The sequence below is a fragment of the Nonomuraea sp. B1E8 genome, assembly GCF_039871515.1.
Classification (GTDB): Bacteria; Actinomycetota; Actinomycetes; order Streptosporangiales; family Streptosporangiaceae; genus Nonomuraea.
This window is the reverse complement of sequence record NZ_JBDPLS010000028.1, coordinates 1-42,023: the sequence shown is the minus strand read 5'-3', so window position 1 is coordinate 42,023 and position 42,023 is coordinate 1. Positions and strand designations below refer to the sequence as shown.

Annotated in this window: 28 protein-coding genes, 1 pseudogene and 1 CRISPR repeat array; of the genes and pseudogenes, 18 read left to right on the top strand and 11 right to left on the bottom strand. The window is 66.6% G+C overall.

The features are described from left to right. Nucleotides 1-92: 92 nt before the first annotated feature. The 5 genes from ABGA98_RS44855 to ABGA98_RS44835 all read right to left on the bottom strand — a co-directional run bounded on the left by ABGA98_RS44855 (nt 93) and on the right by ABGA98_RS44835 (nt 7,536). Complete coding sequence (locus ABGA98_RS44855; RefSeq protein WP_347624599.1) at nt 93-401, bottom strand: hypothetical protein; 309 nt, start codon at nt 399-401, stop codon at nt 93-95. Further along, nucleotides 401-1,786 (bottom strand): hypothetical protein, encoded by a 1,386-nt coding sequence (locus ABGA98_RS44850; protein ID WP_347624598.1) that lies wholly within the window; start codon nt 1,784-1,786, stop codon nt 401-403. The genes ABGA98_RS44855 and ABGA98_RS44850 overlap by 1 nt, the downstream gene beginning before the upstream one ends. Next, a complete protein-coding gene (gene cas6, locus ABGA98_RS44845) occupies nt 1,783-2,472 on the bottom strand; it encodes a CRISPR-associated endoribonuclease Cas6 (protein ID WP_347624597.1) in 690 nt (229 codons plus the stop codon). The genes ABGA98_RS44850 and cas6 overlap by 4 nt, the downstream gene beginning before the upstream one ends. A 123-nt stretch (nt 2,473-2,595) precedes the next feature. Beyond that, a CRISPR array of direct repeats spans nt 2,596-3,887; the repeat unit is 30 nt; unit sequence GTTGCGATCCCTCCAGGGGTGATGAGCGGC. A gap of 226 nt (nt 3,888-4,113) precedes the next feature. Next, the gene (locus ABGA98_RS44840) at nt 4,114-5,226 is read right to left on the bottom strand and encodes a hypothetical protein (RefSeq protein ID WP_347624596.1); all 1,113 of its coding nucleotides are present in this window, start codon (nt 5,224-5,226) and stop codon (nt 4,114-4,116) included. A 102-nt stretch (nt 5,227-5,328) separates the two neighbouring features. Then, nucleotides 5,329-7,536 carry a hypothetical protein gene (locus ABGA98_RS44835; RefSeq protein WP_347624595.1) on the bottom strand — a complete coding sequence of 736 codons (2,208 nt, stop codon included), beginning with the start codon at nt 7,534-7,536 and terminating at the stop codon, nt 5,329-5,331. A gap of 165 nt (nt 7,537-7,701) precedes the next feature. Between ABGA98_RS44835 and ABGA98_RS44830 the strand changes: the two genes are divergently transcribed. The 7 genes from ABGA98_RS44830 to ABGA98_RS44800 all read left to right on the top strand — a co-directional run bounded on the left by ABGA98_RS44830 (nt 7,702) and on the right by ABGA98_RS44800 (nt 17,891). Continuing rightward, nucleotides 7,702-8,814, top strand: a complete 1,113-nt coding sequence (locus ABGA98_RS44830) for an SAVED domain-containing protein (protein ID WP_347624594.1) — start codon at nt 7,702-7,704, stop codon at nt 8,812-8,814. Nucleotides 8,815-9,002: 188 nt separating this feature from the next. Continuing rightward, the gene (locus ABGA98_RS44825) at nt 9,003-10,607 is read left to right on the top strand and encodes a hypothetical protein (protein ID WP_347624593.1); all 1,605 of its coding nucleotides are present in this window, start codon (nt 9,003-9,005) and stop codon (nt 10,605-10,607) included. Beyond that, nucleotides 10,607-12,859 carry an RAMP superfamily CRISPR-associated protein gene (locus ABGA98_RS44820; protein ID WP_347624592.1) on the top strand — a complete coding sequence of 751 codons (2,253 nt, stop codon included), beginning with the start codon at nt 10,607-10,609 and terminating at the stop codon, nt 12,857-12,859. Before ABGA98_RS44825 ends, ABGA98_RS44820 begins: the two co-directional genes overlap by 1 nt. After that, on the top strand, nt 12,856-14,430 hold the full coding sequence (locus ABGA98_RS44815) for an RAMP superfamily CRISPR-associated protein (protein ID WP_347624591.1): 1,575 nt from the start codon (nt 12,856-12,858) through the stop codon (nt 14,428-14,430). Before ABGA98_RS44820 ends, ABGA98_RS44815 begins: the two co-directional genes overlap by 4 nt. Next, a complete protein-coding gene (csx19, locus tag ABGA98_RS44810) occupies nt 14,427-14,990 on the top strand; it encodes a CRISPR-associated protein Csx19 (RefSeq protein WP_347624590.1) in 564 nt (187 codons plus the stop codon). Before ABGA98_RS44815 ends, csx19 begins: the two co-directional genes overlap by 4 nt. Next, nucleotides 14,987-17,173, top strand: coding sequence for a TIGR03986 family CRISPR-associated RAMP protein (locus tag ABGA98_RS44805; RefSeq protein WP_347624589.1), 2,187 nt, complete (start codon nt 14,987-14,989; stop codon nt 17,171-17,173). Before csx19 ends, ABGA98_RS44805 begins: the two co-directional genes overlap by 4 nt. 442 nt (nt 17,174-17,615) lie before the next feature. Beyond that, nucleotides 17,616-17,891: a hypothetical protein gene (locus ABGA98_RS44800; RefSeq protein ID WP_347624588.1), complete on the top strand. Its 276-nt coding sequence runs from the start codon at nt 17,616-17,618 to the stop codon at nt 17,889-17,891. Between the two features lie 826 nt (nt 17,892-18,717). Here ABGA98_RS44800 and ABGA98_RS44795 read toward each other — a convergent pair. From ABGA98_RS44795 to ABGA98_RS44775, 5 genes and pseudogenes are all read right to left on the bottom strand, one after another. Continuing rightward, entirely contained in the window at nt 18,718-19,395 is a 678-nt protein-coding gene (locus ABGA98_RS44795; RefSeq protein ID WP_347624587.1) for a DUF2637 domain-containing protein, read from the bottom strand. A gap of 653 nt (nt 19,396-20,048) precedes the next feature. Then, nucleotides 20,049-21,218, bottom strand: a pseudogene (locus ABGA98_RS44790) (recombinase family protein); the annotation flags it as partial. Continuing rightward, on the bottom strand, nt 21,215-21,364 hold the full coding sequence (locus tag ABGA98_RS44785) for a hypothetical protein (protein ID WP_347624586.1): 150 nt from the start codon (nt 21,362-21,364) through the stop codon (nt 21,215-21,217). The gene ABGA98_RS44785 and the pseudogene ABGA98_RS44790, both read right to left, overlap by 4 nt. 229 nt (nt 21,365-21,593) lie before the next feature. Then, a complete protein-coding gene (locus ABGA98_RS44780) occupies nt 21,594-22,448 on the bottom strand; it encodes a DNA methyltransferase (protein WP_347624585.1) in 855 nt (284 codons plus the stop codon). After that, on the bottom strand, nt 22,445-23,314 hold the full coding sequence (locus ABGA98_RS44775; RefSeq protein ID WP_347624584.1) for a DNA methyltransferase: 870 nt from the start codon (nt 23,312-23,314) through the stop codon (nt 22,445-22,447). The genes ABGA98_RS44780 and ABGA98_RS44775 overlap by 4 nt, the downstream gene beginning before the upstream one ends. 292 nt (nt 23,315-23,606) lie before the next feature. Here ABGA98_RS44775 and ABGA98_RS44770 point away from each other — a divergent pair, with 292 nt between their 5' ends. From ABGA98_RS44770 to ABGA98_RS44720, 11 genes are all read left to right on the top strand, one after another. Next, nucleotides 23,607-28,931 carry a LamG-like jellyroll fold domain-containing protein gene (locus tag ABGA98_RS44770; RefSeq protein ID WP_347624583.1) on the top strand — a complete coding sequence of 1,775 codons (5,325 nt, stop codon included), beginning with the start codon at nt 23,607-23,609 and terminating at the stop codon, nt 28,929-28,931. Between the two features lie 87 nt (nt 28,932-29,018). Beyond that, entirely contained in the window at nt 29,019-29,615 is a 597-nt protein-coding gene (locus ABGA98_RS44765) for a hypothetical protein (RefSeq protein ID WP_347624582.1), read from the top strand. Nucleotides 29,616-30,056: 441 nt separating this feature from the next. Beyond that, nucleotides 30,057-30,713 carry a hypothetical protein gene (locus ABGA98_RS44760; protein WP_347624581.1) on the top strand — a complete coding sequence of 219 codons (657 nt, stop codon included), beginning with the start codon at nt 30,057-30,059 and terminating at the stop codon, nt 30,711-30,713. A gap of 464 nt (nt 30,714-31,177) precedes the next feature. After that, nucleotides 31,178-31,957 (top strand): hypothetical protein, encoded by a 780-nt coding sequence (locus tag ABGA98_RS44755; protein ID WP_347624580.1) that lies wholly within the window; start codon nt 31,178-31,180, stop codon nt 31,955-31,957. Between the two features lie 242 nt (nt 31,958-32,199). Further along, nucleotides 32,200-32,529 (top strand): pilin, encoded by a 330-nt coding sequence (locus tag ABGA98_RS44750; RefSeq protein WP_246064429.1) that lies wholly within the window; start codon nt 32,200-32,202, stop codon nt 32,527-32,529. A 154-nt stretch (nt 32,530-32,683) separates the two neighbouring features. Continuing rightward, a complete protein-coding gene (locus ABGA98_RS44745) occupies nt 32,684-34,135 on the top strand; it encodes a hypothetical protein (RefSeq protein WP_347624579.1) in 1,452 nt (483 codons plus the stop codon). Next, a complete protein-coding gene (locus tag ABGA98_RS44740) occupies nt 34,119-35,093 on the top strand; it encodes a PrgI family mobile element protein (protein WP_347624578.1) in 975 nt (324 codons plus the stop codon). Before ABGA98_RS44745 ends, ABGA98_RS44740 begins: the two co-directional genes overlap by 17 nt. After that, a complete protein-coding gene (locus tag ABGA98_RS44735) occupies nt 35,093-36,835 on the top strand; it encodes a conjugal transfer protein TraC (protein WP_347624577.1) in 1,743 nt (580 codons plus the stop codon). Before ABGA98_RS44740 ends, ABGA98_RS44735 begins: the two co-directional genes overlap by 1 nt. 35 nt (nt 36,836-36,870) lie before the next feature. Further along, nucleotides 36,871-39,189 carry an ATP-binding protein gene (locus tag ABGA98_RS44730; protein ID WP_347624576.1) on the top strand — a complete coding sequence of 773 codons (2,319 nt, stop codon included), beginning with the start codon at nt 36,871-36,873 and terminating at the stop codon, nt 39,187-39,189. Further along, on the top strand, nt 39,186-40,094 hold the full coding sequence (locus ABGA98_RS44725; protein WP_347624575.1) for a replication-relaxation family protein: 909 nt from the start codon (nt 39,186-39,188) through the stop codon (nt 40,092-40,094). The genes ABGA98_RS44730 and ABGA98_RS44725 overlap by 4 nt, the downstream gene beginning before the upstream one ends. Then, nucleotides 40,094-40,705: an NlpC/P60 family protein gene (locus ABGA98_RS44720; RefSeq protein ID WP_347624574.1), complete on the top strand. Its 612-nt coding sequence runs from the start codon at nt 40,094-40,096 to the stop codon at nt 40,703-40,705. The genes ABGA98_RS44725 and ABGA98_RS44720 overlap by 1 nt, the downstream gene beginning before the upstream one ends. Before the next feature lie 138 nt (nt 40,706-40,843). On the opposite strand, the gene ABGA98_RS44715 is transcribed toward ABGA98_RS44720, so the two are convergent. Next, nucleotides 40,844-41,758 (bottom strand): hypothetical protein, encoded by a 915-nt coding sequence (locus tag ABGA98_RS44715; RefSeq protein WP_347624573.1) that lies wholly within the window; start codon nt 41,756-41,758, stop codon nt 40,844-40,846. Between the last annotated feature and the right edge of the window lie 265 nt (nt 41,759-42,023).

Sequence of the window (42,023 nt, the reverse complement as noted above, 5' to 3'; positions counted from 1 at the left end):
TCGCGGTGGTTTGGGACCTCCCCCTGCAGGGCGGTCCCGGAGGGCCCAGCCTCCATCGCCAGTACAGCACCGCATCCGAAGTTTGCGATCTTCTACATCACAACCTCCATCAGCGTTCGTGGCGCACCATCATCGGCATAGCGGATGGGGTCGGCCGCCGTGTTCGCCTTCTGCGCCTTGCCCTGCGCCTTGCCCACCCGCTCGGTCGGGGAGGCGACCATGCCCATGCCGGTCATCGTGTCGCGCAGCCACCGGCGGAACGCCTGAGCCGACACGTACGGATACATCTGACCTCGAATACGGGCCTTCTTCACCGGTGTGGTCGTGGTGTTCTCGCCACGTCCGTTGTTGGGCGCACCCGCGCTGACGGCCAGCGCTATCTTCCCTGCCAGATAAGCCATCAGGCGTACTCCTCGACCTCGTCTTCGGTGGTGTCGAACCTGATCTCGCTGTCGTCCTCGTCGCTGCCGCTGTCCGTCCCGATGACCACCTTCCTGTCATGCAGGGCCTCGATCACCTCGAAGAACAGCAGCGTGCGCTCCCGCCAGCCCTGCGAGCCGCCAGCCAGCAGGTCGCCCAGCAGGTCAGGGTTGACCTTCTGCTCCTTGCCGTCCAGGTAGAGCCTCGCCGCTGCCATCATCAGCAGCTTGTGCAGTTCGTAGCCGCTGCCGGCGGCTCGGTGGTACAGGTTGAACCGGCCACGATGGGAATCCTGGGCGATCCAGTCGGCCAGCAACTTGGCGACGGGCTTGAGCCGATCAGGGTCCATGTCGTACATCACCTCCGCGTAGAGTCGGCACAGGGACCCCCACCGCACCAGCGTGTGCCGGGAGATCTTTTCCGCATTGGCCGACCGCGCCAGCAGTTCCCTCAGCAACCGGTCCGGCCGTTCCCCCTCACGATCGAACAGCAACCGCGCAGCGGCGGTCGCCCCGTCGATCGCCGTCTTGCCCTGGCGGTCCGTCTGCTTCAGCGCCCGACGCAGGTCTCGCCAGCCCTTGGCGCAATCGGGGTCCGCCTGCATGAGGGTCGCGAACCGGGCCACGCCCGTCCGCGTACTGGCCACACGCAGCCACGGCTCCTGGTTGTCGTTCTTGAATATCCACAAGCTGGTCGCCGCCGGTGCATCGTTGGCGTGCTCACGCAACGCCTGCAACGTCACCGCCTCAGGACCTGCCATCGCGGGCAACCCGTTGAAGCCGGACTGACGGATCCGGCCCGCTCGTCGTACGTTCCGGATCGTGAATTGCCGCTCGACCTGCGGACTGTCACACATGAGCACCGTCGCCGAGCCCGCCGTCACCCACGCGCCGTACGGCAGTGCCCACAGCGCAACCCGGCACCCGCGGCACACCGGCCACCCCGCCGCCCCAGGCGGCAACGTGTTCAGCGCTCGGATCGAGTCGAACATGGGGAGCGTCGACTTCGCCCACAACACGGCGCACCGCTCTCCGCAGAACGTGCAGCTCCGCCCGGCTCCTTCGGCGTCATCCGGCGCGAACAGTCGAAGCATCTCGCCGGTCAAGACCGTACGGTCCTTCTCCCGCTTGGCGTGGGTGGGCTTCGAGTTCGGGTACAGCGCGAACAGGACCTTCCACCAGTCGTAGGCGCCAGTGTCCGGACGGGCGGTCGCGGCCTCCACCACGTCGTCCACGACCCGCCGGACCACGCCATCGAGCAGTTCGGCCGTGACATCTTCGATCCGGTCGCACCCGGCGAGCACCGCCACGGCCCATGCCCCGCACCGCTGCAGCGGGTGCTCGGTAAGGCGTAACGCCGTGCTCACCTGATCCACCCGAAGCCTTCCACGGTGGACAGGCCGAGTCCCCATTCATACAGGGCATCCAGCAACTGTGGTTTCGCGGCGACCCGAATCCGCGCGGTGGCTCCAATGCGAAAACCTTTCGGCACATCAAAGCGGCGGCGAGGGCCGGAATCCAGCACTTCCACCTCTACTTCATTCGGCAGACCGAGGAGATCCGCCTTGTGTCGGATGTTATGCGCCAACCGATCCTGAAAATTAGCGTCATCCGGAAGGATGTACATGCCGTCATGTTTCACCAGAACCGGTGAGACCGTATCGAAGACCGCAACACCCTCCGAGTGGTCCGCGATGTTATCCAGCTGGATACCTTTGACCGATAGATCCACCGATCCCCAACGGATCTCACTCCGCCCCGCCAGCGCTGCCAGCAGACATGCCGCGATCCTGGGCACAGGGGAGCCCATCGAGATCGAGCCGTCCGGTGAGGTCGAATACGCCCCTGAGCGCGGTCGCGTGCCGGAAAACAGCGGCGGAGAGATTCCTACCGGTCGAAGAGAACTGCCCTGCCAGCCGTCATCGTGGAGCTCCGCAGCCAGCTCTGCATCCTGACCCTGGATCAGGTTATAAATCACCGCTCTGGCCGGACCATGGACGTCACTCCAGGGCATAACCGGAACTTGTGCGGCGACATCAACACGAAATCGCACCAAGCGGCTCCTCATAGTCCGTGTCGAACGACAACATAGTGATAGCAGTAAGCCCCGACACTTTCCGAGTTATCGCTCTATTGCTACCGACGAGATCGATAGCGGCCAAGATCTACAGCCGTAGATCAATCCCTCCAGGGGTGATGAGCGGGCAGGTGCTCGAGGACGTGGTGCAGGCCGTGCGAGAAGGTTGCGATCCCTCCAGGGGTGATGACGGGTGATGAGCGGCCGTCGTGGCTCAGCACGGGCGGGCGTTGCTGGCGACGTTGCGATCCCTCCAGGGGGTGATGAGCGGCGCGGGGTGTCCGGAGCAGAGCGCTCCACCGAGACGGTTGCGATCCCTCCAGGGGTGATGAGCGGCAGCAGGCCCCCGGCGTCGATCGTGGATTCGGTCCACTGTTGCGATCCCTCCAGGGGTGATGAGCGGCTCGCCTGTGACCCGTCCTCGGGCTTCTACTCTCGTTGCGATCCCTCCAGGGGTGATGAGCGGCCCACGTCTGCCAACTGTGGAACGTGGACCCGTGGTGTTGCGATCCCTCCAGGGGTGATGAGCGGCGAGGAGCGCAGCAACACGGGCGAGACGTGCCCGAAGTGGTTGCGATCCCTCCAGGGGTGATGAGCGGCCGAACGAGGGTTCGGCTGCACCAACGCCCGCATCCTGTTGCGATCCCTCCAGGGGTGATGAGCGGCGAGGGCCTGACCCCGGGCCGCCGGTACTACCTGCGCAGTTGCGATCCCTCCAGGGGTGATGAACGGCCCGCAGCGACATCGACGAGTACGTCGTGCACCTGACGTTGCGATCCCTCCAGGGGTGATGAGCGGCCGGGGGCGGTCGCGTTGGCGGCGGGCGGCGCGATCAGTTGCGATCCCTCCAGGGGTGATGAGCGGCCGGAGGCGCCGTCCGTGGTCACGCTCTTCGAGATCTCGTTGCGATCCCTCCAGGGGTGATGAGCGGCGTCGTAGCGGAAGATCTCTTTCATGGGTTACTCCCGTGTTGCGATCCCTCCAGGGGTGATGAGCGGCCGGGTCGAATCAGGGCTTGGCGGGGCGGCCGCACTGTTGCGATCCCTCCAGGGGTGATGAGCGGCGCCCGACATCCTGGTCGGCACGCAGATATCCGCGGGGTTGCGATCCCTCCAGGGGTGATGAGCGGCCAACAACATCGCCACCAACCTGGGCGCGGGCACCAAGTTGCGATCCCTCCAGGGGTGATGGGCGGCCAACAACATCGCCACCAACCTGGGCGCGGGCACCAAGTTGCGATCCCTCCAGGGGTGATGAGCGGCACGAGACCGGGAACGCCTCCCTCACTTTGCGGAAGTTGCGATCCCTCCAGGGGTGATGAGCGGCATGTCCACCTGGTAGCGGGTCGGCCCGTTCAGGAAGTTGCGATCCCTCCAGGGGTGATGAGCGGCCCCAGGGTAAAGCCGCAGGTCAGAGAAGCGTTTCGACAGGCTTGGAGGATGGATTTTGCAGCAGTCCGCCGGTAGTGCAGGAGGCCTGGTCAGAGGGGGTGTCGTCACTATGAGCCTCCACGGTACGGAGGGCGCTCCAGCCACTGGGCGATCCACCGGGTGGACAGCGCTGCGTCGATTCTTTATAGCCGCTCGAGGCTGACCTTGTCCTCACGCTCGGCGACCTTCAGCCGACGAGCACCGGGGCGAGGGTCAGCTCTTCCTGGCCGAGCCCAGGGAGAGCTCGGACGTGTCCACGATGAGCGGGCGTCGTGTCAGACGCCGACCCATTCGGGCATCGCGCCGCGCACCAGTCCAATCCTGCGGCGGCGGCCAGCGAGACCAGCGTTCGGATCAGCCGTTGCGCGGTCGGTGGTGTGAGCCCCATGGATGTCATGGCGAGACGGACCGGGTCCGCGCGTTCCCCGCTTCCGGCTGCGCAGATGCTCGCGACAACAGCCTGGTAGGCACGGCGGTAGGTAGGACCCGGTGCGGCGAGGAGTCGATGCAGTGTCTCTCGCGCAGCGTCTCTCTCGACGATGTGGGTCGAGCAGGTGTACCCAACTGCCCAAGAGATTCCGGCGAGGGGGTCGTCGTCGAGGTTGGCGGCGTAGAAGGCAGGGTTGAGGCAACGCAGGCGCTGGAGCGCGGCATCCGTCCGGCGACGGGCTTCGCTCATGCTCAGGCCATGACGTTCGCACAGGTCGGCGGGAATCTCGCAACACGACGCACCCCGCCGTGCCCGGCAGACGGCGAGGATCAGCAGGTCCAGCGTGACCGGGTCGGTACGGAGAGGCGCGGCCCAAGCCGCCTGCTGGAGATCTCGTTCAGGCCGGGCAGCAGCACCACGCCGTACGGCGTCGTCCCGGCGGATCCTCCCCTCCAAGTGCACCAGCGGGTAGTGGATGAGCTGGGCCCGCGCGGCGCGGAGCCACGGAGGTTCCCCTTCAACAGCTGGCCGGCGCAGGGCGTGGGCCAGCGCGGCTGTGTCCTCGTACTCTGCCTGCGGGGAGACCAGGTGGTAACGCACGAGGGCCAATTCCCGGACGGGCTCCCCGGTGCGGGTGGTGGGAAGTGGACCGCGTAGGCGGGCGAAGCCGGCCAGGAGCAGGTCTTCGATGGTGGCCTCGCATTCTGCGCATCCGCCCGGTCCGACGGGCGCGTGGCAGGGGATGCCGGCGTGCCGGGCTCGGTACAGGGGCTTGCGTGCGGCGGCACGCATTGCGGGTGCGGTGAGGGCATAGAACGCGGGGAACGCGATCGCGTCGTCCGGGTCGGCCAGGTGCGCGAGGGGCAGCACAGAACCTCCTGAGGCAGGAAAGACCAGGCCACCGTGTAGGCGGCCTCCTCAGGAGGTGATGACACCTCGTTGATGCTCTTCGGCTACAGCCGTCGAACTCGCTCAGCATAAGCGATACGCCGCCGCGAACGCATCGAGTTCTCGGCACATCCGCTGATAGCGGGCGAAGATCCTGTCGTCCACGCCGCCCAGGTCCTGGACGGCGCGGGCGAGCAGGGCCTGTACAACGTCCGGTTCGGGTGGTGCGACGCGCTGTCGTCGGCGCTGGCGAATCCGGTCAAGCAGGTGCGCGTACGGTGAGGAATTGCGCAGCCGCTCCAGTTCCTTCAACGCAGGAGATCGGGCGGTGACGGCAGGCCAAGAAGTCCAATCGAATAACCCCGGCCGCAACGCCTCTACGGCCAGATGGCAGGCCTGCCAGGGCCGGTCGACGAGGACACGTCCGATCAGGGTGAGGCGTTGCCGGGCCGACTCGTCCGGGCGGTCCGTGCCCGTGTAGAGGTCGCGATGCAGTCCGTCGACGGACTCGCGTAGCGGGTCGAGAGCGGAGGAGCCGTACCCCAGCAGTGTCCAGGCGGTACGGAGATCCAGCCGGCGCAGCGCGCAACCGGCGAGTTCGGCCAACAGCGGATCAGGGCCGAGCCGGCGCAACACCCTGCCGCCGTCGCGCGCGACCGGGTGTACCCCCTGGTCGCGGGTGAGTTCCACGACGCGCAATGGGCAGGCCGCGGTCAGCGACCAGGCGATCCCAGCCGCGATCATCGCATAGCCGATGTCTGGTTTGCCGGGGTTGATGACCAGGACGGCCTCGTCGACGTCCCTTAGGCTGCCCGATCCGGTTCGGCCCGTCGGGGGTCCCGCCGCCTCCAGCCCATTGCGGATCTCCTCACTGGCTCGCGCCACGTCTGTGGCGGGCAGCGGGCCCACCACTTCGGCCTCGATCCGCGTACGTGCCCAAGCCGCCAGCATCTGAGCTCGGGGGGTCGTCTCCGCGCTCGCCAGCAGCCGAAGCCGGATGCGTTCCGGGCTGCCACAGTGCTGTGTCACCCAGTCGATCAGCTTCAACACGGCCTGTCTGCCCTGTACGTCCACATCTTCGTGCCAGCCGACGCCCACCCCCATCAGAACCAGCACATGGCCGCTGCCGAGGACGGGCCACGTGGTCATGCCGCGGCTCTTCAGCAGATCGACGGCCAGGTCACCGCGCTCCCAGACTCCCGCCTGGGCGATCACCGTCGTCGGCAGGCGAGGACGACGTTCGCGCAGATGGGCGGTGTGGGTCGCCGCGTCGGCGTAGAACTGCGTGAGCTGATGGTCGCGGAGGATCTCCGCGCACTCCCCCACCTCGGACACCGGGATCCGGCGTCCCGCCTCGCGGACGAGCGTCCCGCAGCCCTGGCGAGGGTCGCGGACGGTGAGCTTCTCCACCAGGGCCGAGAGCAACGCCCGTGCGGGCACGGACAGCTTGTCGCGCTCGCGTTCCAGCCTTCCGGCCAGGTGCCGCACGTACCAGGCTCGCAGCAGGGACTGATCGATGGCCTCGCCACGCGCGGCCCGTTCGAAGAACGCCGCCTGGACCGACGGCCACAGCTCCGTCAGTTTCTCCACCTGTCCGCTGCTCAGCCCATGCATGCCTTCCTGCCGGGCACGGCGAGCCCGGCTGACATCCGCGCGCTGGCGTGCGTCCAGCAGTTGCCAGATCTCCGCACCGGCCGGATCGAACTCCGCCAGCTCGGCCCAGAAGCGGTGACGCAGGAGCCAGTTACGCAACGCGCCAGCCGACGTGATCAGGTCCTCCAGCCGGTACGGCATGGCCGCATCATCGACGCGCAGCAGGCTCACCGGGATCCCGGCTTCCAGTCCGGCCAGCAACGCTCCGCTCCCCAGAGCGTACGAACCCGAACCCGACGTCACGAGGCATTCGCCCGGCTTGAACCGGAGCAGGGCCTGGGTCGCCGGGCCGACACAGTGCCGTGCCGTCGGCTCCTCGATCTCCGCCACCCATACGCGCTCGTCGGTGAACCTCCGCCCGAACATGCCCTGCGGCGAGCAGAGACCTTCGCGGAGGAGCCGTGCGTACTCGGCGAACGTCGCCGCTCCTGGCCGGTGAGCGTTCATGGTGGCCAGGAGCACTATCGCGTCCGCCTTGGCACCGGCCTCGAACACCTTGCGCAAGGGCCGCCGATCCGATCCCGTCGCGTTCGGATCTCCTTCGAGATCTACGGGCCTGACCGCCTGGCTCCGTGGTGGAAAACCAAGGTCGCCGGCACCAAGAGGGTGGAACAGCAGTGTGTGGACCGAGCGGCTCACCGTTCCTCCTCTTCCCAGATGTGCGCTCAGTGGTCAGGATGATGCTCGTCCATCAGTAACAGAGGGAGGTTCGCAAGAACCAAGGAGTTCTCTGCCGCCACTCGCCTGCTGCCAGGCGCTGCGATCGCAAGGACTCAACCGGCGACGACCTAGGAACGGTGCGCAATGACGGTGGAAGGCGTGAGGCACCCTGCCGCCCCGCGGATGACGGTAGTGGGCGCCAACACAGGCTCGCAGGCTTCGACGAGCTGGTGGCAGGCGATGTCGGACGGCACGGCGGCGGTCGGCCTCGGCGGCATGATCGCGGGCGGCTTTCTGATCGAAGCCGGCAAATCGGTGATGACGGGAGAGGCCACCGGCCGCTGGTGGTTCGTCCTCGGCAGTGCATTCGGGCTGGCCATCATCTGCGTGGGTTTGTGGCAGCGTCAACGATTGAGGAACGGGCTGCAGATCGGCCTCGTGGTCACCGCCACGGACACCCGCAGGGACGGAGCCTCAGGAAAGCGCCACGACAAGCAGGCAGAGAACTACAGCCTCTCCACCTGTTCGCTGACCCTGAAGACCAGCGTGGAACTGGCCGACGCCGGTCACCAGGCCAGAGAACTGGTCGAGGCGCTGGCCGACGAGACCCTGACCACCATCACGATCGCCGAACGGCTCTCCCCCGACGCCGCCCGGATCAACCTGATCCCGACCATGCCACTCCATGTCGCCTTCTATTTCGGGGCCAGGATGCGCCAGACTCACGCCCGCGAGATCGTGGTGCACGCCATCCGCCTCAACGACGGCAACCCTTCCTACTTCCCGGCGACCTCGCTGCGCGTAATGGAGTCCGACATTCGTCCCCTCCGCGCCGAGAGGCTCGACCACCTCGATGGAGATCCCACCCGAGCCGCCATCGCCGTCGACCTGCAAGGGCGTGGGGACCAGTTCTTCGACCCCGTCGTCCACACCTGCCGCGAGCATGACGTCGGCCTTCTCTTGCGCGTCCGCAGTGACGGCCCCCTCCTCGCTCCCGACCTGAAGACCTTCAGCGGAGCCGTGGAGCAGATCTACGACGCCTGGGCCACCGCTCCGCTTCCCACGACCGCCCGCACCGGCCGCCACGCCATCTTCCTCAGCGGTCCAGTCGCCATCGCTCTCGCTCTCGGGGCGCGCCTCGCCGGCGCAGATCAAGGCCGCTGGACCGCCTTCTCTTTCAACAGCGCCAGCAGCACCTACGAGGCGTTCCCGCCCCTGGCTGACGCGGAAAAGCGCTATGAGAACGGTTCCCGGTGATTAGGGTGCCGTACGAGCACATACGCAGCCTCGTCCGGACACGGGTTGTGTGACGCGACGTACCTCCTGCCTGATGGTCCAGTCCCCTCGGCTGCGCTTCGTCCATCAGTCAGTAGTGGAGATGGAACGCGAAGACGGGAGGGCAGTCAGGTGAGACCCGTTGCTGTCGTGAACAGGGAACGACCGACATGAGGGTGCACCCCGTGGTGATCGGTACGTCCGGCACCCAGCGGTTCATCTTCGAATCCACCAAGCGGCGAGAGAACGTGGGAGCTTCCCATCTGGTCACCCGGATCGAGGAAGCGTGGCTGGACGATGCGCTCCCCGGGCTCGGAGCCGATCGCGCGACCCGCATCCGCACTGGACCGCTGGAAGTCGTGACCGCCAACGCCGGCGGGATCACCGCGCTGGTGCGCGATCCCGACCTCGGACGCTCGTTGGTGACGGCGATCACCAGCAGGGCTCTACGGGATGCCCCCGGCCTGGATGTTTGCGGGGTCGTCGGCCCGCCGTTCGACTGGAACGGCGCGGACGTCCTGGCGGAGGCGCTGCACCACGCCAGAGCCAAGCTCCCACATGCGCGTCTGGCCCACCCCGGACCGCAGTCACGTTTCCCCGGCCTGCCGATCGCCGCGCGGTGCACGTCAAGCGGACTTCCAGCGCAATCGATCATGAGCCCGGCTCCCGGTGAGGCACCTCAGCCCCGTTCGGCGGCCAGCCTGGCGAAGTTGCGGGCGTTCGAGCCGGCTCTCGGACGGTTGGCGGACAAGATGGGGCCCCTACGTGGACAGACGGACCGGACGCGGCCCGGGTTGCACGGAGTCGTCGAACACCTCGGTGAACGGGCCGACTGGGTGGCCGTCGTCCACGTGGACGGCAACGGATTGGGACGGGTCTTCCAGAACCTCCCCACGGTTATGAAACACCAGGGAAAGAGCACTGCTGAGGAGTACGCCGACGGCCTCCGCGACCTGTCACAAGGGGTGGACGACTGCGTGGAGAAGGCGTTCCGCAGGACGGTAGCCGAACTCGAAGCGAACGGGGACGCCCTGGTCGACGGGCATCTGCCCCTGCTGCCGCTGGTGCTGGGTGGCGACGACCTGACCGTGGTCTGCGACGGCACCGTGGCGCTGGCGTTCGCCGAGCGCTACCTCACCTTGTTCAAGGAACATACCCAGGAGGACGAACGGGTCGGCGGGTTACTGCGGAAGGCGGGAGAACCAGCGCTCGGCGCCTGCGCGGGGGTGGCGATCGTCAAGCGGCAGTACCCCTTCCGCAGCGCCGTCGCCCTGGCCGAGGAACTGACGCAGGAGGCCAAGTCCGTCAAGATCAAGCTGGGCACGGACCGCTGTGCCCTGTCGTTCCACGTCCTGTACGAAAGCGCATTCGCCGACCTTGAACGGCTGCGCGCCGGCACAACTCTGCCGGACGGTACCCGGCTCACCGCCCAGCCCTACGTCGTGGGAGACCCCGGCCATGACCCGACAGGATGGTCAAGTCACCGCCATTGGAACGATCTGCGCCGTAGGGTCGGCGCGCTGAGCCGTACGAACGATGACGGGGACAAGGTCCTGGCGGGCGGCCAGACCCATGACCTGCGAGCGGGGCTGTTCGTCGGCAAGGACGTCGCCGACAGCCGGTTCTCGCTGCTGGCCACCCGCCTCGGAGGCGTCGTGACCGATCTGGCAGGCGACGAGCGCTCGCTCTTCTGGACGCATGACGGCGCTGCGCACACCGGCCTGCTGGATGCCATGGACGCCGTCGGATTCCTCACCGGCGATGAAGGAGAGTGATGGAGCTCCGTCTCCGCATGCTCAGTGACTGGCACATCGGAACGGGCACCGCCGCCCGAGGACGTGCCGCCCGCCTGGTGCAACGTGATGTGGACGGCCTGCCTTACGTCCCGGCCAAAACGCTGGTCGGGGTGTGGCGCGACGCCTGCGAGGTGGCCGCCAGGGCCCTCGGTGATTCCTGGTCCCCCTGGGTGGAGTACCTGTTCGGCAGTCAGCGGGCCCACTACGAGTCCGAGGACTCGAAGCCACCGCACGCGGGCATGACGAGTCCCCGCCCCGCAGCCCTGCTGATGAACGGTCCGCTGCGCGTGCCGGGGCGGCTCGGCGAAGTGCTCGCTACCCGCCCACGCCTGCGAGAGGCGGTGACCTTCGTCAAGCCCGGTGTCGCGCTCGACCCGCGGACCCGCACCGCCGTGCAGCGGAAATTCCGGTACGAGGAGATGGCCCGCGGCGGGATGACCCTGGCAGGCTCCGCGGAGCTGGCGGACGAGCTCGATGGGGACCAACTCGCGTGCGCGCTCGCTCTGCTGTGGGCCGGGGCGATGCTGGTGGAGAGCATCGGCGGCAAACGGCGCCGCGGCGCTGGGCGTTGCCAGCTGACGCTGTCGGGGCCCGGGATGCCTCCGGACATCGACCGTCTGAGCCGCCCTCCGGCGGGACCACCCGGGCGCGTCGGTCCGGAGTCCGCACGTGAGGCGGAGACACGTGCCGGCGAGGGGTGGGAGCGAGCGCTGCTGACGCTCCGGCTTCTCGACCCGCTGCTCGCCCATGACCGTACTGTCGGCAACCTGACCATCGGGCTTGACCACGTTCCCGGCTGGAACCTCTTCCCCGAGGTGCTCAAGCGCCTGAAGTCGGCGGGAGCGGCAGCGAGACGCGGCGACCTCATCGTGTCCGCCGCGACCTTGCTCGTCGACGGCCGGCGCACTCTGCCCGCGCCCCGGGTGCTGGCCCGCTCGAAGGACGAACCGGATCTGGTCGTCAACCGCATGACGTCGTCCGGCGATTCCGGTCAGCCCCTCAAGCGCCTCCGCGGCGGATACGTCGGGAACGGACTGCGGATTCACCGCCCCGGTTTCATCACCATGATGCACAACACGATCAACGACGCGACGCAACGACCGACCCGGGATCTCGGTGGCGTGTACGTCTACACCGCGCTGGAAGCGGGCACTGAGCTGGCCGCCGAGGTGCGCGTCCGGGCCGGCCTGCTGCCCGAGGGCTGGCAGAAGTCATTGGCGGGGACGTGGCGGCTGGGCCGCTCCCAGAAGGACGACTACGGACGGGCGTCGGTCACCGTCCAGCCGGAACCCATCACCCCAGCCACCGGCTCTCCGCTACGCGAAGGCGACCTGCTCCGAATCTGGTTGCTCTCGGATATCCTGGTGCTCGACTCCCGGCTGTCCTTCAGCTCCGACCCGGCGGATCTGGGCCGGGCACTGACCGAAGCCTTCGCGGCCGCAGGCGCTCCTGGCGTGCGGGTGGAGCCCGTACTCGAAGATGAAGACCGCGTACCCACCTCCTACGAAGTGAGGCGCACGGAATCCTGGCACCGCAAGTGGGGCCTGCCCCGGCCCACCCTGCTCGGCCCTGCCGCAGGCGGCTGCGTGACCTTCAGGGTCACCGCCGGGCAGATCAGTCCGGACGCCCTCGCCGAGGTCGAACTCGCCGGCGTGGGCATGCGGCGCGGTGAGGGCTTCGGCCAGGTCCGCTTCAACGATCCGCTGCTCATCAACCAGGCCCGGAACTTCGCTGTTTCCTCCGTACCCGCTCCGCCCACTGCCGCCCAGCCGCTGGCCCCGGGAGATGCCGGGTACGACGACGCGCGGATCATCGAGCGTGCCGCATGGCGCGGCGAGATCCGGCGGTCGGCCGAAAGGCTCGCGGCGGCATCCGACGTGCTCGCCGACCTGAAGGGGTTGAGCATCAGCCGGCTCAACAACATCCGGAATCTGCTGTCCCGCCTGAGAGAAGACCCCGAAGTCCTCCGCCGGAGGATCGGGCGGCTCACCGCCCGCTGGCCTGGCTCCTCCAAAGCACAGAAGGTGCTGGAGGAAAGGCTCCTGTCGGAGAACTGGGTGTGGCGGACCCTCAATCTGCCCGAGGGCGACCTCTGCCTCACCGTCGACGCCGTTCACAAGCTCCGGACGGAACTACGGGCGGAAGCGATATCCACGTTGCTCATCGCCTGCCTGGCGGCACGCGCCCGCCGCGAGGCCGCGGGCGATGAAGAGCAGGAGGCCCGCCCGTGACCATCGGACGACCGATGAACATGCGGCTCCGGCTGCGCGGATGGCTGCAGGTACGTACGCCCCTGCATGTCGGAGGCATCGCCCTGGACCCCGCCGAGGCGTTGCCCGTGGCAATCGACGGACGCGACCGGCCCTACGTTCCCGGTACCAGCCTGGCGGGGGCGCTGCGTGCCTGGATGCGCGGCGTCGACACCAGCTCTGAGGCTCTCGGAGACCTGTGGGGCTACGTTCCGGACGGGCAGTCCGATGCCGGCCAGGCCAGTCGCGTCGTCGTCCACGACGCCCTAATCACCACATCGACCGCCCTCGGCGCCGACGGAACGCCGGCGGACCTCATCGACCCGCTCACCCTGCCCTCCCGTGAGGGCGTCGGCATCGACCGTTTCACCGGAGCCGCGGCCCCGGAATTCCTCTACTCTCGTACGGTCATCCCGGCCGGCAGCTACCTGCGCCTGGAACTCGACGTGGAGTCCACCACCAGCCAGATCGAACGTGACCGCGCTCGGCTGAGGGAACTGCGAGCTGCTCTCGCCGCTCAGCAGATCCCACTCGGCGCGTCCACAAGCGGAGGGCTGGGCATGGTGCGACTGCTGGACGAGACGATCAGCGAACAGGACCTCACCACACCTCAGGGACTACTCGCCGTACTACGGGGCGAGATCTCCTCGATCGACCTCGTCGGCACCGGTGACGCCGACCTGCCCGAGCGGCGCGAATCACTCACAGTGGAGATCTGTTGGAAGCCTCTCGCACCAGTGATGGTCAGAGCGAGCGGCGAGGCCCCCGTCATCGGAACCCTTCCCCTGTCCAGCAAGTGCGAGGCGGGAGCCTACGTCCTCAACCTGCCGGGAAGATCCATCAAGGGCGCCTTGCGGAGCCACGCCGAGTTCATCGAACGGACCGCCCGCGGAGTGTGCGCACCCGGTCGTCCGGCCGAGAACACGTCAGCCCGGGCACACAGCGACAACTTCCGTGCCCAGCTCGATCAGCTTCCCGCGATCAAGGCGCTCTTCGGCACCGCGAACCGGCCTTCCGCAGACGATGACTTCGCCTGGGGCAACGGCGCGCTGACCGCTCACGAGTGCGTCACCACCACCCAGATCCCCGCCGACCTGTGGGAGATCCTGACGGACGGGTTCAAGACCAGCGAGGACAAAGCACTGCCCTCCGAGGAGCGGGAACGGCTCGCCCGAGCCGGGATGGACCAGGCCGACCACGTCGCCATCGACCGCTGGACCGGAGGCGCGGCAGACCAACGGCTCTACAGCGTGCTGGAGCCTCATGGCGTCGAGTGGGAACCCCTACGTCTCAGCGTGGATCTCACCCGCCTCGACGACTATCGCGATACCTGCGTGGCTCTGCTGTTGCTCGTCCTACGCGATCTCAGGGACGGAATGATCTCTCTCGGCGGCATGGTCACGCGGGGATTCGGCGACATCGCGGTCGAGTCGATAGTCCTCAGCGGCTACGAGTGGTCCGGCGGCGCGACCCTGGAGGACGTGCTGGGAGATGAGTACCTGGAGCTACTGGACCAGGAATGGCAGCTCTACCTGAAGAGGGTGAAGGTATGAGTGTCGTCCTGCACGCCGCGGCCCGGCACGGCGTCGGTCTCGACGAGGTGTTGGAACACGTCGCATGCGGCAGCATCGCGCTGCTGGCCACGCCGCAGACCTACCACATCGCACTCGTGAACGCTTCCGGTGACCTGGAGACCCGGAAGGGATCCGTCCAGGTGCAGAATGTGTTCGAGGCCAGGTTCTTCGATGTGCGAGCCGAGTTGCGCTGGGTGAACATGGCCAACGGCCGGGGCAGCGCCGTCTTCCTCACCGAGGACGCTGCCACGCTGCCGACCGGCTTCGGCGAACGCCTCCCCGCCATCGAGGCCATCGACACCCGAGCCGGGGCCTACCTGTTGTGGGGCCGCTCAACGGGTCCGGTGAACGGCTGGACGACCCTGTCCACCGAACGCATCGGCACCATCGACATCCCAGCAGAGATCCCAGCCGAACGACACGTCCAGATCCTCACCCGCGAGTACATCGCCCAGGATCCCGACCACGGCAACGCGTACATAGCCGAGGAACGTTTGCTCCGCTTCGACCTCACCGCCCCGGAGAGAGCCACCTCATGAAGAACAACAAGAACCGGAATGGGAAAGCTCGGCCTACCGGTGGCAATGACAAGAAATCCACCACGTACGTCCCTGACGAGCGGGCGCGCTTCCTCAACCCCTACACCTTCGTCCCCACCCCATCGCGCGAGGGGCAGGAAGGACCTCTCGGCGACGCGCCGCCCCAAGGTCACGACAGGCTTCACCAGGGCGGATGGACCGGATCGATTCAGGTCAGGCTCACTGTGGAAACACCGCTGCTGTTGCTCGACACCGCCAGAGCCACAGAAGTAGGAGAGAACGACCATTTCCGCTATCCGATGCTGCTCCGCAACGGATCTCCGCACTTGCCCGCCACCTCGGTCAAGGGCATGCTGCGCTCCGCATATGAGATCATCACCAACTCCCGGTTCGGAGTCTTCGAGGGCTGGGAAGAGCCACTGGGCTGGCGCCGCATTGTCAGCGATGCCCAACGGATGCGGCCGGTAAGAATCATCAGCGACGGCAACGGCGGCCTGAAAATCGAATTCTGTGAGGCAGTCCGGCTGCCCCGCTACCCCGAACACAACGCCGTAAGGTACCCGGACGGAAGCCTCCCAGCGCATGGGGACGAGGTATGGGTTCGCACTCGCGGCCGACAGGCGACCGTGTACGAGATCCACAAGACGCCGAAGACTTCGGATAATGAATGGAAACACGGATACGTCTTCGTCAGCGGCAGGAACGCACTACAAAAGAAGTGCGAGCGCGTTTTCATCAAGGCACGTGGTGAGACAGCGGAACTCACCCCTGAGCTCAAGGAGCGGTGGTGCAAGCTCATGAGCAACTACAGGCGTGCCCACACCGAGGAGGAGTTGCAAGGGCTCAACACCACCGCCAACGATGGAACCGAGGAGCTTGAGTGGAGCGCGCATCTCACAGACCCCGAGCGCGCCGAACTCCAGGAAGACACTCTCTGCTATGCCTACGAGGCCGCTAAGAGCAAGGTTACCGGTCTATACCCCGTGACGGTGCCAAGAGACGTATCTCGACGAGCGCCAGCGGACATACTGGCGGAAAGCCTGCGTCCCGCTTCGGCTCTCACCAGCCTCTCGCCCGCGGATCGTCTATTCGGCTGGGTCGCCCCCAAAGGTTCCAGCACCCGGCCGGCGGGTTACCGAGGTCGGCTACGTGTCAAGCCGGTCCGGTGCGAAGGGAACGAAAAAGCCCGGACGACGCGGTTCAGCGGAGACGGCCTTCCTCTCGCTATCCTCGGCCAGCCCAAGCCCAGCCAGGGCCGCTTCTATCTGTCGCATAAGAGCCACCACCCTCTGGAGAACCCGCCCAAGGACGGACTCGCCAAAAGTGGGCTCTACCAGTCTGACGAGAACAGCCTTCGAGGCCGCAAGGTCTACTGGCACCACATCGCGACCGCGGGCGACCACACCTATTGGAGCGAGCCGGACTCACCCTCCGATCCGACCCAGGAGCGGATCGGACCCGGCTACCGCGAGTTCCGGCGACCCAAGAGGGCAAAGGTCAACGGTGAAGAACCTGCCATCACCAAAGACCTCCACTTCGACACGGACGACGAGGAACAGCGCGACAGCCAGAACCGCTCGATCGAAGGCTGGGTCAATCCAGAAACCGCGTTCGTCTTCACCCTCGACGTACGCGACATCAGTCTGTTCGAACTCGGTGCCCTGGCATGGCTACTCAACCTACCGGAGGGCCACTTTCACCGCCTCGGCCTGGGGAAGCCACTCGGATTCGGCAGCGTCCGCCTCACCTGGGACACGTCTGGAACTACATTGCGGAGCAACGAGGACTGGGCCACTTATTACCGAAGCCTGACCACCGAGCCGCACACACCGGATCCATCAGAGATCATCAATATGGCGCTCGCAGAATTCCTGAAATCGACACAGAACACGCCACACGACGAGATAAGAAAAGCGTTCCTCACCACAACCGCCGGACAGCCCGAACTCCCTGTCCACTACCCTCGAGTCCGGCCCCTGACAATGAAGGCCAACCTATCAATGCCGACGCCGCCCGACCCGCGTGGCCGGTCCTACAAATGGTTCACCGCTAACGAAGAAACCAAGAAGCAGCAGAATATGGAAAGCGCCAAGAAGCCTGCGGAGCACAGGCGCTCTCTACCGCCGGTGCACACAGATGGCCGAGATCTGGTTATATACCAGGAACTTCCAGCGAAGGATTGAGAAGCGCGCGACATCTCACAATAAGGAACGTTATATCCTATACCAGCGGCACGGTCGAGGTATCGCCGTGTCAACGGCCAAGTGCGTGTGGGTCTAGCCCACCGTTCACATGGCCACGGACACGCCGAGCCCGACAAGCCGCTATGTCCTGCTGGAGCTGTACACGTAATTAGCGCCCACCATTACACCGACGTAAGCGTGGGATCAACGCTACAATCCCCCAATCGTGATGAGCGGCTACTGTCGGCAAATACGCGGGCGTAGCCGCTGCGGTCTGCGGCCATCGCCTGGCTCTCCTTCGCATCTTGATCATGTGCTACTCGAAGGATCACACGACGGCCGTCTTCATTTCACGACGCCACGCCTGTGATCAGGCCAAACTCGTACACCACTCCTGTGGAAGTCACTGCCCGCCACCTCGCGTTGCGATCCCTCCAGGGTGATGAGCGCCCGTGACGCCCTCGTAGGTGGGGTGCTTGGCCATGGCGGGTTGCGATCCCTCCAGAATGATGAGCGCCGGAAGTACAAGCTCGGCGTGGAGTGGGATCTCGACCTGTTGTTGCGATCCCTCCAGGGTGATGAGTGCCCGTACGACGCGTTCGACGTCCGGGTCCTCGCCGCCGGCAAGTTGCGATCCCTCCAAGGTGATGAGTGCCCCTACCGCGGCCCCCTGACGGAGTACCACGTCATGTTGCGATCCCTCCAGGGTGATGAGTGACGTTGCGCGGCGAGGTCATGATGACCACCGCCCAGTTGTTGCGATCCCTCCAGGGTGATGAGTGCCCCGCGCGATCGCGGCCCAGCCGACCCGGCCGAGGATGGTTGCGATCCCTCCAGAGTGATGAATGCCCCACCGCTTCCAGTGCCCGTTCTGCCACGCCTTCCAGTTGCGATCCCTCCAGGGTGATGAGCGCCCCTGGATGGGCTGGAGCTCCTTGACCCGGGCCTGGTGTTGCGATCCCTCCAGAGTGATGAGTGCCCATCAGGTGACCGTCACGCCCGACTCTCCCGCCTACATGTTGCGATCCCTCCAGGGTGATGAGTGCCAGGGTGGCGGACTGGTGCTGTGCTACGGCATCAAGTTGCGATCCCTCCAGGGTGATGAGTGCCCTGCCACTTCATCGCGCGGCCCAACCTGGACGAGCTCGTGTTGCGATCCCTCCAGGGTGATGAGTGCCGCGCCTTGGCGTACCGCTGGACCTTGTAGACGGCCTCGTTGCGATCCCTCCAGGGTGATGAGTGCCGAAGACCCCGAAGGGTTCGCGGACCGGTCCGACTAGTTGCGATCCCTCCAGGGTGATGAGTGCCAGGTTCCTGCGCGCGGCCACCGTCATCGGGCTGGTGTTGCGATCCCTCCAGGGTGATGAGTGCCCTGAGAAGTGGCTGGCCATGTTCAACGAGCCGTTGTTGCGATCCCTCCAGGGTGATGAGTGCCCCCACGGTAAAGCCCCAGGTCAGAGGTCCTAGCATCCACTACAGATAACACTATTTTGCAGCAGTCCGCCGGTAATGCAGAAGCGCAGGTCAAAGCGTTGATCGATTCCCTAATCACGAGGAAGCGCACGACGCTCTTCTTCCTGCGCTGTGGCCGCAACCGCCGTGCTGATCGCAAGAGCCGCACGGCTTGGTGGCTCACTGGGTGATGCGGCAGTGGGGTGATCGTACTCTGCTAGCTTTCCCTCGATGCCTATCCGCTTGATCCAGCGGCCCCATCGAGCGCTCCGCGCGAACTGCTCAGCAATGACCCTCCCCGATGGCAGAGCCCCATCGGGCAGGCGATGCTCCAATGCCCACTGCCAGGCCATTCGACGTAGGTCGCCCGCTCCGCAGCCATCAGGAACCCCCAACCCCGAGGCATCGTGGCCATCGTCCCCAACCGGTCCCTTCTTCTCCGTTGTATCGGCCCATGCAACAGCAGGTCCCTCAGCGGAAGCCCGGCGGATCTGGGACATCAACAACTCGTAGCTGCCGATCAACGCGACGCTCGGCCAGGCCGCGATCATGCGCCCGATCAGGCTCGGCTCGGCTACGGCGATGTTCGCCCCGAGGCTAGCCAGGCTGCCGACCATCAACATGGTCCACGCCAGGACACAGCCCCGCGAACCGTAGCGGTTAGCCAGGAGGATGGACATCGAGGCGACAACGATCGCTCCGTCCACCGCGAGCGGGATGAGCACCGCCGCCAGGTGATCCTCACCGTGCCGAAGACAGAGCTCGTGCATATGACGGAACGACACGACCGCCGCGATACCCGCGAGAAGGAGAACCCCCGTGATCGTTGTACGCCTGATGCGGCGCACGGCCCCCATGTTCGGTTCCACAGCTCACCCCTCCCGACCAGGGAGAACGAGCGTGGTGGAGGCGCTGAAGGGTATGTACGTATCGGCTGTGTCCCCCCTCGGACACACACCGAACGCACATGTGGGGGTTCCGGATCGATCCGGGCCTCCACATACTGCTTTTCCGGGTAGTACGTGAGCTTCAACCCGAGCTGGGTGTAGAGCTCGGCCTTATCGTCCGGGTCCGCATCCGAGACCAGCCGCACGAGATCCCCGACCTCCTCGATCATGGCCCTGATCTCGGCGGCGCTGATGCGTTGAGCGGCTGGGACGGCCTTCAACTCCCCTTCCAGACAGGCGCGTTCGCTCTTCGTCTCGTTGATCCACGAGGCGATCTCGATCGGGTCGCCTCCGGCGTCGAGGGCGGATCGGTACTGGTTGAGCTTGCGGTCACACTTCGACAGCCGTTTACGCAGGTCGATCAGGGCCGCCTCGTTCGGGTCGATCGCCTGCTCGGCCATCACCGCGATCGTGCGCTCCAACCTGTCCGGGCCGAACGCGGTCCCCAGCCAGCCATCGACCTCATCCAAGATCTCCGACTCGCGCAGGTAGACGACCTTGGGATGGTCGAGGTCGTTGGTGATGGCGTACTGGGCAGGGAAGCGGCACCGGTAGTAGGCCTGCCGGTTGTTCCAGTTGCCCTGCATCCGGCGCTCGCAGTAACCGCAGAACAGCACACCCCGGAAGGCGTATGGACGCCGGGTGGGGTGGGGTCGATGGCTGAATGTGCCTCTGGCACGTGTGGCGAGGATCTCCTGGACCCGCTGGTATTCCTCGACGCTCACGATCGCGTCGTGGACGACCTGCTCTGACCAGATCCACTGGTCCTTGGCGTTCCACCGCTGCTTGGTCGTCGTCCCCAGCGCGACGTTCTCCACGTCCAGAAGGATCTCGTCCTTGCGCTGCTTGTTCCACACCTGGTGGCCGGTGTAGCGCGGGTTGGTGAGGATCACTCGGATGGCGTACTTCGACCACGCCCGCTGATCGCGGTGCTTGTTCCGGCCGGGATCGCTGGCCGAGGGTGACAGGATGCCCTGCAGCGTCAGGTCCTCCGCGATGTCTAAATAACCCCTGCCCTTGAGGAACTCGCTGTAGATCCACCGCACCACCCGCGAGGTGACCGGATCGGCCACCAACCGCCGCAGCCTCCGGCCGTCGGCCGCCTTACCTGGGTTCGGGTGCGGACCGGCGTCTTGGAGGCTGTAGCCGTACGGCGGACGCCCGCCCAGAAACCGTCCCTCGGTCGCGGTGATCGCCGCCATCGCAGCACGTACCCGGATCTTGATCCGGTTCCGCTCGCCCTTCGACAGCCCTCCGAAGACGCCCATGATCATGTCGTGGGCCTCGTTCGCCGGATCGATCGGCCCGCCCACCTCGGGCACCCACAACGGCACACCGAAGTGCTCGAACAACGGGAACGTCAAGCTGTACTGGTTGCCGTAGAACGCCCGCTGCGGCTCCCCGATCACCACCGCGTCGAAGCCCCGCCGCGTGTCCTTCAGCTCCTCGATCAGCGCCGCCGCATGCGGCCGCAGCTGCCAGGGAATCGAACGGGACTTGTCGACGTCGAAGAACTCCGCGACGACCTCCCCGCCCCGCGACTCGATCAGCGCCCGCGCCCGATGCAACTGCCAGGCCCGTGACGCCTCCGGGTCCTGGTTGTCCTCGGTCGACACCCGGCCGTAGAAGCCGAACCTGATCGTCATCCCTGCTGCTCCTTCGCGGTCTGCGGTTGCTTCACGCGGGCGGCGGCCTTGAGCAAGATTCGCAGCAGCACGCCGGCCGCGCCGGGGGTGAGCCTGAGCTCCTCCCCCGGCACGACCAGCCGCAGCCCGTGATCTGCGCCGCTCACGACCCGTCCCGGTTCGGAACGGGTCCCCGCGTCCACCGGCGACCGGATCGGGCCCTACGGGCCCGCCCACCCCCGGCGGTCCTACATGACCGCTCGCCTCGACGGCCGATGTCAACGATCACCTGGACACGACTTCTCACCAGGTCAGACCCGGACAGCCGTCCACAGCCTGTGGACGACAAAGGCAGGCTCGACCTGTGGACCACCGTCCTGCGAGAAAGAGCCGCTCTCAACCCTCATCACCCCGCTTGCGCAGAATGAGAAGATCCTCATGCGCCGCAGCGCACACCGGCTGCCCCTTCTCTTGACCCCTCCAGGCCTCCAGCATCTGGAAGAACGACGCCCGAGGCACCAACCGGCCATCACGCAGCCCGCACAGCAAAGCCGCCAAACGGTGAGTGAGCACCAGACCGGCCGCCTCCGCGGTCTCGATGACCTGGCCGGGAAGGTCAACGAGCCGCCCGCTGACCCGGATCGGCCGAACGGTGACGGCGATCACTCCGCCTGGCCGCAGCAGTTCCCCGCATCCGGCGAGAATCTGCCCGAAGCCCTCCATCAGCTGAGGCAACGGCCGGTGGGCGAGGTTCCCCTTGTCCTTGGAGTACCGGTGGTTCGACTTCTCCACCGGTCCGCCGCCCTCCCGGCTACCGCAACGGACATGCCCATGTGTCCGGATTCCATAGGGCGGAGAGGTCAGCACCAGCGCGGCCGTGCCCCGCAGATTCGCGAAGACGGCCGCGATGTTCTGCGCGTCGCCGCAGGCCACCCGGGCGAATCCCGTCGCCCCCTGCAAGCGGGCCTGCTGGACGTTCGCGGCGGTGAGACCGGCGAAATCCGCCTCGTACTCCATCCCCGCCGCGTGCCGCCCCAGATGCGTCGCCTCCACCAGCGTCGTCCCGATCCCGCACATCGGATCCACCACCAGCTCACCCGGCTCGGTGACCGCCGAGATGACCTGGGCGGCGATCGACGGGAGCATCTTGCCCGGATGCCTCATCGACTCCGCGACATACCGGCCACGCCGCTGCACCCGCGACTGCAGCTGGCCCGTGGCCAGGACCGATGGCAGAACGCTCTCGTTCATCGAGCACCCCCGGCGGTACGAGCGAACAGACAAACATCCGCGTGCACCGACACGACCGGCGGCAACTCCGCCGACTGGGCACGGCGAAGGTGCCCCAGCTCCGCCGGATCGGCCTGGACAACCAGCGCGTCACCCTCCACCGGGACGCGTACCGCGATGACATGCTGCACGTAGGCCAACCCGGCCGCGCCCGCTCGCCGGATGATCCCCGGCGCCAGGTCCACCAGCCTCCCCCGCTCGTGCCGCGCCGTCGTGATCACCGCCAAGTGACCGCCCGGCGCGAGAACATGACGCGCATCCTCCAGGAACCGACCGAGCTGCGGCATGGCAAGCGTCGGCGGCTCCGCCCTGCACGAGGGACAAGACTCCGACGCCGGACCGGCCGGTCGTCCGGACTCCGGGTAAGGCGGAAGCGCCGCGATCAACAGCTCCACCCGGCCCTCCAGCCCGAGCAGCGCCTCCCGAAGTTCGTGTGGCCCGTGGGGACGTAGCCTCACCGCCGCCCGCTGATCCGCCGCGAGTTCCTGCCGCAGACGGCCGGCGAGGTGCTGCACGACCGGGAGACGCGGAACACATCCGACGCCCAGCCGCTCCATGCCTGCCGCTGTGACAAGCACCGTCTCGCTCGTCGGGAAGACATCCGCTACGACCCCGCCCGGACGGGAGCAGGCGCCGATCAGATGCCGAGCCAGTTCCCGCCCTACGGCCTGGCGATGCCGACCGCACACCACCTCGGTAACGCGCGGGCTTTCCCCGGCCTCGGACGATCGAGGCGTGGTGTCGGAACACAGCCACACGGAAAGCGGCACCAACCGCCTCTCAGCAGCCCGCGATCCCTTCGACCGCCGTCCTTCGTTCTTGCTCATCTACGGTGACCCGCGACGGTCACCCGTTCCCATGCATTGAAACACCAGTAGATCGGCGGCGATTGGAGCCGCCCTCGTCCTTCGCTTCGTGCACATCGTGAGGCGCATCAACCGCCCACATCAATGGGCAAGGAGGCGAGGCGAAGACCTGGACGACCTGCGCGATCTGCGTGGTGATGATCCTCTGCCTATCACGGAGCAGCTCTTTCCCGTTACTGAAAACGATCTTTACTTTGAGTTCCCGCCTATGTGATGATCACTCCGTTTTGCTACCTCTGTTCGAAAGGCCGGAGTGAACACATCACGATTAGCGTCTGGCTTATCCACCCGGACGCGCCGCCGCGCCGCCCTGATCGCCGTCCTCACGCTGCCACTTTCGATCTTGAGCGCACCTGCGATCGCTAAGGGCCCCACGCCATCCCCCACCACCCTGCAGACCGCCCTCAGCACGCCGACGAGCGCCGCGCTCGCCCAGGCCAAGAAGAACGACAAGCGCGTCGAGATCGAGGCGCTGCGCTCGGAAACGGGTACCTACTTCGCCAACCCCGACGGCAAGACCATACGTGCCGAGCTGAACAGCAGCCCGATCCGGGTCAAAAAGGACGGCGCCTGGCAGCCGATCGACACCCGGCTGATCGAAAAAGACGGCGTCCTGCGGCCTAAATCCAGCCTGGGCGACCTCACCCTGTCAGCGGGCGGCAACATCGACGCCGTCACCTACACCGGCGCCCAGGGCAAGGCGGCCATCGCCGCACCCGACAGGCTGCCCGAACCGGTGGTCAAGAACAACATCGCCACCTACCCCGACGCCTACGGCCGCGGCACCGACCTGGTCGTGACCGTCACCCCGAGCGGCTTCCGCCACGACGTCGTCATCCGCCAGCGGCCAGCTGAGGACCTCAAACTGCGCGTGCCCATGCGCTTGCCCGACGGCCTCAAATTGGGCAAGGGCCCGGACAAGACCCCCGGCGTACTCAACGCCAAGGGCAAAGAGGTCGACGACCTGTCGGCCGCGCCCATGCTGGACGCCGCCGCCATGGTCAGCCCTGACCAGGGACACATCAGCCAGGCGAATACCACAATCGACGGCGACAGCGTGATTCTCACCGCCAAGGCCGACTTCCTCACCGACCCAGCCGTCACCTACCCGGTCACGGTCACCGCCGCCTCGGAGGAGTGGGAGGGCACCGGCATCGCCGGCGACACCCACGTCAGCAATGTGCTGCCCAACGGCGACGACAACGCCCTGCTGGAGTCCCTGACCGCCGGCCGCTCACACAGCGGAACCCGCACCCACCGCGCCTACATCCGCTTCAACATCCATGACACACCACTCATGGGCGCCACTATCACCAACGCCGACCTGCGCCTGCACAACTACAACTCCCACACCTGCAGTGACGACAACCCCGGCATCGTCGCCCACCGCATCACCGATCCCTGGACCGTCAACACGCTGACCTGGAACAACCAACCGGACATCACCGTCAACGGCCAGGTCGGCAACCAAGGCGCCTACAGCGCGACCATCCCCTGCCCCGAAGGGGAAGGCGAACTGTACTACTCCATCGAAGACATGGTGCGCGAATGGGTGGCCGGCGAGCCCGACGAAGGCGTCCGGCTCACCTCCCCCACCGAAACCGTCGCCCAGAACTGGCGCTCCTACCGCTCCGACGAATACGGCGGCTACGACACCTACCCCTTCACCCCTCGCGGCCCCGTCCTCTTCATTGAGTACGAGCCTGCCCCTGTCGAAACCGTCGAGGTGGGAACATTTCAGTACGGTCACTGGGGCGCTACCCCAGCCGACCTGGCTGCGCAGCAGGCTCGGCAAACGGAGGTGGAGATACCACCCTTTACTAACCCCACCGACGAGGAGGCCCGGCAGGCCGCCTTGCACTCTCCGATACGCAGTCAGGTCGATGCGAACGAGCTTGAGCCGCCGCCGGGCTTGACTGAGGAAGAATTAGAGGAGTTCGGGGAATCCGAAGGAGGGGGCTACGAGGATGTCCCGGACGAATCTGATCCGGCACCCGACACCGTGGCTCCTCAAGTGTTGACGAATCCCGCTGACGGTGACACCAACGTTCCCACCGATACCGAGATCCGGGTGGCATTCGGGGAATCGGTAACGGGTCAAACCTTCGTGCTTAAGGACTCCGCCGCAACCGATGTGAGCTTCAGCGTTACGCCGATCGGTGACGACCCGGAGACGGAGGAAATCGAACCCAGTGATCAGGGTTGGATTCTTAAGCCCGAGCATTCTCTGAAGGGAGCCGAGCGCTACCGCATCGAAGTCCGAGCGGCCAGGGACGCTGCTGGCAACGTGATGACCGACTATGCCGCCACCTTCACTACGGCGGGTGGCGCTACGCCTGTGGCGGGGCTGGTGGCGGCCTACGGCATGAACGAGGGCTCGGGCACGAGCGTGGCCGACTCCTCCGGGCAGAACAACCCCGGCATGGGCGATAGCACTGCCTGGGCCAACGGCAAGTACGGCAAGGCTCTGTCGTTCAACGGCTCCTCCAGCATGGTCACGGTCGCGCACGCTGCGTCGTTACGCCTGACGACCGGGATGACGTTGTCGGCCTGGGTCAATCCGACCACGGTGACCGGCACCCCCTGGAAGAGCGTGGTGACCAAGGAACTGAACGCCGACGGGGCCTCCTACGCCCTTTACGCCGCCAACGGCGGTGCGGTTCCGTCCGGCTGGGTGCAAACCGATCCTGCGACCGACTCGACGGCCGATGGAACCTCACCCTTGCCGGTGAACAACTGGAGCCATCTGGCGCTCACTTACGACGGCGCCACCCTGCGGTTGTTCGTCAACGGCCAGCAGGTCGACCAGAGTACGCTGAACGGCAGCCTCTACGACGACGGGAGCCCGTTGCGTATCGGCGGCAACGTCGTCTGGCAGGAGTACTTCCGCGGCCTGATCGACGAGGTGCGCATCTACAACCGCGCCCAGACCGCTACTGAAATCCAGACCGACATGAACACCCCTATCGGCGAGGTGGCGCCGCCGGACACGCAGGCGCCGACCGCACCGGGCTCGCTAACTGGCACGGGCGGTCCCGGCAGCGCGCAGCTCACCTGGACGGCCTCGACGGACTACGTGGGCGTGACCGGCTACACGATTCACCGCTCTACGACGCCGGAATTCACCCCGTCCGCGGCGAACCAGATCGGCTCCTCGCCAACCACCACGTTCACCGACGCGGGCCTCGCCGCGGGGACGTACTACTACCAGGTCCGCGCCGCCGACGCCGCCGGCAACCTCAGCCCGTCCTCGAACGAGATCTCGGTCACCGTCACGGCCCCGCCGACAGTTCCGGGCCTGGTGGCCGCTTACGGCATGAACGAGGGCTCAGGCACGACCGTGGGTGACTCCTCCGGGCAGAACAACACCGGAGCGGCCACCGACACCACCTGGACGACGGGCGGCAAGCACGGCAAGGCCCTGTCCTTCAACGGCACTACCAGCTGGGTCACCGTCCCGCACGCCGAGTCACTACGCCTGACCAATGCATTGACGCTCTCGGCGTGGGTGCGACCTGCGACGGTGGACGGCATGGACACCGTGCTGATGAAGGAGAGCGCAGATGGCGGTCCCTACGCCCTGTACTCCTCCTTCGAAGGCTCGTACCCGCTGGGCTGGCTGCAAACTGCCGACGGTCCACGCGGGGTGGAAGGCGGCACCACCCTCACCTTGAATCAGTGGAGTCACCTAGCACTCACGTATGACGGCAGCATGGCAACCCTGTACGTCAACGGCACCCAGGTCGACCAGGCTCAGGTCAGCGGTGACCTCGTTGACGACGGCGGCGAGTTGCACATCGGCGGCAACAACTTCTGGGGTGACGAGTTCTACGACGGTCTGATCGACGAGGTACGCATCTACAACGTCGTCCAAACTGCGGCGCAAATCCAGGCTGACATGAACACCCCCGTCGGCGCCGCCGCAGCGGGTGTGACGGCCCGCCGACTGTCGACGAGTTCCGCCCCCGAGATCCAGAAGCTGGTCATCGGCGACAGCCGGACCGCGGACGGCGTCACAGTCACCTACAGCCTTACCCCGCACCTGACCACCTGGTTGACCATCGGGCGCAACGGCGAGGCCAAGGTGGAAGTGGAGATCGCCGGCAAGCCCACCAAATCGTTCAAAGCCGGAAAGGTGATCACGGACCGACGGCTGATCTGGTCCGGGCAGGCCACCGCCAAGCCCAACGATTCCCAGGTGACACTGCAGGTCCCCAAGGGACTGTTGCGGGACGGCGAGAAAGTGAGATGGAGGGCGAGGGCAGGCGATAAAGGTGCGTGGTCGCCTTGGGCTGGCCTAGTTGTAGATCTTGAGCAAGGCGCCACTGGCGACAAGACATCGAACGACCCTCGCGGCATTGCTCCCACGCCTGCCGCTGCTATCGCGGATGACGATTCGCGTGTACAGGAGTGCTGGAGGCACGAGCAGCAAGCCAGAACCGGCGCAACGGACGGTACCGACGGCTACTACATGAACCGCAACACCTGGTGCGCCATACAAGAGGTCGCCCGCGGCGATGCCCAGATAGGTTCCCGTCCCGGAGTTTTCGTCAACGGGATCACCGCCGACGCCACCATCATCGGAACTGCAGGCGGCAACGGCGAGGGCACTCCTACGAAAGACCGCTTCAGCCGTTACAGGATCTCCCTGAAGAACGTAACCGCGATCGGCGGTGTCTATAACAGGCAGGCGATGATCGGCTTCGGGGCCAGCACCTATAACACCGCTTGCAAGATAGCCGGCGATTCATACGTACAGGGACTATGGCAGCAATGGCGAGACGGAAAGGTTGTTGAGTTCACCGTAGTTTCCGATGAGGCGAACGGCAGGGGAATCGACAAGATCGAGCGCTGCTTCCCGAAGTTTTACGCCAAAATATGGCTCGACGGAATTTCCAGCACCCCTCCGAAGACTTACTGGTCCGACGCCAAGCCCGAAGCGCGGTGCGATTCCGCGTTTTACCTCACCAGGCACTACGGGAGCGGTTGCATCTTCGACAAGGTCGCAGCAGTCTACGAGACAACTGAGACCCGGCCAGGTCTCCCCTGGAGCGACATGGGCGACCCAGATAACGTGAACATGGCATATCGGAGCGTCGCATCTCATATCTGGACGGCCCAACACAAGAAAGATCTCACGCTCCCCAAGAGGATCGATAAAAGCATTCCGGGGCATTGGCTAAGTGCCAGTGGGCCACTCAGCCGAAACGTCAACGCAGACTGGAGGAAAAAGAATAATACGAAAAGCCGTAATATGTGCCGCCTCCTATTCAAGGACTACGATCGCAGAGATGCCGAACTCGGCAAGGGGGAGAAGCACAAGGTATATGAGTGCGATGAGTTTCCCTTCCAGTCCACCATGCAGGGAACATGGGTCAGCGTCGAGCGCGTGAACAGCCCGGATGCTTACGCCTACTCAATTAGACCCGTGTGGTGGAAGCGCAACACCGAAGACGGGATACGTCTTGGCGCCTTCTATGGAAGCCAGCGCATCCTAGGCGAAGACGGCACTCGACGGAAGATCACCTATGATCACTTCTGGGTAGAGGCGTACGTCCCCGGACAAAATCCGCACTAGCATCTAAGCGCCAGATAGAGGTCCCTCAGGAACCATAGGTACGCTTGGGTCCTGAGGGACTCTCCTGTCAGAGAAAGGTCGATCGACGTGTTGGATGAGGCCGTCGCCCGTTACTCGGACATTCTGGATTATCTCGGCGAGGACATGGCATACACGGTCACGCTGCCCAACTCAGGCGAACTCACCATCGAAGAGGCTGTGCGTCGCATGGGGTTCGACCCCATAGAGATAGAGGGTCCTGGAACCGTACCGCACAGCGGCCACAGCATCCGCCTCTACCAGGTTGGCGTCGGCGTCGTCACACTGGACGGGGTCTACCCCAGGCCGGAACGCAAGCAGGTAACCGATCAACTGGGCGGCGACGGTTTCCGGCACTGGTACGTGGCATTCGACATCAACGGCAACGCAAGCATGTACGCCGACTATGGGGGAGGACAAGGCAAGCTCGAGTATCCCGAGCCGATCAATCTTCCCTTCACCCCTTGGACAGAACTCCTCGGCCCCTTGCGCCCTTACGCTGAATTACTCGCACGCGCCTATGACAGCGAAGAAGCAGAGGCGACAGTGAACTTCGTCGCAGCATGCCTTGCTGTGACCGAACTGGAGAGCGGCATACGGCTGGAACCAGAGTTGCTGCATACCCCATACTCGGCTCTGCCCCTCCCATCTCCCAACTTCGACTAGGCCCGTCTCCCGGATCAAAGGGCATAAGTTCGCTTCGATCGAGTTTTACGATGGCCGCGATGTCAGCGTAGGGATGGCCGCTGCCGCAAGGTCAGGCGCTGCATCGCTATATGAAGGATCGACTCCCTCTGGGAGGACAACGTCACGCTGAAAGACCTTACGTGCGCCACTCCGGCCGTGCAGGCCACCAAGACCGCGGCCAAGACGCATTGTGACGAGTTCCCTTTCAACGCCACACTGGAAGGGACCGCGTCCCTCAAGTGGGATTACTCCGTTGTCTACGTGAACGAGACGGAGAACAGAGCGGCCGGTGGCCTCATGTCGCACTTCATGGCGTACTGCAGGATCCTGGACAATGACCCGTTCTGGGTCCGAATAAAGTCGGGCAGTCCACCCGCGCAATAGACGCTGGTAACGTCCTGTTCGCCTACGGCCCCGGTGGTGGGCGAACAGGACGATCTGCAGCTGGGAAGGAAGCACATGCGGCCAGGGATTTCGGGCGGCGGGCGATTCGGCGAGAACTACCGCCTGTTCGCAGGGGAAGGTCTGGCCGAGTACTGCTGCCTCACCTGGGTCGAACTCGCCGATCCGGACGAGGTCGCGCGGCGGTTCGGCGCGACCCTGGACGACGTCCGTGAGTGCACCATTGCCGAGGCGAGAGGCGAGCTGCCGTCATACCCTGGCCACAACGCGCCGCACGTGATCGTATGCGGACGCGCGGGTGACCGCGTCGTCGTGATGGAACCTCTGGGCTGGCATGGCAAGGTGAAGATCGAGCAGATTTCAGCCGATGGGGTCGAGGTCCTCAACCTGTTCGCCAACCTGAACACGCGGCTCAGCCTCCGGCGGGCGGCCGACGGTCGGGTCCTGACCGTGGTCGACAGCGGCGGCCTTCGATTCGCCGGAGGTGAGGATCCTCACGGTCTCGACGACCGCCTGGGGGACCTGCCGCTGTTCCCGCCGCATCCTTATGACGAACGGCAGGGGGCCTTCCTGGAACTCGCGTTCACGTTGGCGGAGCACCGGCTGGACGTCAACTGGTTCAACACCACCATTCACCGACGCTACTTCGTCCGGAATCAACCCTCCAGTTCGTAACGTCGGTCAGTCAATCGCCGCAATCGTGTGCCCCAGCCTGTCCGGCCCGAACGCGGTCCCCAGCCAGCCATCGACCTCATCCAAGTCCCCGCCTCCCGAAGGCGAACGACCTTGGGATGGGCGCGCTCGTTAAGGATGGCGTACTGGGCGGGCTGCACAGGTAGTACGCCTGCCGGTTGGACGCAACCCCGTCTGGATCACGTCGCACCGCGCGCGGCTGCTTGGCGAGGGCTTTGCCAGCCTACGCAATGAGACGTACAGCAGCAGGCCAGGTACGGTCTGGCCAGCTTGTCGAGTACTTGAGCATGAGTTCGGGGCCTGCTCATTGCCCCTGGTCAAAGGCCCAATGGGAGCCTCCGCGGCGGTTGATGGTGTCCCCGCTGCCGCCCTTGGTACTCGCCGTTCTTCCCACCTGGTGGTCGAGACCTGGATCGACCGATCCGACGCGACCTACGGGGGACACCATGGCCATCGATCTACAAGACAGCACAGCATCGAAGACCTTCCACCGGAATGCTCTGAACGCAGCGGACAGGGCTTTTCAACTCTTGATCATCGGTCCGAACCCGCTCTCGATAGATGGCCGCTCCATCGGGCGTGGGGCGCCCCAGCGTCCGATCGATCTTGGTGAGGTCAAGGCGCTGGTGCTCTCGCCGAAGGCGGACGACGATCTGAAGGACACTGTCTGGGCGCATCTCGTGCGGCGCTCGCGGTGCGACGGCCCCGCCTGGGTGATCGGGTGCGTGGGGGTGGCTATGCCGGGACTGAAGAACCTGGCCACGCGGTGCACGCAGAGCTGCTCGGCACACGTGGCAGAGGACATCGTCTCGGAGATGGTGACGTATTTCGTCGCCCAGCTCCGCCGGATCGATCTCGACCGGCCGAACATCCTACCTCGGCTGCTGCTGTGGGCGAAGAAGGGCGCACTTCAAGTTCGGGCGCAGGAACTGGCCTCCATCGAGGTCTGCACCGACCTGCCGGAGCCCGTGGCCCTGGACAGCGAGCCGTTCATGGTGCTCGCCGAGGCCGTCCGATGCCATGTCATCACCCCGGACGAAGCAAAGCTGATCAACGCAACGCGCTTGGAGGGGCAGGCGCTGCGGGCGTACGCGCAGCGCCTGGGCGTGCCGGCGGATCGGCTGTACAAGCGCCGGCGGACGGCGGAGGTGCGGCTGGCGCGGGCGATCGAGGAGGGTCAAGTCTCGGTCAGCGGTGACGGGCCGGCCTCCAATCTCGCCTGCTGAATCGGTGGTTCATCTATGTCAGCCGTGATCACGGCTCGGGGCGGAGTTTCGGGGGGCGGTTGCCCGTTCCCATCGAGTCCATCGTCCCTCGTCCTTCGAAGGAGGACACCCATCCCGGACCGTTCCGGGCCTGTGATCACGGCTGGCCGCCAGGTCAAAATCTCGTCCTTGGGGGCCATGTCATGAAGCCGTCTCGGCCTTGTCCGTTGTTCGTCATCCGGGTTCCGGCGAAGGTGAGCTGGGTGCGGCGTGGTGTCGCGTCGCTGGTGTGGACCGGCGGCTGCACCATCGCGGCCCTGACCGTGCCGGGGATCGCCGAGGCGATGACCGCGCTGGCCTCCGCCTCGCTCGACCAGGTCATCACCAACCTGCGCAACGTGGTGGTCGGGCTGCTCGTCGGGCTGGCCACGCTGTTCTTCACCATCGGCGGAGTCCGCTACATCCTGGCCGGCGGAGACCCCGGAGAAGTCGAGGCCGCCAAGAAGACACTGCGGTACGGAGCGCTCGGCTACGGGGTGGCGGTGCTCGCGCCCGTTCTGGTGGAGATCCTGCAGCGGATCGTGGGGGCCTGACGTGGCCGGTACTCGCCGAAGAGCGGCCGGGCTGCTCGTCCTCCTGATGGTCGGTGCCGCGCTCGCCCTGGCGCTGATCAGCGGACGCGCGCTCGCCGCCTCTCCGACAGCGACACCGACGCCCACCCCAACCGCGACGCCCTCGACTTCGGCCGTGGCGCCAGCACAGGACTGCGGGTTCATCAGCGTGGCCTGCGAGGCCCGCCAGGCGGTCAACGAGTGGTTCACGCACCTCGTGGAGACGGCCTCCAAGCCGGTGTTCGAGATGCTCGGGTCGACCGTGCTGGCGACGCCAGAGCTGGACTCCCCGGCGATGGCCCGAGCCAAGCAGTTGTGGGAGATCTCTAGAACCATCGCGAACACCTGCTTCGTACTGCTGGTGACAGCCGCGGGAGTGATGCTCATGGTCGGGCAGGCGCTCCCGGGTGAGAGCTCGGCGCGCGAACTGCTGCCCCGGCTGGTGTGGGCGTTTCTCGCCGCGAACCTGAGCCTGGTCGCGATCGGGTACGCGATCACTCTGGTCAACGGGCTGAGCCACGCGTTCCTGGCCGACGGTGCCGACCGGATCGATCCGGAGTCGGTGTTCAACGCCACCAAGACGACGATCCTGGCGGGGATCGCCACTCACGGCGTGTTCTTCGCGCTGGTGGCGCTGGTCGCGGTCGTCCTGGCGGTCGGGGTCGTGTTCACCTACCTCGTACGGATCGCGCTCACCATGGTCGTGATCGCGGCAGCACCTCTGGCGTTGATCTTTCACGCGCTGCCGATGACGGACGGGCTGGCCCGGTTGTGGTGGCGGTCGTTCATCGGGCTGCTGACGATCCAGATATGCCAGTCGCTCGTGCTCGTCACGGCGCTGAAGCTCATCTTCTCCGACAACCCGGCCGAGGACGCCGCCGCGTTCTGGGTCCCCACCACGGCGGACCTGGCCGACCTGCTCATGGCCGTGTGCCTGCTGTTCGTGCTGTTCAAGATCCCAGGCTGGGTCGCGAGGACGATCTGGCAGGCCAACCGGCCCAGGACGCTCTCGCGCCTGGTGCAGTCCCTGATCATCTATCGCGGGCTGAACTTCCTGCTCGGAAAGCGCGCCGGTGCGTCACGCGCGGTACCGCGTTCCGGGCCTCCGAACCCGCCGACCGGCAACGGGCCCAATGGTCCGCCCAGCGGCGGTCCTCCTGGCGGCGGTCCGCCCTACGGTGGGGGTCCTGGCGGTGGTGGCCCTGGTGGGCGGAATCCGAGCTCGGGCGGGCCGAGCGGCGGGGTACAGCGACGCCCCCGTCCGTCCCGGCGGCCCACCACGGGCTGCGGCGGCAACGGAAACGCCCGTGTGGGACGTACGAATCGCCCATCCCGTCATGACCACCCAACGCGCCCTGACACGCCGGACAGCCCCGTCAGAAAGCAGCCAGGCCCGGTAACCCATCCCCGCCCGCAACCGGGCCGTCGTGGCCGACCGCCCGTCCGCAACGACCAGCAGCCGAACGCCACACGCCTGCCACAGGCGTCCGCCGCACGCCGCGCGCAACGCGGTCAGTCGCAGGTCACGGTGCGGCTCGACGTGCCTCGTCCTCGCAGAAAGGCAGAACGCCGTGCGACACGCAAGTAACGAACGGCTGGTCGCCACGATCCCGGCCGACGTGGAGATGCCGGACAAGATCCTGGCGAAGTTGACCATCCGGCAGGTCGCGATCCTGGCGGGAACGGGACTGCTGGCCACGTGGGTCTACCTCATAGCCGGCGACCGGCTCCCCATCCCGGTGCTCGCCGCGATCGTCGTACCGATGATCGCCTGCGGATGCGCCCTGGCACTCGGCAGACGCGACGGGCTCGGTCTCGACCGGCTCGCCCTTCATGCCCTCGCATGGCTGCGCCGGGATCGCAGGCTCGTCACGGCTGAGGAGGGAGTGCCCGAGCCGCCGGCCTGGTGCCGAGTACGAGGCCAGCTCCCCGGGCGCTTGCGGCTTCCGGTCCGGGCGATCCGTGAGGACGGCGTCATGGAGCTGGCCGAAGGCGGAACCGCGGCGGTCGTCCGAGCCGGGACCGTGGCGTTCGGACTGCGGACCGGCGAGGAGCAAGCGGCGCTGGTGGGGGTGTTCGCCGGGTGGCTGAACTCCCTCGACGCACCCGTACAGATTCTCCTGCAGGCCCGCCCGGTCGACCTGTCCGATCTCGCCGACCGGATCAGCCATGCCGCCGAGCACCTGGCCGATCCAGCACTCGAGCAGGCGGCACACCAGCACGCCGGCTTCCTCACCGAACTCAGCGCGACCCGAGATCTGCTGACCCGCGACGTCCTCGTCGTGGTCCGTCATCAGGACAGCGAGCAGCCGCCAACGTGGAAGCGCGGGAATCGGCGAGCGGCTCACCGGAACAGCTCGGCGGCGATCGTCGCTCGTCGCGCAGAAGAGACCGTCCGCTCCCTGCTCGCGCTTGGCGTCCACGCCTCCGTCATGGGCGCCGACGACGCTCGCGAGCTGCTGGTGCGGTCGTTGTCGCCGCGCCGCGCGGAACCCGTCGGGATCGCGCGCCCTGATGAGCCGATCTCTCGCGGAGAAGACGCCTGATGAAGTTCACCCGACTCTCCGACCACGCCGCGGAACTCGCCAAGACCGCCGCCGCCTTGCCCGGCCCCGCATCGTTGAAGATCAATGCTCGTTCGGTCGAGTTCCCCGACGGAGTCTGCGCGTCGTTCGCGATCGCTGGATACCCGCGCGAGGTGGGCGCGGGCTGGCTCGAACCGCTGACCGGCTATCCCGGACACCTCGACGTGTCCCTGCACATCGAGCCCGTGCCTCCGCTGGTCGCCGCTCAACGGCTCCGCCGCCAGCTCGCCCGCCTGGAGTCGGCCTCCACGAGCGGCCGTACGCCGGACTTCGCGACCGAAGCGGCGGCTGACGACGCCGCGGAGCTGGCCGCCTCCCTCGCCCGCGGCCACGGCCGTCTCTTCCGTGTCGGCCTCTATCTCACTGTCCACGCCGCGGACTCCGAAGAGCTGGAGGCCGAGGTCCAGCACGTCAAGGCGCTGGCGGCCTCGCTTCTGCTCGACGCGCACGCGACGACGTTCCGCTCGATGCAGGGATGGACGACCACGCTCCCGTTCGGCGCCGACGCGTTGAAGACGCGCCGGACCTTCGATACCTCGGCGCTCGCGGCGGCGTTCCCGTTCGCGTCGCCGGATCTGCGGCCTCGGCTCGCTGAGACGCCGGTGTTGTACGGACTGAACGTCTACTCCTCCGGAGTCGTGCTGTGGGACCGGTTCGCGCACGACAACTACAACTCCGTGACGATCGCTCGGTCGGGGGCGGGCAAGTCGTACTTCACCAAGCTTGAGGTGCTGCGGCTGCTGTTCCACCAGGTCGAGGTGTGCGTCGTCGACCCCGAGGACGAGTACCGCCGCCTGTCAGGGGCCGTCGGGGGAACCATCCTCGGCCTCGGCGCGCCCGGGGTGTGCTTCAACCCCTTCGACCTGCACGACGCCACCGAAGGCGACGACGCGCTGGACCGGCGCGCGATGTTCCTTCAGACCCTCGTCGGGACCATGCTCGGCGAACCGCTCAACGCTGCGACGAAGGCCGTACTGGACAAGGCCGTGATCGCCACCTATGCGGCCCACGGCATCACCTCCGACCGACGTACGTGGAAACGTCCCGCGCCGCTGCTCGCCGACCTGGCGACGATGCTGGAGGCTACGGACGCGCCGGAGGCGTCCCAGCTGGCCGCGCGGCTCGCCCCGTACGTGTCCGGTTCGTATCGCAGTCTGTTCTCCGGCCCGACCACAACCCGCCCGGACGGCCACCTGATCGTGTTCTCCCTGCGGGACCTGCCCGAGGAGACCCGTCCGGTCGGCATGCTCCTGGCGCTCGACGCGATCTGGCGTCGCGTGTCCAACCCCGCCGACCGGCGCCGCCGCCTGGTCGTGGTCGACGAGGCGTGGACGCTCATGCGCGAGAACGAGGGCGCGAGGTTCCTCTACCGGCTCGCCAAGTCCGCCCGCAAGCACTGGACCGGCCTCGCCGTCGTCACCCAGGACGCCGGCGACCTTCTCGGCTCCGACCTCGGCAAGGCCGTCGTCGCGAACGCCGGCACCCAGATCCTTCTGCGTCAGGCCCCGCAGGCCATCGACGAGATCGCCGACGCCTTCAACCTCACCGAAGGAGAAAGGCTTTTCCTGCTTTCGGCCGGCCAGGGCGAAGGCCTGGTCTGTGGCGGCGTTGGGGACCGCGCGGCCTTCTCTGCCGTGGCCAGCGCCTCCGAGCATGCGCTCGCCACCACCGACCCGGCCGAGTGGGAGGCCGACCAGCCGTGATCCCGCCCCTTAGTGACCCGGTCCTCGGTGGAGCCGTGATCGGAAGCGTGGTCGCCTTCGCGGTCACGGCCAGAGCCGTCCTGTGGCGGTGGCGCAACGCCCGCTTCGCGCGGAACGCTCGGCTGGTCGAGATCGCCGTCCCGCCGCAGGTCGAGCCCGGCAGCGCGGCGGCCTGGTGGTCCCAGGTCATGGGGCTGACCGCACCGCGCTGGAAGCGAGCTCTATTCGGCCAGCTCCACCTGTCCTGGGAGTACGTGGCCGACTCCGCCAGCGTCCGGGTCCAGCTCTGGGTACCGGGCCTCGTCCCGCCCGGGCTGGTCGAGAAGGCGATCCGGTCGGCCTGGCCCGGCGCGACCGTGACCACCCGTCCGGCCGAACCGCCCACACCGCGCGGGGTCAGGACGTCCCGGGGGCGCATGACCTTGGCCCGCCCGGACCACTACCCGCTCACGACGACGCACAGCGGCGACCCGCTGCGAGCGCTTCTCGGCGCGCTGTCTGGGTTGCGCCCAGGCGAGCATGCCGCCGTCCAGGTGCTGGTCCGCTCGGTGACCGGGCGACGGCTGTCAGCCGCTCACCGAGCCGCCTCAGCGTTGCGCAACGGTACGTCCGGCAGTCTCCGTTCCGAGCTGTTCGACCTGATCACACCCGGCGACATGAGCCTTGCCAGGCCGGGCGAGCTGGCCAGGATGTTTCCCGAACGAGCCGAGGAGATCCGCGCCATCCTCGCCAAGGCAGGCCAGTCGCGCTTCGCCGTCCAGATCTCCTACGCCATCACCAGTGATCGCCCCGACGCCCGGGGCCGCCTTCGCGGGCGAGCTCATGAGATCGCCGCCACGTTCGCGCTGTTCGCCTCCGGCCATCAGTATCTGCGCCGTCTACGCGGCCTCGACCTGCCCGGCCGCATGTCCAGCCGCCGCATGAACACCGGGTATCTCCTGGCCGTCAACGAGCTCGCCGCGATCGCCCACCTGCCCTACGACCAGGCCGCCCCTGGCATCTCCCGCGCCGGAGCCCGCCCCATCGCGCCCTCCCCCGACGTGCCCACGTACGGGCCGGACGTCCGGGTGCTGGGCGACGCCGAGACCGGCCACCCGCGCCCTGTGGGCGTCACCGTGGCCTCCTCCCGCCAGCACCTGCACGTCCTCGGCCAGACCGGCGTCGGCAAGTCCACCTTCCTGGCCAACCTCATCCTGTCCGACGCCCACGCCGGCCGAGGTGCCCTCGTCATCGATCCCAAGGGCGACCTCATCGACGACGTGCTCGACCGCCTGCCGGAACGTGCCATCGGCAGGACCGTCCTGTTCGACCCGACCGAGCCGGGCAGCCCACCCTGCTTCAACGTCCTGGCCGGACCCGACCCGGCGTTCGCCGTCGACTCGATCGTCACGATCTTCCACCGCTGCTTCGCCTCGTCCTGGGGCCCGCGCCTGGACGACCTCATGCGCTCGGCCTGCCTCACCCTCGTCCGCGCCCAGGGCCATCGCGCCACCCTCGCGGAGATCCCCAAGCTCCTCACAGACACCCCCTTCCGTGCCCGGATCGTCAGCCGGCTCCAGGACGAGCTGCTGCAAGGCTTCTGGACCGCCTACGACGAGCTGTCCCCTGCCGCCCGCGCCGCCGTGATCAGCCCTGTCATGAACAAGCTCCGTGCCGTCCTGCTCCGCCCGTTCGTCCGCGACGCCCTCTCCGGCGGGACCTCCACCTTCGACCTTGCTCGCACCCTGGACACCGGCGGCCTGGTCCTGGCCCGCCTTCCCAAAGGTGTGCTGGGTGAAGACGCCGCCCGCCTCTTCGGCTCCGTCCTCCTCGCGCACGCCTGGCAGGCCATCACACCTCGTGTACGCCTCCCCGAGCACGAGCGCCGGGACGCCGCCGCCTACATCGACGAGGCCCAGAACTTCCTCAACATGCCCATCGCCGTCAGCGACCTCCTGGCCGAGGCGCGTGCCTACCGCTTCTCCCTCGCCCTCGCCCACCAACACCTTTCCCAGCTCCCCAAAGACCTGCGCGAAGCCGTTTCCGCCGACGCCCGCAACAAGGTCTACTTCACCGCCTCTCCGGAGGACGCTCACGAGCTCGCCCGCCACGTGGGCCCCGTACTCGGCGCGCACGACCTGTCCCACCTCGGCGCGTACCAAGCCGCCGGACGTGTCATGACCGGCAAAGGCGGCCAATCCCCGGCTTTCACCTTCCGCACCCGCCCTCTCCCCGACCTCATCCCCGGCCGTCAGGAAGCGGTACGAGCAGCCTCGCGCGCTGCCTTCTCCCGTCCAGAAACCTCCATGCCCAGCAGGCCCAAGCTCCGTCTTTCGACCGACCCGCGCCGAGCCCACGAGGAGAGCACCAAATGACCCGACCGAACGCACCCCGCCGTCTGCTTCCCTCCCGGCACCAGCGCCCCCGCATCACGCAGAACCTCGTCGCCGGCCTCGCCGAACGCCTCACCCCACGAGACGCCGAAATCCTCGACGCCGTCTGGGAACACCGCGTCCTCACCACCGACCAACTCACCGCGATCTTCTTCCCCAGCATCCACCGCGCCCGCCACCGGCTCCTGGCCCTCCACGAGCTGCGTGCCCTCGACCGCATTCGCCCCTGGGCACCCACCGGGAGCCGTCCGTGGCACTGGATCCTCGGCACCGCCGGAGCTCACCACCTTGCGGCCCAACGTGGCATCGCCCCGGCCGAGCTCCGATATCGCCCCGATTCCGCCAGCGCCATCGCGCTCTCGTCCCGCCTGAACCACCAGGTCGGCGTCAACGAGTTCTTCGCCCAGCTGCACGCCACCGCCCGCCACCGGGCCGACGGGGCAGCGGTCACCGAATGGTGGCCAGAACGTCGCTGCGCCGCCCTCTGGGGCGATCTGGCCCGCCCCGACGCCTTCGGCCGCTGGACCGAACCCTCCCCCGCCGGCCAGCCCGACACGATCGACTTCTTCCTTGAGCACGACACCGGCACCGAGGCCCTGTCCCGTGTCCTGGCCAAGCTCGACGGCTACACCGCCCTCGCCGAAGCCACCGGCATCACCACCCCGGTCCTGTTCTGGCTCCCCAGCGCTGCCCGCGAAGCCAACCTTCGTAAGCCCCTGACCAGCAGCGACGTTCCAACGGCCACCGCCGTGCACACCCCCGCAGCGGCCCCTGACGGCCCCGCCGGACCCGTATGGCTACCAGCCGGATCAACGGGCCCCCGCCGTCCGCTGATCGCCCTACGGGACGCGTGGGGCACCATCAACCCCCACAGCGAGCCCGTTTGATGGCGGTCATCGCCACGACAGTGACCGGCGTGCTTGTCCTGGTCGCCATCATCATCGTCGGCGTCGTCGCAACCGTGCTGCCGCACAACAGCGTGCCGACCCCTGACGCCCTGTGTGCCATCGCGGTGCTGCGTACCGCCGAACCCGATGCCACCGCGCTCACACGGCCCGCATGCGCGCCACCCCGGATCACCGGGACAGGGCACGGCGCAACAGCCCTTGCAGCCGCTGCCCGCTGGCTCGGCACCCCCTACTCATGGGGAGGCGGCGGACTCGACGGCCCCAGCCGGGGGATCGACCAAGGGGCGAACACGGTCGGCTTCGACTGCTCCGCCCTCACCCGCTATGCCTGGCACCAAGCCGGAGTCGCCCTTCCGCGCACCGCCGCTGAACAGTGGCACGCCCTTCGCCACATCGGACCCGGCTACCAAGCTCCAGGAGACCTCGTGTTCTTCCAAGGCTCCGGCGGAGGCCCCAACCACCCTGGACACGTCGGCCTGGTCCTCGACACAGACCGCATGATCGAAGCCCCCCGTACCGGCCTACGCGTCCGCATAAGCCGGTACACCGTCCGCCAGGACATCATTGGCTACGCACGTCCAGGCAGCTAGTGCCAGGATCGGCGCCAGGCTGGTTACAGCGCCAGGTATCGCCGAGGTACACGCCCTCCAGCATTGGGGGGTACGTTGAGCACGGCGGGCTTGACCGACTGCCCACGCCAGAACACACGCTCGCGGCGGCGGGAGCCGTCAGCCGGACAGCGCTTTCAGGGCCTCCTTCACGTTGTCGAGGAATTTTTCGTTGGGGACATTCTTGCCTTGCAACTCGTTGTCCCAGACGTACAGGCACAGCTCCAAGACCTCCTCCGGCGTGGTCTTCTCGGCGCTGCTCTTGTTGGTCTGGTCTTCCGACGCCTTGAAGACGCGGAAGGGGCCGTGACCCGGCCGTCGAATCTCCTTCACCTCGTACTGGCCGACGGCTCCACCATCCGGCGCCTGAATGGCCACGTCGATGTTGGGCTTTGCGGCGATGAAGCCTTGACCGTGGAAGGAGGTGATCAGGCCGAAGTGCCTCTCAGCAGGGGTTGAACGCAGCCCGCGTTGGCCGTCGAGGTTGCCCGTGACTTTCAGTTCGAACCTGGCGGCGTACTTGCCACGGAGTGTGTCCGCCTCCTGCATCGTGCCGATGCACTGGTTTTCCGGCGCCACCGTGTTTCCGCCACGGCTGTAGCTGACGAACTTCCGTTGGAACACATCCTCGTAGGCAGCGAGGTGCGGGCTCGGGCCCACCTTCAAGTCCAGGACGATGCCTTGGCACGTTCCACCGATGTAGGACTTCGTGAGATCGACCAGGTTGTAGATGACATCGGTCTCGAGCGGCTTCTCCTTGTTCGTCGCCTCGATCCACCCCTTCAGGAGCGCCCGCGTTTCGGGGAGCGTCTCGGTCCGCTTGTTGTCGTCCTCGGCGAGGATCGTCCTCAGGTTTTCGACCTTGACGCCGGAGCCCGACAGCCCCAACGATGCCTCGTCGTGAGGGGTGCCGTTCCAGCGATGCGCGTAAATCGTCACCTCGTGTCCCAGAGCCCTCCACGTGTAGACGTTGAACTTGTCCAACGTGCCCAGGGGGTTGTCACCGAACCAGACGTGATTCACCTTCACGGCCATTGCGTCACCGGCGCTTTCTGCGGTTCGTGATCCATGCGTGTGGCGATCCTTCGCACGACGAAGGTCGCTCGAAGAATCTGCCGCTTCGCCGAGGGTGTCAAGAGATTCGGTAGTGATAGATAGTTGGGGGCGGGGCCAGCCGCGGGGGGGCCCCCCCCCCCCCCCCGGGAAGGTTGGATCATGAGAAGGTTGCGCGCCCTGGAGCCCCTCGCGTGGGTCGGGCCCGCCGTGCTGCTCATCGCGCTGGTCGTGCTCTGGCCCGTGA

Coding starts and splice junctions, on each gene's coding strand:
- ABGA98_RS44715 (WP_347624573.1), bottom strand. CDS start 41,758: ATGGCCGTGAAGGTGAATCACGTCTGGTTCGGTGACAACCCCCTGGGC.
- ABGA98_RS44795 (WP_347624587.1), bottom strand. CDS start 19,395: ATGCACGAGCTCTGTCTTCGGCACGGTGAGGATCACCTGGCGGCGGTG.
- csx19 (WP_347624590.1), top strand. CDS start 14,427: ATGAGTGTCGTCCTGCACGCCGCGGCCCGGCACGGCGTCGGTCTCGAC.
- ABGA98_RS44830 (WP_347624594.1), top strand. CDS start 7,702: ATGACGGTGGAAGGCGTGAGGCACCCTGCCGCCCCGCGGATGACGGTA.
- ABGA98_RS44720 (WP_347624574.1), top strand. CDS start 40,094: ATGGCGGTCATCGCCACGACAGTGACCGGCGTGCTTGTCCTGGTCGCC.
- ABGA98_RS44805 (WP_347624589.1), top strand. CDS start 14,987: ATGAAGAACAACAAGAACCGGAATGGGAAAGCTCGGCCTACCGGTGGC.
- ABGA98_RS44735 (WP_347624577.1), top strand. CDS start 35,093: ATGAAGTTCACCCGACTCTCCGACCACGCCGCGGAACTCGCCAAGACC.
- ABGA98_RS44800 (WP_347624588.1), top strand. CDS start 17,616: ATGAGCGCCCGTGACGCCCTCGTAGGTGGGGTGCTTGGCCATGGCGGG.
- ABGA98_RS44855 (WP_347624599.1), bottom strand. CDS start 401: ATGGCTTATCTGGCAGGGAAGATAGCGCTGGCCGTCAGCGCGGGTGCG.
- ABGA98_RS44775 (WP_347624584.1), bottom strand. CDS start 23,314: ATGAGCAAGAACGAAGGACGGCGGTCGAAGGGATCGCGGGCTGCTGAG.
- ABGA98_RS44820 (WP_347624592.1), top strand. CDS start 10,607: ATGGAGCTCCGTCTCCGCATGCTCAGTGACTGGCACATCGGAACGGGC.
- ABGA98_RS44725 (WP_347624575.1), top strand. CDS start 39,186: ATGACCCGACCGAACGCACCCCGCCGTCTGCTTCCCTCCCGGCACCAG.
- ABGA98_RS44825 (WP_347624593.1), top strand. CDS start 9,003: ATGAGGGTGCACCCCGTGGTGATCGGTACGTCCGGCACCCAGCGGTTC.
- ABGA98_RS44755 (WP_347624580.1), top strand. CDS start 31,178: ATGGCCATCGATCTACAAGACAGCACAGCATCGAAGACCTTCCACCGG.
- ABGA98_RS44780 (WP_347624585.1), bottom strand. CDS start 22,448: ATGAACGAGAGCGTTCTGCCATCGGTCCTGGCCACGGGCCAGCTGCAG.